This is a genomic window from Thiomonas delicata, assembly GCF_900088825.1.
GTDB lineage: Bacteria > Pseudomonadota > Gammaproteobacteria > Burkholderiales > Burkholderiaceae_C > Thiomonas_A > Thiomonas_A delicata.
In genome coordinates this window covers 1,110,046-1,167,146 of sequence record NZ_LT592171.1, presented here as the reverse complement: position 1 = coordinate 1,167,146, position 57,101 = coordinate 1,110,046, and the positions used below count along the sequence as shown (strand labels likewise).

52 protein-coding genes and 1 pseudogene are annotated in these 57,101 nt (G+C 66.1%); 32 read left to right on the top strand and 21 right to left on the bottom strand.

The window, feature by feature from the left end; translation table 11 throughout:
• Window positions 1-54 precede the first annotated feature (54 nt).
• From fliE to flgA, 15 genes are all read right to left on the bottom strand, one after another.
• Window positions 55-390 (bottom strand): flagellar hook-basal body complex protein FliE, encoded by a 336-nt coding sequence (gene fliE, locus THIARS_RS15005; RefSeq protein WP_094161595.1) that lies wholly within the window; start codon window positions 388-390, stop codon window positions 55-57.
• Window positions 391-490: 100 nt separating this feature from the next.
• A complete protein-coding gene (locus tag THIARS_RS15000; protein ID WP_094161594.1) occupies window positions 491-1,891 on the bottom strand; it encodes a sigma-54 interaction domain-containing protein in 1,401 nt (466 codons plus the stop codon).
• 268 nt (window positions 1,892-2,159) lie between these two features.
• On the bottom strand, window positions 2,160-3,227 hold the full coding sequence (locus THIARS_RS14995; protein ID WP_094161593.1) for a sigma-54 interaction domain-containing protein: 1,068 nt from the start codon (window positions 3,225-3,227) through the stop codon (window positions 2,160-2,162).
• Window positions 3,228-3,329: 102 nt separating this feature from the next.
• On the bottom strand, window positions 3,330-3,635 hold the full coding sequence (locus THIARS_RS18690) for an SPOR domain-containing protein (RefSeq protein WP_186436701.1): 306 nt from the start codon (window positions 3,633-3,635) through the stop codon (window positions 3,330-3,332).
• Window positions 3,636-4,117: 482 nt separating this feature from the next.
• Window positions 4,118-5,014, bottom strand: a complete 897-nt coding sequence (gene motD / locus THIARS_RS14985; RefSeq protein WP_094161591.1) for a flagellar motor protein MotD — start codon at window positions 5,012-5,014, stop codon at window positions 4,118-4,120.
• Window positions 5,015-5,240: 226 nt separating this feature from the next.
• Window positions 5,241-5,792: a PilZ domain-containing protein gene (locus THIARS_RS14980; RefSeq protein WP_245845942.1), complete on the bottom strand. Its 552-nt coding sequence runs from the start codon at window positions 5,790-5,792 to the stop codon at window positions 5,241-5,243.
• A gap of 100 nt (window positions 5,793-5,892) precedes the next feature.
• The gene (gene fliS, locus THIARS_RS14975) at window positions 5,893-6,273 is read right to left on the bottom strand and encodes a flagellar export chaperone FliS (protein WP_094161589.1); all 381 of its coding nucleotides are present in this window, start codon (window positions 6,271-6,273) and stop codon (window positions 5,893-5,895) included.
• 21 nt (window positions 6,274-6,294) lie between these two features.
• Window positions 6,295-8,241 (bottom strand): flagellar filament capping protein FliD, encoded by a 1,947-nt coding sequence (gene fliD / locus THIARS_RS14970; RefSeq protein ID WP_094161588.1) that lies wholly within the window; start codon window positions 8,239-8,241, stop codon window positions 6,295-6,297.
• Window positions 8,242-8,307: 66 nt separating this feature from the next.
• Window positions 8,308-8,709 carry a hypothetical protein gene (locus tag THIARS_RS18400; protein ID WP_141202435.1) on the bottom strand — a complete coding sequence of 134 codons (402 nt, stop codon included), beginning with the start codon at window positions 8,707-8,709 and terminating at the stop codon, window positions 8,308-8,310.
• Window positions 8,710-8,783: 74 nt separating this feature from the next.
• Entirely contained in the window at window positions 8,784-10,259 is a 1,476-nt protein-coding gene (locus THIARS_RS14960; RefSeq protein ID WP_094162168.1) for a flagellin N-terminal helical domain-containing protein, read from the bottom strand.
• Between the two features lie 94 nt (window positions 10,260-10,353).
• Window positions 10,354-11,592, bottom strand: a complete 1,239-nt coding sequence (locus THIARS_RS14955) for a hypothetical protein (RefSeq protein WP_141202434.1) — start codon at window positions 11,590-11,592, stop codon at window positions 10,354-10,356.
• Window positions 11,589-12,188: a chemotaxis protein CheW gene (locus THIARS_RS14950; protein WP_186436700.1), complete on the bottom strand. Its 600-nt coding sequence runs from the start codon at window positions 12,186-12,188 to the stop codon at window positions 11,589-11,591. Before THIARS_RS14950 ends, THIARS_RS14955 begins: the two co-directional genes overlap by 4 nt.
• Complete coding sequence (locus THIARS_RS14945) at window positions 12,185-13,618, bottom strand: hypothetical protein (RefSeq protein ID WP_141202433.1); 1,434 nt, start codon at window positions 13,616-13,618, stop codon at window positions 12,185-12,187. The genes THIARS_RS14950 and THIARS_RS14945 overlap by 4 nt, the downstream gene beginning before the upstream one ends.
• Before the next feature lie 88 nt (window positions 13,619-13,706).
• Window positions 13,707-14,693, bottom strand: coding sequence for a diguanylate cyclase (locus tag THIARS_RS14940; RefSeq protein WP_094161583.1), 987 nt, complete (start codon window positions 14,691-14,693; stop codon window positions 13,707-13,709).
• Between the two features lie 225 nt (window positions 14,694-14,918).
• The gene (gene flgA, locus THIARS_RS14935; protein WP_245845941.1) at window positions 14,919-15,692 is read right to left on the bottom strand and encodes a flagellar basal body P-ring formation chaperone FlgA; all 774 of its coding nucleotides are present in this window, start codon (window positions 15,690-15,692) and stop codon (window positions 14,919-14,921) included.
• A gap of 395 nt (window positions 15,693-16,087) precedes the next feature.
• On the opposite strand from flgA, the gene flgB reads away from it, so the two are divergent.
• The 15 genes from flgB (at window position 16,088) to THIARS_RS14860 (ending at window position 33,612) form a co-directional block, all read left to right on the top strand.
• Complete coding sequence (gene flgB / locus THIARS_RS14930; protein WP_094161581.1) at window positions 16,088-16,495, top strand: flagellar basal body rod protein FlgB; 408 nt, start codon at window positions 16,088-16,090, stop codon at window positions 16,493-16,495.
• Between the two features lie 15 nt (window positions 16,496-16,510).
• On the top strand, window positions 16,511-16,927 hold the full coding sequence (gene flgC / locus THIARS_RS14925) for a flagellar basal body rod protein FlgC (RefSeq protein WP_094161580.1): 417 nt from the start codon (window positions 16,511-16,513) through the stop codon (window positions 16,925-16,927).
• An 18-nt stretch (window positions 16,928-16,945) separates the two neighbouring features.
• Window positions 16,946-17,644 (top strand): flagellar hook assembly protein FlgD, encoded by a 699-nt coding sequence (locus THIARS_RS14920; protein WP_094161579.1) that lies wholly within the window; start codon window positions 16,946-16,948, stop codon window positions 17,642-17,644.
• Between the two features lie 62 nt (window positions 17,645-17,706).
• Window positions 17,707-18,942, top strand: a complete 1,236-nt coding sequence (gene flgE, locus THIARS_RS14915) for a flagellar hook protein FlgE (protein ID WP_094161578.1) — start codon at window positions 17,707-17,709, stop codon at window positions 18,940-18,942.
• Between the two features lie 22 nt (window positions 18,943-18,964).
• Window positions 18,965-19,702, top strand: coding sequence for a flagellar basal-body rod protein FlgF (flgF, locus tag THIARS_RS14910; RefSeq protein ID WP_094161577.1), 738 nt, complete (start codon window positions 18,965-18,967; stop codon window positions 19,700-19,702).
• 37 nt (window positions 19,703-19,739) lie between these two features.
• The gene (gene flgG, locus THIARS_RS14905; RefSeq protein WP_094161576.1) at window positions 19,740-20,525 is read left to right on the top strand and encodes a flagellar basal-body rod protein FlgG; all 786 of its coding nucleotides are present in this window, start codon (window positions 19,740-19,742) and stop codon (window positions 20,523-20,525) included.
• A gap of 16 nt (window positions 20,526-20,541) precedes the next feature.
• Window positions 20,542-21,225, top strand: a complete 684-nt coding sequence (locus THIARS_RS14900) for a flagellar basal body L-ring protein FlgH (protein ID WP_094161575.1) — start codon at window positions 20,542-20,544, stop codon at window positions 21,223-21,225.
• 25 nt (window positions 21,226-21,250) lie between these two features.
• Window positions 21,251-22,393 (top strand): flagellar basal body P-ring protein FlgI, encoded by a 1,143-nt coding sequence (locus THIARS_RS14895; protein WP_094161574.1) that lies wholly within the window; start codon window positions 21,251-21,253, stop codon window positions 22,391-22,393.
• A 12-nt stretch (window positions 22,394-22,405) separates the two neighbouring features.
• A complete protein-coding gene (flgJ, locus tag THIARS_RS14890; RefSeq protein WP_094161573.1) occupies window positions 22,406-23,452 on the top strand; it encodes a flagellar assembly peptidoglycan hydrolase FlgJ in 1,047 nt (348 codons plus the stop codon).
• Between the two features lie 55 nt (window positions 23,453-23,507).
• Window positions 23,508-23,933 carry a hypothetical protein gene (locus THIARS_RS14885; RefSeq protein WP_094162167.1) on the top strand — a complete coding sequence of 142 codons (426 nt, stop codon included), beginning with the start codon at window positions 23,508-23,510 and terminating at the stop codon, window positions 23,931-23,933.
• Between the two features lies 1 nt (window position 23,934).
• Window positions 23,935-25,935, top strand: coding sequence for a flagellar hook-associated protein FlgK (gene flgK, locus THIARS_RS14880; RefSeq protein WP_094161572.1), 2,001 nt, complete (start codon window positions 23,935-23,937; stop codon window positions 25,933-25,935).
• Between the two features lie 20 nt (window positions 25,936-25,955).
• Window positions 25,956-27,221 carry a flagellar hook-associated protein FlgL gene (gene flgL, locus THIARS_RS14875; protein ID WP_094161571.1) on the top strand — a complete coding sequence of 422 codons (1,266 nt, stop codon included), beginning with the start codon at window positions 25,956-25,958 and terminating at the stop codon, window positions 27,219-27,221.
• 3 nt (window positions 27,222-27,224) lie between these two features.
• Window positions 27,225-31,454, top strand: coding sequence for a glycosyltransferase (locus THIARS_RS14870; protein WP_094161570.1), 4,230 nt, complete (start codon window positions 27,225-27,227; stop codon window positions 31,452-31,454).
• Between the two features lie 110 nt (window positions 31,455-31,564).
• Window positions 31,565-32,857: an EAL and HDOD domain-containing protein gene (locus THIARS_RS14865; protein ID WP_094162166.1), complete on the top strand. Its 1,293-nt coding sequence runs from the start codon at window positions 31,565-31,567 to the stop codon at window positions 32,855-32,857.
• 14 nt (window positions 32,858-32,871) lie between these two features.
• Window positions 32,872-33,612 carry a flagellar brake protein gene (locus THIARS_RS14860; RefSeq protein ID WP_094162165.1) on the top strand — a complete coding sequence of 247 codons (741 nt, stop codon included), beginning with the start codon at window positions 32,872-32,874 and terminating at the stop codon, window positions 33,610-33,612.
• Here THIARS_RS14860 and fliW read toward each other — a convergent pair.
• The 6 genes from fliW to motA all read right to left on the bottom strand — a co-directional run bounded on the left by fliW (window position 33,592) and on the right by motA (window position 37,219).
• Window positions 33,592-34,119 carry a flagellar assembly protein FliW gene (gene fliW, locus THIARS_RS14855; RefSeq protein WP_186436699.1) on the bottom strand — a complete coding sequence of 176 codons (528 nt, stop codon included), beginning with the start codon at window positions 34,117-34,119 and terminating at the stop codon, window positions 33,592-33,594. The genes THIARS_RS14860 and fliW overlap by 21 nt on opposite strands.
• Before the next feature lie 34 nt (window positions 34,120-34,153).
• Window positions 34,154-34,390: a carbon storage regulator CsrA gene (csrA, locus tag THIARS_RS14850; protein WP_094161568.1), complete on the bottom strand. Its 237-nt coding sequence runs from the start codon at window positions 34,388-34,390 to the stop codon at window positions 34,154-34,156.
• A gap of 15 nt (window positions 34,391-34,405) precedes the next feature.
• Complete coding sequence (locus THIARS_RS14845; RefSeq protein WP_186436698.1) at window positions 34,406-34,855, bottom strand: flagella synthesis protein FlgN; 450 nt, start codon at window positions 34,853-34,855, stop codon at window positions 34,406-34,408.
• Between the two features lie 66 nt (window positions 34,856-34,921).
• The gene (flgM, locus tag THIARS_RS14840) at window positions 34,922-35,251 is read right to left on the bottom strand and encodes a flagellar biosynthesis anti-sigma factor FlgM (RefSeq protein WP_186436697.1); all 330 of its coding nucleotides are present in this window, start codon (window positions 35,249-35,251) and stop codon (window positions 34,922-34,924) included.
• A gap of 99 nt (window positions 35,252-35,350) precedes the next feature.
• Window positions 35,351-36,355 (bottom strand): flagellar motor protein MotB, encoded by a 1,005-nt coding sequence (gene motB / locus THIARS_RS14835; protein WP_094161565.1) that lies wholly within the window; start codon window positions 36,353-36,355, stop codon window positions 35,351-35,353.
• Between the two features lie 3 nt (window positions 36,356-36,358).
• Complete coding sequence (gene motA / locus THIARS_RS14830; RefSeq protein WP_094161564.1) at window positions 36,359-37,219, bottom strand: flagellar motor stator protein MotA; 861 nt, start codon at window positions 37,217-37,219, stop codon at window positions 36,359-36,361.
• 273 nt (window positions 37,220-37,492) lie between these two features.
• Here motA and THIARS_RS14825 point away from each other — a divergent pair, with 273 nt between their 5' ends.
• The 17 genes and pseudogenes from THIARS_RS14825 to THIARS_RS19130 all read left to right on the top strand — a co-directional run.
• Window positions 37,493-37,921 carry a response regulator gene (locus tag THIARS_RS14825; RefSeq protein ID WP_094161563.1) on the top strand — a complete coding sequence of 143 codons (429 nt, stop codon included), beginning with the start codon at window positions 37,493-37,495 and terminating at the stop codon, window positions 37,919-37,921.
• Window positions 37,918-38,409 (top strand): uS12 family ribosomal protein, encoded by a 492-nt coding sequence (locus tag THIARS_RS14820; protein ID WP_094161562.1) that lies wholly within the window; start codon window positions 37,918-37,920, stop codon window positions 38,407-38,409. Before THIARS_RS14825 ends, THIARS_RS14820 begins: the two co-directional genes overlap by 4 nt.
• A gap of 24 nt (window positions 38,410-38,433) precedes the next feature.
• Complete coding sequence (locus THIARS_RS14815; protein WP_094161561.1) at window positions 38,434-40,443, top strand: chemotaxis protein CheA; 2,010 nt, start codon at window positions 38,434-38,436, stop codon at window positions 40,441-40,443.
• Window positions 40,444-40,467: 24 nt separating this feature from the next.
• Window positions 40,468-41,091, top strand: coding sequence for a chemotaxis protein (locus THIARS_RS14810; protein ID WP_094161560.1), 624 nt, complete (start codon window positions 40,468-40,470; stop codon window positions 41,089-41,091).
• The gene (locus THIARS_RS14805) at window positions 41,088-41,834 is read left to right on the top strand and encodes an oxygen-binding di-iron domain-containing protein (RefSeq protein ID WP_094161559.1); all 747 of its coding nucleotides are present in this window, start codon (window positions 41,088-41,090) and stop codon (window positions 41,832-41,834) included. Before THIARS_RS14810 ends, THIARS_RS14805 begins: the two co-directional genes overlap by 4 nt.
• A gap of 947 nt (window positions 41,835-42,781) precedes the next feature.
• Window positions 42,782-43,792, top strand: a pseudogene (locus THIARS_RS19295) (methyl-accepting chemotaxis protein); the annotation flags it as partial.
• A 32-nt stretch (window positions 43,793-43,824) separates the two neighbouring features.
• The gene (locus THIARS_RS19135; protein ID WP_094162164.1) at window positions 43,825-45,069 is read left to right on the top strand and encodes a methyl-accepting chemotaxis protein; all 1,245 of its coding nucleotides are present in this window, start codon (window positions 43,825-43,827) and stop codon (window positions 45,067-45,069) included.
• 17 nt (window positions 45,070-45,086) lie between these two features.
• Complete coding sequence (locus THIARS_RS14790) at window positions 45,087-46,544, top strand: methyl-accepting chemotaxis protein (RefSeq protein ID WP_094161557.1); 1,458 nt, start codon at window positions 45,087-45,089, stop codon at window positions 46,542-46,544.
• A gap of 32 nt (window positions 46,545-46,576) precedes the next feature.
• Window positions 46,577-47,545, top strand: a complete 969-nt coding sequence (locus tag THIARS_RS14785) for a chemotaxis protein (protein ID WP_094161556.1) — start codon at window positions 46,577-46,579, stop codon at window positions 47,543-47,545.
• 46 nt (window positions 47,546-47,591) lie between these two features.
• Entirely contained in the window at window positions 47,592-48,587 is a 996-nt protein-coding gene (locus THIARS_RS14780) for a methyl-accepting chemotaxis protein (RefSeq protein WP_094161555.1), read from the top strand.
• A 49-nt stretch (window positions 48,588-48,636) separates the two neighbouring features.
• Window positions 48,637-49,005 carry a response regulator gene (locus THIARS_RS14775; protein WP_094161554.1) on the top strand — a complete coding sequence of 123 codons (369 nt, stop codon included), beginning with the start codon at window positions 48,637-48,639 and terminating at the stop codon, window positions 49,003-49,005.
• Between the two features lie 11 nt (window positions 49,006-49,016).
• On the top strand, window positions 49,017-49,358 hold the full coding sequence (locus THIARS_RS14770) for an STAS domain-containing protein (protein WP_094161553.1): 342 nt from the start codon (window positions 49,017-49,019) through the stop codon (window positions 49,356-49,358).
• Entirely contained in the window at window positions 49,355-51,574 is a 2,220-nt protein-coding gene (locus THIARS_RS14765) for a chemotaxis protein CheA (protein WP_094161552.1), read from the top strand. Before THIARS_RS14770 ends, THIARS_RS14765 begins: the two co-directional genes overlap by 4 nt.
• A 27-nt stretch (window positions 51,575-51,601) precedes the next feature.
• Window positions 51,602-53,332, top strand: a complete 1,731-nt coding sequence (locus THIARS_RS14760) for a methyl-accepting chemotaxis protein (RefSeq protein WP_094161551.1) — start codon at window positions 51,602-51,604, stop codon at window positions 53,330-53,332.
• A 181-nt stretch (window positions 53,333-53,513) separates the two neighbouring features.
• Window positions 53,514-55,226 (top strand): methyl-accepting chemotaxis protein, encoded by a 1,713-nt coding sequence (locus tag THIARS_RS14755; RefSeq protein WP_094161550.1) that lies wholly within the window; start codon window positions 53,514-53,516, stop codon window positions 55,224-55,226.
• A gap of 26 nt (window positions 55,227-55,252) precedes the next feature.
• Window positions 55,253-55,852 (top strand): chemotaxis protein CheW, encoded by a 600-nt coding sequence (locus THIARS_RS14750; RefSeq protein WP_094161549.1) that lies wholly within the window; start codon window positions 55,253-55,255, stop codon window positions 55,850-55,852.
• A gap of 52 nt (window positions 55,853-55,904) precedes the next feature.
• Window positions 55,905-57,101: methyl-accepting chemotaxis protein (locus THIARS_RS19130; protein WP_281254214.1), on the top strand; the 1,197-nt coding region annotated here is incomplete at its 3' end.

Below are 57,101 nucleotides of genomic sequence, written 5' to 3'. Positions count from 1 at the left end.
GGGGCGGCTGCGGGTCTTAGCGCCATGATCTTGAACCTGGCTCCTGTGCCAGGTTCAAGCCTGGATATTCATGATGTCCTGGTAAGCGGAAACCAGCTTATTGCGGACTTGGAGCGCGGCCTGAAAGGACAAGCTGGCCTTCTGGGACGCGAGCATCACATCGCTCAAGCTCAGATTGGACTGGCCAGCCGAGAATTGCTGCTGCATGGCATCGGCCTGCTGAATCTGCTGGCTGACCTCGTCGAGCGCGGACTTCAGCGTGGCCGCGAAATCGACTTGTTGCGATGCCGCCGTGCCGGTTGCCGACGTCGCCGCGCCGGGCTTGGCGGCGGCCTCGGCGGCCAGCGCGCGCATTTGCCCAACGAGTTCCTGCATGCGATCGATTGTCATCCTGCCCTCCTCCAGCTCGGTGCGTCAGCCCGTCGAAAATCCGTCGGCTTACCCCTAGAGAAGCAAAACCCATTCCAGGCGCGCATGATCCCATGCCGGCTTAACCATCGTGCGCATAGGGCAACTCCACGCCGGACTCGCGTAAACGCTGCAGTTTGTGTCGCAGCGTACGCGGGCTGATGCCCAGGCGCTCGGCGGCCTGCTTTTTCGATCCGTGGCATTCGCGTAACGCATCGGCGATCAGCTTGCGTTCATTGTCGGCCAACTCGGCGTCGAGATCGCGAATGGCCGGGGTTTCTCCATCGCCATAGGCGGAAGCCTCGACGGCCGCAGGCGTGGCTTGGATCGCCGGCGCGAACGCCGAAGACTGGAGCAGCAGGTCGCCGGCCGTGATGACGCCCTGCAGGCAAAGGATGGCCGAGCGCTGGATCACGTTTTCAAGCTCCCGCACATTGCCGGGCCAGTCGTAGTGCTGCAGGGCATGTTGCGCCGCCTGGTCGAGACGCGGGGGCTGCCCCAGTCCGTACAGACCCGCGTAGCGCGCAAGCATGGAGTTGGCCAGCGGCAGGATGTCCTCGCGCCTTTCACGCAGCGCCGGAATGCGCAGGGGGAAAACGCTCAAGCGATAGAACAAGTCTTCGCGCAGCACCCCCTGGCGCACGGCCTGCTGAAGTTCGCGATTGCTGGTGGCGACGATGCGCAGATCCAGCGCAATGCGCTTGCGCCCCCCCACGCGCTCGATCTCGCGCTCCTGCAGCACGCGCAACAACTTGGCCTGCAGGCCGGGCGCCATTTCCGTCACCTCGTCCAACAGCAGCGTTCCTCCCTGCGCCTGCTCGAACTTGCCGGGAGCGGATTGGGATGCGCCTGTGAACGCGCCCTTTTCATAGCCGAACAAGGTGGCTTCGAGCAGCGTCTCGGGAATGGCCGCGCAGTTGATGGCGATGAACGGCCCTTGGGCGCGCGGCGAACTGCGGTGGACGAAGCGGGAAACCACCTCCTTGCCCACGCCGCTTTCCCCGAGGAGCATGATGCCCACATCGGTCTGCGCGGCGCGGCGCGCCATCTCCAAAACCTTTTGCATGGCAGGCGACTGCGCCACCAGGCCGGGCGCATCCGAGGTCACGCCCGATGGGCGCGGCGCGCTGGCGGTCCCATCCAGCATGGCGTCGATTTTCCCGAGCAGGTCGAGCGGTTTCAGCGGAAGCGGCAGGCGTTGATAGCCTCGATCCTGGACTGTCGCGAAGTCGGCGTCTCCGGCCAGCAGCAGCACCGGCAGACGGGGATCGTCCAGGCGCATCCGCTCCAGCCGAGCCTGAAAATCGGCTGACGCCCCCCATTCGGCGATGACCAGATCGGCTTGCCAGTCCTCGCCGTCTCCTGGCGCGGCCGGGACGGCGGGATCGTGCCGGATCGAATAGCCGGCTTGGGCCAAGGTCTGCTGGCAAATTTCAGCCACGGCCCTATTTCGGACCAGCAGCAAGATGCGTGGAAGGGTCATGCGAGGCTTGTCGAGGTGAGCGGTCGAGGGTCCGGGAGTGCGGCGGACGACGATATGCGAGCCGCGACGTGCGGCCTGTCTCGAGCGCCTCCTTCGTCCGATAAGCAATTCCAGTGCCGGCTCAATTCTGCTGACGACGGACGCAGATCCGGGCGCCGGTCCTGCCGTGCCGTCCGCGCAGCGTCAATGCCTTGACTGACGCATGGCGCAAAGTCTGAAACTTGACGCTTGCATGCGTTGGGGCGGCCGGACATGGGGCAGAACTCCTTCAGGTTTCCGCGCGCAGGCCGTATTTCCTGATTTTTTCGACCAGGGTCGTGCGCCGCAAGCCCAGCTTTCCGGCAGCATGCGCGATCACATGGCCGCTGGCCGCGAGCGCCTGCTCGATGAGCGAACGTTCGATGCGCTCGAGGTAGGCACGAAGGTCAAGGCCCTGCTGCGGCAGAAGCGGGTCGGAGGGCTCCGCCACCGATCGCATCAGATCCTGCAGTCCGTCATCTGCGTCGGAGGGCGAATCGGCCGCCGGGATGCCCGGATTGGTTTCCGCGCGCATTTTCGCGGGGAGATCGCGCACATGGACCGTGGCTCCCGCGTGCATGATGACCAGGCGCTCCATCAGGTTTTGCAGTTCGCGCACATTGCCCGGCCAGTGGTAGTCAAGCAGCGCGCGCTCGACGCCGTCACCCAGGCGGATGACGCCCAGTCCCGAGGCATCCAGCCGCCGCAGCGTTTGTTCGGCAAGCAGGAGGATGTCGTCGCCGCGCGTGCGCAGCGGCGGGATCTGGATCGGCACGACATGCAGCCTGTAGAACAGGTCTTCGCGAAACCGGCCGAGCTGGATCTGCTGCTCGAGGTCGCGGTGGGTGGCGGCGACGATGCGCGCCGGAGCCTGGATCGTCTCCGAGCCCCCGACCCGTTCGAAACACCGCTCTTGCAAGACACGCAGGATCTTGACCTGCAGGGCAGGACTCATCTCGGCGATCTCGTCGAGAAACAGCGTGCCCCGTCCCGCCAGTTCGAAGCGGCCCTTGCGCGCGCTTTGCGCGCCCGTGAACGCGCCGCGTTCGTGGCCGAACAGTTCGCTTTCCATCAACTCGCCCGGAATCGCGCCGCAGTTGACGGCGACGAACGGGCGGAAAGCCCTGGGCGACCAGGCGTGCAGCAGCCGCGCAACCAGTTCCTTGCCCGTTCCGGATTCGCCCTGAATCAGCACCGTGCTGTCGGTGGCGGCGACGCGCCGGATGAGCGCGCGCAACGCCACCACGGCTGGGCTGTCGCCCAGAAGTTGGGGATCGAGCGTCGTTGTCTCGTCGATTTGCAAAGTGGATCCGCTCATTTGAGGCGCATTTTCGCACTTGCTGCGCCTGACGCGAACAGCATCGCCATATCCGGCGCCAAAAGAATGCCGAAGCGTTCGAAAGCCGAGCCGATGGTCCGGTCAGGGTGCGTGGTTCGACGCGGGCAAATGGCGTAGATAGCCGGCGCTGCCCATCAGCTTCTCGAGGCGCATCCGCGCCTGATCCGCCCGTTCGCGCGTGGGGTAGGCACCGACCAGCAGCAGGCGCAGGTTCTGAGGCGTCTGGGGCGCCTTGCACGTTTCGAAGCCCGCGCGCGACAAACGGCTTCTCAGCCGTTCGAATCGCACATCTTCCGCGAAGGCGCCGACCTGCACATACCAGCCGACCTGTTCGCATGTCCGCGCAAGACGCGCCTTGTGGTGGCCCGGGGCCTTGGGTTCGGCCACGCGGGCATGGCCAAGCTCGTTTTGGGGGCGCGCCTTCTTGGCGCTCGGTCCTGGAGACGCAGCGGGCGCGGGGCTGGCGTTGCCCGCCGGCCGCGTCCGGTGATCGGACTTGGCTGGGCTGGACGGCCCGCGTCCCGGCGAACTTGCTCCCGATGCCGACGGCGGGGCCGAGAGGGCCGGCGCCGAGCCAGGGCGCGAAGCCCGGTTAGCGGGCAAGCTGTCGGATCGAGCCGGTAGGGGCCTGGACGCACCGCTCTCGGGCGCACGGGAGTGCGAAGGAGCTGGCGCGGACGCGAGCGGCGCGGATGCCCGATGGGCTGCCACCTGGGGCAAGTTCACCTTCTCGACCTTGGTCTGGGTCCTGGGGCCTTGCAGGGTTCGGATCGCGAGCGCAGAAAGCCCGCCAAGCACCAGAATGGCCGCCAGCAAAATGCCTCGATTGATCCAGCGCAAGCGGTTTTGGATGGCATCGAGTGGGTCGGTCACGAAGGGCTCTTGGCGGTGATGGGGGACGGAATCGTCCAGGTGCCGGATGGCGGCTGGCCGGTCACGACGAGCGGGACGAGCGCGTCGTCGCTGGGCTTCTCGGGCGACACGATCACGATGCTGACGCGCCGATTCGCAGCGCGTCCCTCGGGCGTGGCATTCGAGGCGATCGGATGATATTGCCCATAACCCGCCGCAACAAGCTGTCCGGGCGGGACGTTTTGCTGGATCAGCATATCCACGACGGAAACCGCGCGCATCGCCGACAGCGCCCAGTTGGACTGGAATTGGCCCGTGTGAATCGGCTTGTCGTCCGTGTAGCCGTTGACCTGGATCTGGTAAGGCAGTCCGCTGAGCACGTCGGTGACGCGCAGCAGGAGGGCTTGGGCGCCGGGCGAGAGATTGGCCTGGCCCGAGGCGAACAATAGGTTGTCGTGGATATCGATGGCCACGCCCAGAGGGGTGATGCGGACCTGGACCTCGCCTTCTCGAATCTGGCTGGCCAGGCGCGCCGCCATGACCTGCGCGATGCGTTCGAGACGCAGCCGGACCGGATCGCGCGGGATCGATTCATGGCCGGACTGCTGGCCCGGCGCCGGATGCGCGGCGGTCGGCACCGCAGCGATATTGGTCGGCCTGGGCAGCGGCGGCAGATCGACCACGCTCGGCGTATTCGAGTATGGCTGGCCGGTCTGGATCGGGTCAGGCGCGGTGGGCTGGCCCGTGAACGCAGCGACCAGGGTTTGCGACAACACCTTGTATTTGCCCTCGTTGAGCGAGGAGATGGAATACATCACCACGAAAAAAGCGAACAGCAGGGTGATGAAATCGGCATACGACACGAGCCAGCGTTCATGGTTCTCGTGTTCCTCATGGGCTTTCTTGCGGGCCATGGCAGTGCGGATACGGATTCAGGATGCCAATCGGAACGCGAAGGTCAGGCGGCGTGAGCCGCGCGGTTCGCAAGCACGCGCCTGGCCGCTCCCCGGGGTTCCCGCGCCTCGCAAAAGGCGGGGCGGCCCGCTGCACCCGGGACGCTCTCAAGGAAACGCCGGGCCGTCCCAAGTTTCCTTGACCCCCACGGGGAGCGGGCTGGGCGCAACCCGGCCCTGGGGGCGCTCAGAGCGTGGAGCGCTGCCTGGCGATCTGTCGCCTGTGATGGCGGAAGATGAATCGCTCCAGATCGTTTTGCAGAGATTCTTCCAGCGGCTCGATGTCCATGGAATGCCAGAGCAGATCTCCCGAAACCGCCTCCTCGACGATCTGCCCCGGAAGCATCAGGGGCAAGGCGATGCGGTGACGCAGGTAGATGCGCGCCCACACCCTCTGCCCCACACCGATGGCCTGTTCGCTGCCCCAGTGCAGGCGATGGGCGGAAAGGACGCAGGGCCGTTCCATCGGCATGGCGTTCATGCCGCGCAGTGCCGTGCTCGCCATCAGCAGGAGCAAGTCGATACGGTGTTCCAGGTGATGGATGGGATCGTTGCGACCGGATTCGGCCTCGGATTCCGCATGCGGTTCGTCCAGCATCAGCAAGGCGCGCAGCAAGGTCGCGTTGTCGGCCATGACATCGGCCAGCGCCGAGGCCGGAGTGAGCGTATCCACCCAATCCATCGGCATCATGCCTTCCAGACGCACGGCATCTCCATGCGAGTGGCCGGGGAGTGACATGTGGAGTGTCGAGGAACTCATGAAAAGGCGTCGCGGGAAATCCAGCGCACGATTTGCGCTGCGCACAGCATAACCCGCGCGGACGGCTTGCCACCATGCATCAAGCCTGGCGCAGGCCCTCGACCCATGAGTCACGCAGGGCGGTGACCACGGCGCCGCAGTCGTCCAGCGCCTGCACGTCGTCGAAGATGTTGGCCTGACCGAGGCGTTCGAGAAGATATCTGTAGATGCCCCCAAGCCGCGTGCCGAGGGCCGACTGCTGCGCGTCGTCGGACGGCAAGGCAGCCAGCAGATGCTCGACGATCTGGTAGGACTTGCTCAAGGCCACAACCTTGCGATCGGCCGCGCCCTCGGCAATGGCCATTCGGGCGCGCCGCAGATATTCGAGGATGCCGTCCAGCCCAAGCACGAGAAGCTTGTCTTCGGGTACGCCTTGCTGCCCGACTTGTCGATAGGCCTGCACTGCCAAACCTGCGCTCATAGATGTCTCCTAAACGAGTGTTCAACCACTGGTTGACGAGGAACTGCTCGAACTGCCGTTATTGGCCGAGAAAAATGCGTTCAGATAATTGCCCACCGACTGCAGCTGCGCCAACTGGGCTTGCATAGCGTTGAACTGCTGCTGCAGCAGTGCGGTCTGCGCCGCAGCGCTGCTTTGCAACTGCGTGATCTGCTGACCGATGCTGGTGATGGTGTTGTTGATGCCGCTGGTTGCCGCCGCGACGAAGCCGCTCTGGGCGTTGAGCGCCTGGGTCAGAATGGCATTCATTTGCTGATAGATGCCCTGGCTGACGGTGACCGAGCCGAGGCTTCCGGTGGACTGGCCGGTCACCGTCAGCTGCAGCCCGAGCGCAGGGCCGGGTCCGGTCACGCTGAGCGACTGTCCCGTCCCGCTGGCTGCCTGCCCGTTGACCGAAGCCAGCACATCGACCCCGGTACCGGTCAATGTGGTGGTGCCGATGCCGGTGCTGCCGCTGCCGGCGGCAACGTTCGACACGACCCTGAAGGTTTGCGCGCTCCCGTAGCCGGATGATTGGAGCTGCAGGGTGCCGTTGTTGTTGATCGCCGCGATACCGCTGACCCCCTGCTGGTTCAGCGTGCTATTGATTGTGTTGACGATGGCGGCGATGGTGCTGCCCGAGGCGAGATTCACCGCCACGCTGGTCGCGCCCGAGGTGATGGTGAGAGTCTCGGCGCTGCTCAGCCCGCCGCTGGCCACGGGATTGGCCGCCGTGACGGTGGCTTGCGAAGCCGGCGTCGTCACATTGACCGCATAGGTTCCGGCCTGGGTGTTGCTGCCCGCCGCCACGTACGCCACATTGGCATTCGTCGTCGTGCCCACCTGTCCGAACAGGCCGGCCACGGCGTTGTAATTCGAGGATAGAGCCTGGCTCAGGGTGCCCGTATCGAGCACCAGGGTGCCGTCCTTGTTCAGGTTCACCCCCACCCCGCCCAACGACGCGTAGGCGCTGCCGGGAACTGTCCCCACCCCCTGCCCGCTGATGAGGTTGAGCAACTGGGTGCGCAGGGTCTGGATGCCGGCATTGCCGATCAGCGGACCGCTGGGGCCTGACGTTCCGCCGAAGGCCGTGAGCTGGTTGAGCGTGTTCATCGTCGAATTGAACGCACCGACGAAAGACTGCACCGATTTGACGAACGCGCTGGTGTCGTTGGCCACCGTGAGGGTGGTCGAACCGCTGGCCTGCAGCAGATTCAGGCTGACGCCGGGGATGGCGCCGCTGACCGTGTTGGTGGCGCTGGTGATGGCCAAGCCGTTGATGCTGACCGAGGCATTCTGAGCTGCCTGGCTCTCGGTCATGCCGCCCGACGTACCTGAGCTGTAGCTCAAGGCCGACAGCGACCCCGTCGCGCCGCTGACGCTCACGCTGAAGGCGTTGGCTGCTCCCGTGTTGTTGCCTGTCAGGGTGAGGCGATAGCCGGTGCCGTCGTAGATGACCGCCGCATTCACCCCCGCGCCCGCCGTATTGATGGCCGCGGCAATGCCGTTGAGCGAGTTGTTGCTGCTGTCGATGGTGACGTTGCTCACCGCGCCGCTGCCCACCTGGATCTGCAAGGTTCCGGTGCCCACGGCCGTGTTGGCGGCCGACGTGAAGTCCTGCGAATACACGCTTTGGGTCTGGGCCAGCACGATATTGCTCAGGCTGTAGCTGCCCAAGGGCGCATCGCTGGACACCGTGGCCGACACGGCGCTGGTGTTGCTCAGGCTGACCGCACGGTTGTTCAGGCTGGTGACGTTCTGCAGGCTGCTCACGGCCGATTGCAGACCGGAGAGGCTGTTTTGCACGCTGCCCCATGCGCTGAGGGTGGTCTGGTACGACTGCTGCTGGTTTTGCAGCAGGGTGATGGGCTGTTGGTAGGCCGCGCTGAGCGTCGCGATCAGCGACTGCACGTTGACGCCGCTGACCAGACCCGAAATCGATACCGACATGCCGCTCTCCCGTTCAATAAAACCCGAACATCACAAAATCGTGGCCGCCGGACATCAGCCGCCCGTTCATGCCTTCGCACTCAACAACGCGCCCGTCTTGGCATTGTTTCCGAGATCGGCGTGCTCCGAGGCTTGAATGACCTGCGTGGCCGGCACGTAATACTTGAAATACACCTGCTGGGTCAGCTTGTCCGACAGCTCGACGAGAACCTGGCCAGGATGGCTGCCTCCGGTGTCGAGTCCGGCGGTGAGCTTGACCGCGCCATTCTGGGCGAGTTGCCTGTTCAGTTTCTCCACCGCCTGGCTCAGCGTGTCGGCTGGCACGGCTGGCGTCGTGGAATGGGTCGGAGTCGTGGCGGGCGCGCTGAAAGACGCTGCGGCCACCGGGCTCGGCCCTGCCGCATGGGGGCCGGATGCGGGAGACGGTCCGGAAGCTTGCGCTGCGGGGAGCATGGTCGAGATGTCCATAAGGCCTGTCCTCCACAAAACCCCGGGAAGCCAGGCCTGGCTTCCCGGGGGTCATGCCGTGTCCGCCGTGAAACTTACGGCAGGAGCTTCAGATAACTCTGCTGCAGGGCATTGGCTTGCGCCAGGGTCGAGATGCCGGCCTGCTGCAGGATCTGGTACTTGGACAGCTGCGTCGTCGCCTGGGCGATGTTCGCGTCCTGCACCACGGACTGGGCTGCCTGCAGATTGGTCGCGGTGGTCTGCGAGTTCTGCACCGAAGCCTGGATCCGGTTCTGAATGGCACCGAGCGCGCCGCCTTGCTGGTTCAGGGCGTTGATGGCGTTGTCGATGATGGCGATGGCTTCATTCGCGCCCTGCACCGTGGACACGTTCACGGTCGAGGAGGCCTGCAGCGAGCTGATGTTCGACAACCCGATGTTGGTGCCGCCGCTCAGCGAATAGCCTTGCGTGGATTGCAGTTGGACGAAGCCCTGCACCAGTGCGGTTCCTGCGCCGCTGGTGATGGCTGCCGCACTGCCCGCCTGCAGGGTTCCGCTGCCGCCGAAGCCGGAAATCAGGATGTTCTGGCCCTGGTTCTGGGTCAGCACGACCTGGTTGCTGGAATTGACGCTGGCCGAGACGCCGGTTTGCGCCGTGCTGTTGTTGATCGACGCGACCAGTCCGCTCAAACCGGTCGGGTCGGTGCTGGTGACGTTGGCCGAGATGTTGACGGTGTTGGTCGGGCTGCCGGAGGTGCCGTTGCTCAGGGTGAAGGAGAACGAACCGGTGGTCACGGTGAAGGCCACGCTGGTGTTGGCCGAGGCGCTGACGCCGGTTTGCTGGGTGATCGCGTTGAACGAGGCGGCGATGTTCGCGGCCGATTCATCGGCGGTGACCGCGACACCGCTGGCGCCGGCCGAACCGGAGATCAGCACGTTGCCGGCGGTGAAATTGCCGGCGCCGGCGCTGATGGTGTAGGCCGAACCGTAGCCATTGGACGTCACCGAGCCGCTGGCGCCCGCATACACCGTGCCGCTGGTGCCGATGGTGTTGACACCGATCGCGTTGGCCTGCGAATTGGAGATCGAGACGTTGATCACCTGGTTGGCGTTGGCGCCGACCTGGAATTGCTGGCCGGAGAAGCTGCCGTCGAGGATGTTCTGACCGTTGAACTGGGTTTGCGTGGCGATGGTCTGCACCTGCGCCAGCAATTGCGACACCACGCCCTGCAGGGAAGCCCGGTCCGACGAGGTGTTGGAACCGTTGGCCGACTGGACGGCGATGGTGCGGATCTGCTGCAGCAGGTTGGTTTCGTTCTGCAGCGCGCCGGTGGCGGTTTGCACGAGCGAAACGGCCTGGTTGCCGTTCGACACCGCCTGGTTCAGGCCGTTGATCTGGGTCTGGAAGCGCTGGGCGATGGCGTAGCCGGCGGGGTTGTCGGCGGGGCCGTTGATCTGCTTGCCGGTGGAGAGTTGCTGGATGTAGGTGCTGAGGCTGCTCGACGTGCCGCCGAGGGCGTTCAGCGTGTTCAACGCATTGATGTTGGTGTTGATGATGCCGGAAATGGCCATGATGAAGCTCCTATGGATGGACATGATCCGGCTTCCCTGCCGGAGGCGGGCAAACCTGCCCGCTACCCGGTTGACGACACGGCGCGGCCAGACTTTAGCCCTGCCCTCCGGTGCGGCCCTGCCCGCCCTGGCGCGATCCATCCAACGCCAGCCCATCCAACGCCTGTTTCAGGGCGAGATCCAGGCCTTCCAGCAGCGCCCTGGCTTGCGGTTCGCCGGCGCCCTGCGTTCGGTCCGGCTCCCCTTGCGCCAGCTCGAGTCCCTGCCGCCCCTGGCGCAGGGCCTCCGCCAGGGCCTGCATTTCGTCGCGGGCGGCCTGCCTGACTTCGGCCAGGATGCGGCGTGTTTCGTCGCCGGAGAGGGGCCATGAAGACGGCGCGGTGCTCGCCTTCGGCGCATCGGTGCGGTTTGCGATCGCGTCTTGCGCGCTGCGCGCGGCCTCCTGCAGAGCCATGGCGTCGGCGCACATGGGGTCGAGGTCCTGGATGACCGTGTCCAGCTCAGGATGATCTTCGCCAAGCTCCGGGCCGAGGCGCTCCAGGGCGAGGCGAAAGTTCAGGCACAAGAGCTGCAAGGACTCCGCCAAGCGTCCCGCTTCGTCCACCAGGCGCAAGGCGTTTGCCTCGGGCCGTGACTCCGGCCCGGATTGCGCCGCCGCTGCGGCCTGGGCCGCGGGCTTCGCGGCCGCGGCATCCAGCAGATCCGACAAGGGCTGCAGTGTCGAATCCAGGTTTTCGAGCCCCTGGGCGAGCCGGGCCAGAGCGGGCTGGAGCAAGATCCTGAGCCGTTCGTGGCGAGTCTCCTGAACTGCATCCGGCACCACGGGCATGGCGGCGAGCCCACGCCGGACATCGGCCTGCGCTTGGCGCAAGCGCAGGGCCGCGCTCTCGGCGCTTGCCTGGGCCGCTGCCGCGCGCGCCTGCTCGGCCAGCAGGCGCTGCTCGCAGTCGTCCAGTTCCTGGCGCGAGATGGCGAGTTCTTGTTGCTGGCGGCGCGCGGCGTTGCGCACGTCGTCCAGCAACCCCAGCCACTCCGGCGCCATGTCGGGCAGCGCGGCGCTGGCGCCGCGCGCCAAGTCCCGGGTGGCGAGGCGAAGGCGGCCCAGGTCGATCTTGATGGCCAGGGCAAGATAGAGCGCGAGGAACAGCGTCAGCACCATCCCGCCCCATAGCGCGATCCCGGCCAGGGACCAGGTGGCGGCGACCTTGGCCGGAAGGCTTGGCCCTGCGGACAAATTCGTGGCCGCGTGATGCCCCAGCCACCACACCAGCAGCATCCAGGCGCTGCAAAGCAGCCACATCAGGAACAGGGACCGCATGGGAGAGATTTTCATGGGACGTCCTTCGGATGATGCGGCAGGCTCGGGCCTGCCGCTGCGGGATGGTTCGAGATGAGGCTCAGGCAGCCTTCCCACAAAGTTTGCACATGCAGCATGGCGCAGACCTCGCCGCTCACGCCGCCCGGTGTCGGCAGCAGGGCGAACATGGCGTTCCAGGGAGGCGGCAGGCCGGGACGCACGGCGATCCAGCCTGGCTCCGGAGAGGCGATGCGCTGGAACCCGCGCACGGCATCCACCAGCAAACCCCAGGCCTGCTCCCGCTCATGCCCATGACACACCAGGAGGCGGGACGCGGCCTGCCCCAGGCTCGGTCGCAGGCCCAGGCAGGCCCCCAGATCCAGCACGACCAGGGCGGTGTCGTGCCAGGCGAGCAGGCCTGGACAGCGCGCGTCGCGCCCCGGCAGCGGGGCCATGCCCGGCGGGCGCAAAACCGATCGGACCTGCCGGCTGTCGACGGCGCAGGCTTGGCCATCCACCTCGAATGCGAGCCAGTTCGCCGTCCTGGAAAACGACGCGCCGAAGCCGTCGCCCGTCGGCCAGTCGCGCGCGTCTGCCGGCACGGGGATGCCGGCCAGCTTAGGCATGCTCATGGCCCACGGCATTCCTCGGCCGCTCCCAACATGCCGGCCAAGGACGGCAGGGCCAGCAGCAAGGCCATGTCATGGCCAGACTGCCTCGGCAAAACGGCGGCCGCCTCGATGCCGTGGCGGCCGCCGATCTGGGGCGGGATCGACCAGAAGTGCAAGGTCCGCGCCGGCAGGCACGCGTCGACGCGCAAGGCGAAAAACCGTCCGCCGTGCTGCAGCAGCAGGCTGCAGCCCTCGGCCTCCGCCGGCCCACCCCAGTCCCCATCCAGTGTCAGCACCGGCACCGCGCCCTCCTCCGTCAGCAGGAGTCTGTCGCCGCGCGGCAGTTGCCAGTCCTGGCCATCGCGCGGAACCAGGCCGAGCACCTTCGTCGCCGGAAGCGCGAGTAACCAGTGTCCCAGGCGGGCCAGGCGCACCTCGATGCGCGCGTTCCAGGGCTGCGCGTGCCCGGCCGCGGCAGGCCCGCTTTCGCCCGGCGCCGCCGGCATGTCGTCATCGCGCGATGGCGCTGCGGGTGCGATGCCGGGCGCCGTCCCGGACGCATCGCCTTGCGGGACGGCCGTGTCGCCGGCCGGTGCGCCCGCAGTGTCCGGCCGCGGCGGCTCCGGCGCGCCGTTCGCCGGGGCGCGCGCAAGGCGGTCGGCTTCCAAGGCTTCTCGCAGCGATCGCCAGCTCTCGATCTGTTCGCGTAACAAATCCGGAATCTCGGACAGGCGCTGCAGCAGGGGTTCGCCCAGGGCGAGCATCGCAGGCCCAGCCGGGGGCGGTGGGGGCCCGGCCGTGACATTCGCCTCCACGGCCAGCCGGGGTTGCGGCGCCAGGTCCGGTGCCGAAGCAAGGGGCGGTTCGGAAGGCGCAACGGGCTCGGCCGGGTCGGGGAGCGTGGCGTCGGGCTTGCCGAAACTCGCCGGCTGCGGCACGGCGTTCTCCACCCCTTCGGCAGGCCGGAGGGCATCGGCGTCCGGCGCCAGCAAGGCTGCGCCGGGCGCTTGCGGCCGTTCGCCGGACGCGCTTGCGGGCGGTTCCACAATCTTGTGCTCCTGGGCGTCAGCAGCCTGCATGGGGGGCTTTGCGCGCGCGGGAAGCGCGGGCGCGGAGGCGGCGCGCAACTGGCGGCGCAAACCGGCGACGACCTGCTCCAGCAAGGGCCACTGCACCGGCCGCCCGCCACCGACTTGCGGCAACTGCCGCAGCAGCTCTTGTTCGCCCTGGCGGCAAAGCGCGGACATCGCGTCCAGGCCGAGAAACTCGGCGCCGATCCGGATGCCGCGCAAAGCCTCGCCTGCGTGCCCAAGCGCCTGCAGCGTCTCCGCGGCGCTGCTTGCCTCGCGCAAGGACCGCTCGAATACGGCGAGAAAGGCCGTGGCGTCCTGCGTGAAGGCTGCCATCAACTCGGCGGGCGTGGCCTGGGCGAGATTCACCATGCGCTCCATCGCCTATCCCAGCCCAGGCGGGGAGGCCCGGGCGCCATCGGCCAGATCTGCATGGCTCAAGCCTCGAGGCCAGCCTGCTGGCGCGCACTCATGCGTCGCACGGACCGTCGTCGCACGCCGGGCCGGGTGCTGCACTTACGCACGCCTTGGCTTCATAGAGTCTGGCGTCGGCCTCCTCCAGGGATTGCGCGATGGTCTTCCCGACCTCCAAGGCGGCGACGCCCGCGCTGAACCGCGCATGCAGGAACCGCCCCTGGATGCACAGCAGGGCCTGCTCGGCCAAGCGCTCGCGCAAGCGGCCGATTACTGCGGTGGCCTGCTCGACGCCGGCTTGCGGCAGACACAGGATGAATTCGTCGCCTCCGTAGCGGAACGCGGTGTCGTAGGGGCGCAAAGCGCCGCGCAAGACATCGGCGAACGCCGCCAGATACGCATCCCCGACCATGTGGCCATAACGGTCGTTCACAGGCTTGAGCCGGTCCAGGTCGATCAGCACCAGCGTGCAGGGTTGGGCGTGGCGCCGCAAACGCGCATGTTCCGAAAGCAGGCGTTGTTGCAACGCGCGACGGCCCGGCAAACCGGTCAGCAAGTCCAGCCCGGCCTTGTGCACGCTCAGGGCGACTTCAAGGTCGGCCAACTGCTGCAGGGCCGCCAGTCCTCGTTCCACCAGTTCGTCATAAAGACACAGGGTCTCGGGCTGCGATTTGCATGCCGCAGCGAATTGCGTGACCAGCTTGTCGATCTGTGCGAATTGCGCCATCAGCTCGGCTTGCATGTTCCCCACATCGGGGGCGCCGTCGGGCAGATCCGTGGCCTGCCGCAAGCGCTGCGCGATGGCCTCCACCGGCAGGGCGGCGACGGCGCGAGGATGGTCGCGGTAGGCGCCCTGACGCAGGCAGCGCTGCAGCCAGGAGGTCAGCAGGCTCCGGGCGTCCCGCATCGCGTCCGACTGTTGCGTGACTTGCTCGGTGGCGCGCTTTGCGTCGCCAAGGACGGATCTTGCAGGCCCTTCGGCGGACAAACCTTGGAAGGAATGCGAATTTCGGATGACGTATTCGGCAGCCAGGGCGGACATGGTGCGCAGCTCCTCGGGGATGGACGCCGAGGATAAGCAAGCCGGGTGCCAGCAGCAGGGCCGTGTTTCGTGCCTAAATGGCTCGGTATTCCATGATTTTTATTCTGCGATTCATCCGAAAAATAGGATATCGATGAGAGATGATCGGCTTTCCGGCGGGTGCGTCATGCTTTTGACGTCAGCCGAGGCGAAGGAAAGCTCCGCAAAAACAACGAATCTCCACCGTCACGGCTGCATCGCCACCAGGATTTGTCCCGAAGCGTCGACCACGCCGCTGACCACCCGACCGGATTGAACATTACGTGCCAGGATGGTCTGGCCTTGGCGGCCGTTTTCCATGGCCTTGCCCAGCGCCACCAGACGTACGCCCTGCCCCTGCGCCACGAGCGAGACGGACTGGCCGTCATGAACAAGTTGTGGTCCGGCGAGCATGCTTTGCGTGATGCTCTGCCCGGCCGCGACGCTGTACTGCAGTACCTGGCCGACGGCGGCAGCCGGCGCGGTCAGCGCGCCAGCCGGCAGGCTGGCGAGGTCGCGTTGCACCACGGCCAGGTCTGCCTCGGCCAGCACATGCCCGGCGGAAAGCGCCCGTGCCGCCACCACCGCGCCTTGCGGCATGGCCACTTGCACGGGCAGATACAGCGACCACGCCTGCGGCGCCGCGCAACTGACCTCCACGGTTTGCGCGCCGAAGGGATTGGCGGCCCCGAAGTTCTGCGCCTGCAGGCGGGCGCAGCGCGGGAAATGCAAACCGGCCGCCGGCCCCTGGACGGTGACGCGCGCATCGCGCGAGGCCTCGGGCAGACGGCCGCGCACGAACTGTTCGACCACCTGGCGAATGCTGTCACCCGACTCCCAGGCGGTGACTTGTTTCGCGGCGGCCAGGCTGAGGCCGAACGGTGCGGCCAGCAGCACGAGGGCGGCCCACCGGGCCAGATGCCGCGCCAGGGCGTGCCGGTGTCCATGGCGTGTTGCGAAACCGTACCGAGCCGATGCCACGAAAAATCTCTCCAACGTTGTCCGCTTGCGGCGGCTGGCGGTGCCCGCACCGCGCGAGACGGCCTCGCGACGGGTGTACCGCCCGCCTTTCAGCAGCAAGGTCCGTACCACGCGACGGACAGCGGCGCGCACGTCCAGCAGTGGGCGCCAATCGCCTTGCATCGAACCTGCCCGGCCGGTTGATGGCTGGCAGACCGCGGCGCCCGGGGGGACAAGGCCTTGCCGCCCCAGCGGCAAGGCCTTGCCGCTGGGGGAGACCTGCCACGCCCTGCGGCGGGGGCCAAGTCGGTTTGCCTAGAGAGCCGGCGCCTGTGGCCGTGGCATGGCGTGTCTTTCGGGGATGACACTGGCACGCTTCGTGCAGAAGACTGGGCAACCGCAACTGAATCGCAGCCATGCCATCCGCTCTCGACCAAGCCTTCGCCCCGCTGCAGACCGCGCTCAATCTGCGCGGCTACCGCCAGCAGTTGCTGGCCGCGAACATGGCCAATGCCAACACGCCGCATTACAAGGCGGTCGATCTGGATTTCTCCGCGGCGCTGCGCAGCGCACTCCAGGGTCAGGCTGCCGGCTTGCCGCTGAAGGTGGAGCAAAGCCGCCAGATGGCGGCTGGCGGCGCGAGCAATCCGGCCGCGAGCTTCGTCGCTTACCAGGCCGGCAACACCGTGCGCCTGGATGGCAACTCGGTGGACATGAGCCGCGAGCAGGCCAGCTTTCAGAAGAACAGTATCCAGTATGAAGCCGATCTCACCTTCCTGACCGGCAAGATCAAGATGCTGACCTCCGCCATCACCGGCAACTGATTCCGAGCAAACGCCATGTCCCTGTTCAACGCCCTCGATGTCGCCAACTCCGGCCTGAACGCCGAGAGCTACCGTCTCAACGTGGTCGCCAGCAATCTGGCGAACGCGAATTCGGCCACCAGTTCCAACGGCCAGCCCTACCGTGCCCGCGAAGTGGTGTTCGCCGCGCAGCCGCTATCCGGCCCGGGCGTTCCGGCGGGCGTCAACGGCGTACAGGTGGCGGGGGTGGTGGAAAAGCCGGGCCCGATGAAAATGGTCTATGACCCCGGCAATCCGCTGGCCGACAAGCAAGGCTATGTGGCTTTTCCCAACGTCAACCCGGTCGACGAGATGGTCAACATGCTGTCCGCCTCGCGCGCCTACCAGGCCGACGTGAACGTGATGAACACCACCAAGAACCTGTTGTTGAAGACCCTCACCCTGGGCCAGTAAGCCCCAAGGACGCGCACCATGAGCACATCTCCCATCGGCAGCAACGCCTTCCTCGCGTCGCTGCAATCGAGCAGCACCAGCGGCACCTCGGGCAGCGCCACGAGCGGCTTGGGCGGGCTGGCCGACGTCAACACCTTCTACAAGCTGCTGGTCACCCAGTTGACCAACCAGGATCCGATGAATCCCCTGACCAATCAGGATCTGTCAGCCCAGTTGGCGCAGTTCAGCACGGCCAGCGGGGTGCAGTCGATCCAGGCCTCGATGGCGGCCTTGACGGCCCAGCTGTCGCAATCGCAAGGTTTGCAGGCGGCGAATCTGGTGGGCCAGACGGTGGTGTTCGACAACAACTCCATCAACCTGGGCGCCAGCGGCGGCACGGCGGGCGGCTTCACCCTCGCCAGTCCGGCGCAGAACGTGCAGGTGCAGGTGATCAACAACGCCGGCCAGACCGTGCGCACGCTGCAGGTGGGAGCCTTGCCCACGGGCGTGCAGACCTTTACCTGGGACGGCAAGGACGCCAGCGGCAACACCGCCCCGGCCGGCAGCTATACGTTCAATGTCCAGGCCACGGATGCGAATGGCCAGGCCGTCGCCGCCGTGCCGTTCGGTACCGGCACGGTGCAGTCGGTCTACCTGAACGGCAGCAGCGGCCCGGCCTTGCAGATCAAGGGACAAAGCGGCACGGTGCCGCTGTCCAGCATCCAGGGCGTGATGTAAGCGCGCCTGCAGCCGACCCGGCCAACACACACCTCCACCCATCCAGTCATTCGGGGTCATCGATGAGCACCTTCCAAACCGCACTCTCCGGCCTGCAAGCCGCCTCGACCGACCTGCAGGTCATGGGCAACAACATCGCCAACGCGAACACGGTGGGTTTCAAGCAGTCCAACGCCCAGTTCGCCGATGCCTACGCCTCGGCCATCGCCGGCACCTCGCCGCAATACGGGCAGATCGGCATCGGCACCTCGGTGCAGACCGTGGCGCAACAGTTCTCCCAGGGCAACATCCAGACCAGCGCCAACCCGCTCGACATCGCCATCAACGGCCAGGGCTTTTTCCAGTTCAACTACGACGGCGCCACCGTCTACGGGCGCAACGGCCAGTTCCAGATCGACAAGAACGGCTACGTCGTCGACGCAGCCGGCGGTCAGCTCATCGGCACCCCGGCGGTCAGCGGCGCGCTCACGGGCGGCACCGGACCCCTGCAGATCACCGCCACCACGCTGGCGCCGCAGGCCACCTCGGGCATCGGCATCAGCCTCAACCTGGATGCCGGCGCCACGCCGATCGCCAGCGGCACGGCCTTCAACATCAACGATCCCACCACCTACAACTATTCCACCAGCACCACGGTGTACGACAGCCTCGGCGCGTCGCACCTCATGTCGACCTACTACCAGCTCACGTCGGGCGCGACCCCGACCTGGAATGTGTACTACGCGGTCAACGGCACCACGACCTCGGGCGGCGTCACCTCCGGCTCCTTCGGCACCCTGCCCTTCACGTCGACCGGCGCCGTCAGCGGAACCGTCAGCGGCACCATCGCGGGCATCACCTGGGCCGACGGCGCCTCGACCAGCAGCATCGCGCTGAACTATGCCGGCTCGACCAACTACAGCGCGCCGTCAGCGGTGACCAACATCACCGACAACGGCTACGGCGTGGGCCAGCTCAGCAATCTGTCGGTCGACCCCACGGGCGTGGTGTTCGGGCGCTACACCAACGGCCAGTCGGCCATCCTGGGGCAGATCACCCTGACCAACTTCAAGGCGCCGCAGGGCCTGCAGCGCATGGGCAACAACTATTACGTGGCGACCTATCAGTCGGGACAGCCGCTGACCGGATCGCCCGGCAGCGCCGGCCTGGGCTCGCTGCAGGCCAGCGCGGTGGAACAGTCCAACGTCGACCTCTCCACCCAGCTGGTGAACCTGATCGTCGCGCAACAGGCCTACCAGGCCAATGCACAGACCATCAAGACCCAGAATCAAGTCGTGCAGACCTTGCTCACGCTGTAAAGACGCGCCGCGCCACTGAACCATGGACACCTTGTGGATCGCCGCCACCGGCGCACGCACCATCCTGCAACAGCAGGCCGTGGTCACCAACAATCTGGCCAACGTCAACACCACGGGTTTTCGTGCCGGACAAGCCCAGTTCCGCGCCCTGCCCGTCTATGGCGAGCCGCAGCCGAGCAACGCCTATGTGGTGGCCCAGGGCCAGAGCGCCGATCTGCGCGAAGGCCCGATCAACCACACCGGGCGCAACCTGGACGTTGCGATTCAGGGGGCCGGCTGGATTGCCGTGCAGACCGCCAATGGCGAAACGGGCTACACCCGCAACGGGGACCTGCAGGTCTCCAGCAGCGGCATACTCACCACCAGCGACGGCCATCCGGTCCTTGGCCAAGGGGGGGCGCCGATTTCGCTGCCGCCGCTGGAATCGGTGCAGATCGGGGCCGACGGCACCATCTCCGGCATTCCGGCTGGAGGCCAACCCAATGCCATGGTCGTGGTCAACCGCATCCGGCTCGTCAACCCGCCTGCCGCACAGATGCAGCGCGGCGCCGACGGCTTGTTCCGCGACACCCAGGGGCCCGCGCCGCACGACGGCAGGGTGCAACTGGCCGTCGGTGCGCTGGAGGGCAGCAACGTCAACCCGGTGCAGGCCATGATCCAGATCCTGGACAACACCCGCGCCTTCGAGATTCAAACCAAACTGATGCAGACCGTGGACCAGAACCACCAGGCCGCCTCGCAACTGCTCGTCGTGAGCTGACGCGCAACCCACGCCTCCAAACGAAAGAGACCTCACCATGATCCGCTCGCTGTACGTGGCCAAGACCGGCCTGGAAGCCGAACAGACCCGCATGGACGTCATCGCCAACAACCTGGCCAACGTCAACACCACCGGCTTCAAGGGCGCGCGCGCCGTGTTCCAAGACCTGCTCTACCAGAACCTCACCCAGCCCGGCGCGCAATCGTCGCAAAGCACCCAATACCCCTCCGGCCTGCAGCTGGGCACGGGCGTGCGCCCGGTGGCCACCGAGCGGCTGATGACCCAGGGCAACCTGACGCAGACAGGCAACTCGCTGGACGTGGCCATCAACGGCCAGGGTTTCTTTCAGGTGCTCAAGCCCGACGGCACCATCGCCTACACGCGCGACGGCACCTTCCAGCTCAACAACCAGGGCCAGCTCGTCACGTCCAGCGGCTACCTGCTGCAACCCACCGTCACCGTGCCCGCCAGCGCCCAGACCATCACGATCGGCAACGACGGCACGGTCTCGGTCACCCTGCCCGGCCAGTCCTCGCCGCAGCAGGTGGGCTCGCTGCAACTGGCCAGTTTCGTCAACCCGACCGGGCTGCAAAGCATCGGCGACAACCTCTACCTGCAGACCGGTTCGTCGGGCGCGCCCAATACCGGCCAACCCACGCTCAACGGCCTGGGCTCGGTGCAGCAGGGTTATCTGGAATCGTCCAACGTGAATGTCGTGGCCGAATTGGTCGACATGATCTCCACGCAGCGCGCCTACGAGGTCAACAGCAAGGCCGTGCAGGCGTCCGACCAGATGCTGCAGTACGTCAACAACAACCTGTGATGCAAGGCCGGCCGTGATGCAATTTCTCCGCGTTCTGCTCGTCGCCGTGCCGGGTCTGATGCTCGGAGCCTGCGCCACGTCGCCCCAGCACGCGGCAGACGGCCAGCTCAAGCCCCTGCCCATCCCGGCCGTTCCGGAGCCGATGAACGCGCATGCCGCCAACGGTTCCATTTGGCAGCCGGGCACCAACGTGGCCCTGTTCGAGGACACGCGCGCGCACAGAGTGGGCGACCTGATCACCGTGCTGATCCAGGAAAACGCCAACGCCACCAAGACCACCAACACCACCATCAACAAATCGGACAGCATCAGCGCCGGCCTCACCAGCTTCTTCGGCGTGGTGCCCACGCTGGGGGCCTACAGCCCGAGCATCGGCGCCAACTCGGCGCAGAAATTCGGCGGCAATGGCGCCACCGCGCAAAGCAACACCTTCACCACGACCCTGCAGGCCACGGTTGTCCAGGTGATGAGCAACGGCAATCTGGAAATCTCGGGGCAGAAGGAAGTGATGCTCAACGGCGGACACGAATACATCCGCGTGGTCGGCGTGGTGCGCTCGGCCGACGTTTCACCGCAAAACACCGTCTCCAGCATCCAGATCGCCAACGCCCGCGTGGAGTACAGCGGCAACGGCAGCGTGTACGAAGCCGCCAAGGTGCCGTGGCTGGCGAGTTTCTTCCTTTCCCTGTGGCCGTTCTGAACGGCGCCGCCGACTGCGCACCATCATGCAAACCGCACGCACCCCGCACACCCTGTACGCCAAAGCCCTGGCATCGGCGCTTTGCGCCCTGGCCCTGCTCGCCCCCGGTGCGCCAGCACGGGCCATGGTCATCCGCGACCTCACCAGCGTGCAGGGCGTGCGGGTCAACCAGCTCGTGGGCTATGGCCTGGTGGTCGGCCTGTCCGGCACCGGCGACCAGGCCACCCAGGTCCCCTTCACCACGCAGTCGCTGCTCAACATGTTCCAGCGCCTGGGCATCAACCTGCCTCCGGGCGTGGCGTCCAACCTGCAGCCCAAGGACGTGGCCGCGGTGATGGTCACTGCCCAGCTTCCGCCTTTCTCGCTGCCGGGGCAGACCATCAACGTCACGGTGTCCGCCGTGGGCAATGCGTCCAGCCTGGCCGGCGGCACGCTGCTGATGACGCCGCTCAAGGGTGCAGACAGCCAGACCTACGCCATGGCGCAGGGCAATATCGTGGTCAGCGGCTACGGCGCCTCGTCGGGCGGCAGCACCACCCAAACCAATTTCCTCACCGCCGGCACGGTGGCCAATGGCGCCACCGTCGAGCGCACGGTGGCCAGCAGCTTCGACCAGGCCGGCCCGCTGACCCTGGCGCTCAACACGCCGAGCTTCGGCACGGCGAGCCGCATCGCCGATCGCATCAACCAGCATTTCGGCCCCAACACCGCCATGGCCCTGAATGCCGGCACGGTGCAGGTCCAGGCACCCGCCAACCCGGGGGCGCGCACCGGCTTTCTCGGCAGCCTGGAAGCGCTGGATGTGACGCCCGAAGCGCCGCCGGCCAAGGTCGTGATCGACGCGCGCAGCGGAACCGTGGTGCTGGGCCAGAACGTCACGCTGGGCGCTTGCGCGGTGGCCCATGGCAATCTGTCAGTCACCATCAACACCCAATACGAGGTGAGCCAGCCCAACCCGCTGGGCGCCGGACAGACGGCCGTCGTGCCGCAAACCCAGGTCAAGGCCAAGGCCGACAAGGCGAATCTGCTGATGTTCAACCCTGGCGTGACCCTGGAAGCCGTGGTGCGCGCGCTCAATGCCGTGGGCGCCACGCCGAGCGACCTGATCGCCATCCTGCAGGCGATGAAGGCGGCCGGCGCGCTGCACGCCCAGCTCGACGTCATCTGAACAAACCGGGCGATGAACACACCATCCCTTCCGGCCGCGCCGCTGCCGCCCACGGTTCCCGCCGCGGCGAACAGCCTGTCCTTCCAGGGCCTGAACCAGCTCCAGGCCGCAGCCAAGGCCGATCCGCGCAATCCGCAGGCCATCAAGGCGGTGGCGCAGCAGTTCGAGGCGCTGCTGATGCAGCAGATGCTCACGGCGATGAACGCCACCAGCCTCGGGCCGGACCTGCTGGGCGACACCTCGGGGCCGATGTTCAAGTCGCTGTTCACCCAGCAGATCGCCACCACCATCAGCCAGGGCCAGGGCATCGGCCTGGCGAGCTACCTGGCCAAGGAACTGGCCACCCGCTACGGCTCTGCCGCGCAGGAAAAAATCTCCGCATCGCCCGTGAGCCAAGCGCCTGCGGCCTCGGGCGCCGCCGCCCCGCACCCGGTGACATGGCCGGTGCCGGCGCGCGACGCCGCGCTCTCCGCTGCGGCGCTCGCGCCGCAGGGCCGGCCGAGCGCATCGGCCGCGACGGAGCCGGGGACGGCAAGCGTCCAGGCTTCCACCGCGCAGACGCCTTTTGCCGACAAGGCCCGGGCCTTCATCCAGTCCATCCTGCCCAGCGTGCAGTCGGCGGCCGCGGCGCTCGGCGTCAGTCCGGTGGCCATCCTCGCCCAGGCCGCACTGGAAACCGGCTGGGGCAGCCATGCGCCCGGCAACAATCTGTTCGGCATCAAGGCCGGCGGGAATTGGCAGGGGGCGTCGTTGTCGGGGCTCACGCAGGAATTCGCCGGCGGCGTGGCGCAGATGGGGGAAGCCGCGTTCCGCGCCTATCAGAGCGCTGCCGACAGCGTGCAGAACTATGCGCAAATGATGCTCGGTTCGCCGCGCTACCAGAGTGTGCGCGGCCACGGCGGCGACATCGCCGGGTTTGCTTCCGCGCTGCAGCACAGCGGCTATGCCACCGATCCTGATTACGCGCGCAAGCTGCTTGCCGTCGCGCAGAGCCCGACCATGCGCCAGGCCCTGGCCGCCGTGGACCTCGCGACAGGCTCAAGTTTGGCCACACCGTGACGTTATCGCCATGGAAGAGCACTTTCCCCCCAACCGCGATGCAGGCCTGAACGCGATGACCCTTCCCACCGCCGCCACGGACGAAGTCCGGCTCGTCGCCGCGCTCACCGACGTGCTGCGGCAGCAACGGCAAACCCTGCTGGACCGCGACCCTGCCGGCCATCTGCCAACGGCGCAGGTCGGCAGCGGCACGGCTGCCGGTCTGCTCGCGCCGATCTGGCAGCCTTTGCTCGACGAACTCCAGGTTTGCGCCGAACACTGGCAGAAACAGCCGGCCGCAGCTTCGCGAGCTTCGGCCGAGCTGACCGCGCGGGTCAACGCCCTGCGCCAGGAATACGAGGGATTGCAGCACACCCTCACCGTCTGGAGCGCGGCGATCGAGCAGGCCATCGCGCAGTCGGCGCAGCGTCCTCCCGAACCGGTGTACGGCGTCGCCTACGGCCATGCCTCGCCGCAGCGGCAGACCCTGGGGCGAGGCTGACATGTCGGGCATCAGCGGTCTCGTCGGCAATGCCCTCACCGGCCTGCAAGCCGCCCAGCAGGCCTTGCAGGTCACGGGCAACAACATCGCCAACGTCAACACGCCGGGCTACAGCCAGGAAACGGCGGTGCAAACCACGCAGCCGCCCTCGCTGCTCGGCGGCCTGTATCTCGGCAACGGCACGCAGATCGAGGCGGTCACGCGCAGCTACAACAGCTATCTGCAGTCCCAAGTCTGGAGCACCACGGCCACCGCCAGCGGGGCGAACACCCTGAGCACCCAGCTGCAACCCATCGTCAATCTGCTGGCGGGAACCAGCGCGGGCATGAGCACCGCGATCAACCAGTTCTTCGCCAGCGGCGTGGCCCAGGTCGCCGCCAATCCGGCCGACATGCCGTCGCGGCAGAGCATGCTGAGCCAGGCCCAGAGCCTGGCGCAAACCTTTCAGAGTTCGGCGCAACAACTGCAGGACGCGGCCAATGGCGTGAATCAGCAGATCGGGCAGAGCATCACCTCGATCAACAGCCTGACGCAGCAGATCGCCCAGCTCAACGTCAAGATCAACACCCTGTCCGACGGCTCGGGCGCCACCCCCAATGCCCTGCTGGATCAGCGCGACCAGCTCATCACCCAGTTGTCGTCGCAAGTCGGCGTGACCGTGCTGCAGCAGGGCAACAACCAAGTCAGTGTGTTCACCGGCAACGGCCAGGTGCTGGTGGCCGGCAACCAGTCCTACGACCTGAAGGCCGTGTCGAACCCCTACGATCCTTCGCAGACCGAGGTGGCCTACGCCAGCACCGGCGCCATCATTTCCCAAGGACTGCAAGGCGGCACGATCGGCGGGCTGCTGCAGTTCCGCAGCCAGGTGCTGCAGCCGGCGCAGAACGCGCTGGGGCGCATCGCCGACGGTCTGGCGCAACAGATCAACCAGCAGCAGGCGCAGGGCCTGGACCTCAACGGCCAGTTCGGCGCCCCCCTGTTCCAGGCCGGCCCGGTGCAGGTGCTGGCGAACGCCGCCAATGCGGGCAGCGCCGTGATCAGCGGCAGCGTGATCGACGCCAACCAGCTCACCGCGGCCGACTACAAGCTGGCCTACGACGGCACCAACTGGACCGCCACCAATCTGTCCACCGGCCAGGCCGCCACGCTCACGGCGACCACCTCGGGCAGCGTCACGACCCTTGCCTTCGATGGCGTGCAGGTCAAGGTCAGCGGCGCCCAGGCCGGCAACAACTTCGAGGTGCTGCCCACGCGCTATGGCGCGCTCAACTTCCAGTCGGTGCTGAACAACCCATCCGGCATCGCCGCCGCGTCGCCCTATGCCAGCAGCGCCGGGCAACTGCAATCGGGCAGCATCGTCAACACCAATCTGGGCAATCTGACCCTGTCCGCCGGGCAGTACAGCGCCACCAGCGGCGCAGGCTCGGTGCTGGTCGGCGGCGTCGCGGTCCCCACCGCGCTGCAGGTCACGCTGACCAGCGGGGGCACCAGCGGATCGGTCGGCTTCCAGGTGACGCAGCCCGGCTCGACCACCGTCTTGGCCAGCGGCAGCCTGACGCTCGGCAGCAGTGGCACGACCCTCGCCATACCTTATGCCAGCACACCTCCCGGGGGCTACTGGACGGTGAACCTCAGCGGCAGCACGGCTGTTTCGGGCGATGCCTTCACGCTTTCCGCTGCCGGCCCCGGCAACGGTGGCAACGCCCAGGCCATGTTCGCGCTGCAAACGGCCAAGACCCTCGAAGGCGGCACGGCATCGTTCGAGGGGGCCTACTCCCAACTCGTCAGCCAGGTGGCCACGCAAGGCAACCAGGCGCAAAGCGCGCTGAGCGCCGCCAGCGCGGTGGCCCAGCAGGCCACGGCCTCGCAGCAGGCGGTTTCCGGCGTCAATCTGGACCAGGAAGCCACCAACCTCATCAAGTATCAGCAGGCGTACCAGGCGGCGGCCAAGGCCATCCAGGTCGGCAACAGCCTGTTCCAGTCGCTGATTCAGGCGCTGTAGATCGAGCCAGGGAGCACGTCATGCGCATCAGCACACCGCAGTTCTACGCCGCCAGCCTGAGCGGCATCCTCAACCAGCAGAACACGCTCAACACCCTGAGCCAGCAGCTGTCGACCGGAAACGCCCTGGTCAACCCGTCGGACCAACCCGTGGCCGCGGCGCAGAACGTCACGCTCACCGGGCAGATCAACCGGCTGACCAGCTACCAGCAGAACGGCCAGAACGCGCAGAACGCGCTGCAGCTCGAAAGCTCGACCCTGCAAAGCGTGGGCACCCTGGTCAACCAGGTGCGGCAACTCGCCGTGCAGATGAACAACGGCACCGTCAACACGCAGGACCTGCAAAATGCCGCGGCCACCATGCAGGGCTATCTGCAGCAGTTGGTGCAGTACGGCAATACGCAGGATGGCCAGGGCAACTACCTTTTCGCCGGCAGCAAGAGCCAGACCCAGCCCTTCTCCCTGCAGCCCAACGGTCAGGTGCAGTATCTGGGCGACGGCAGCCAGAACCAGCTGGCCCTCGGCCCCAGCCTCCAGACCCCCATCGGCGATCCGGGCAGCGCGCTGTTCATGAACGTGCCGGGCGGCAATGGAACCTTCTCCGTCGGCGCTTCCGGCAGCAACACGGGCAATGCCACCGCCGGGCCGGGCAGCGTCGGCAACCCCGCCCTCGCCCAGCAGGTGCTGCTGGTGGACGGCACGCAATACCAGATCAGCTTCAGCGGCACGGCCGCAAGCGGCGGCACGCTCAGCTATACGGTCACCAGCGGCACCGGCTCGAGCTTGGCCGCGTCGGGGGTGGTCAGCAGCGGCACGTATACCGCCGGCATGAGCATCAGCCTGCCGCCCGGCAGCGGCGCGGCCATCAGCGTCCCCTTCCAGGGCACGCCAGCGGCAGGCGACACGTTCACCATCGCGGCCGCCGGTCCGCAAAGCCTGTTCGCCACTTTCCAGGCGCTGCAGCAGGCCTTCAGCGCCACGGCGCAAACCTCGGGCGCGAACGCCCAGCGCGCCCAAGCCATCAGCAACGTCCTGGCCAGTCTGGACCAGAACCAGACCCATCTGCTCAGCGCCCAGGCCGCCATCGGCAGCAGGCTGCAGCAGGTGCAGGCCGTGCAGACCCAGAACGCCAGCCTGACGCTGCAACTGCAAACCCAGCAGTCGCAACTGGCCGACATCAACTACCCTCAGGTCATCTCCCAGTACCAGCAAAGCCTCACCGCACTGCAGGCGGCGCAAAAGGCATTCACGCAGGTGCAAGGGCTCAGCCTGTTCCAATACATCTGACACATGACATCGAGCCAGACCCATCTTTGGGAGTCCATCGACAGCGCCGAAGATACCGGGATCGGGGCTTATCACAGCAACCCACGCGCTGATCTGCTGAGTCTATTGCGGCAACCTCCACGCCGGGTCCTCGACGTGGGCTGCGCCTCCGGCGCGATGGGGGCTTGGCTCAAACGGCAATTCCCCAATGTGGAACTCTGGGGCATCGAGGCCAATCCCCATGTCGCGCGGCAGGCCCAGACGCACTATCACCGCGTCATGGCGGGCTTGCTGGAAGACGTCGATCTGGCCGCTCAGGGACTGCAAGCCGCAAGCCTCGACACCCTGGTCCTGGCCGATGTCCTCGAGCACATGCGCAACCCATGGCGCGCGCTGCACGCCTTGCGGCCCTGGCTGTCGGAGGACGCACAGGTTCTGATCAGCCTTCCCAACGCCCGCAACCTCTGGCTGCTCAACGAGCTGGCCGAGGGCCGCCTGACCTACGAGGCGTCCGGCATTCTCGACATCACCCATCTGCGCTTCTTCACCCGCGACGAAGGGCAGCGCATGCTGGAGCAGACGGGCTACACGGTCGAGGCCGTCAGCTACGGACCGGATAGCCGTTTTTTCCAGACTCCGCGCCCGGCCGCCTTTCCCGCCAACCTCGAAACCGAGCATCTGGTGCTCAAGAACGTCGATGCCGACGAGTACCAGCAGCTCATCAGCCTGCAGATTTTTTATCGCGCCCGCCCGCAACCCGACCAGTCCCGCGTATTCATTCCGACCCGCGCCGCCGCGCCGGCGTCCACCGCTCCCGCCGAATCCCGCGTGTTGCGCGCCGGCCAGCAGCAAGGCACGGGAACGGCCGTCCTGCTGCACCTCTACTACCCCGAACTCTGGCCCGAATTCGCCCGGATGCTGGCCGCCCTACCCGAGCCCAAGGATCTGTATATCTCGCTCAGCGCGGGGCGCGAGGATGTCCTGGACGACATCGCGCGCGACGCCCCGCAGGCTTTTGTTCTCAGCCACCCCAACCGGGGCCGTGACATCGCACCGCGCCTGGCCTTGTTGCGCCATGCGCGCACGCAGCGCTATGCGCAGTTGCTGTTCGTTCACGGCAAGAAATCGCCCCACCTCCGCGAGGTCCAGAACATCCAGATCCCCTTCCTCCAGCATCGGGACGGTGATCGCTGGCGCCAGGAGCTGATGGCCGCGCTGCTGGGAACGGCGCAACAGGCCCAGTCCGCTTTCGCGCGCAATCCCAGGCTAGGATTGATCGGGCCTGCGGGCTTCTGGCTCGGCCTGCGCGGCGACCCCAATCTGCCACGCCTGGCCGGGCTGACACAACGCATGGGCATCGCCCCCGATGTCTCGCGCCATGGCTATTTCGCCGGGTCCATGTTCTGGTGCCGCCCCCAGGCGTTGGATCCCCTGCTGGCCCTGAACCTGGGCGAAGCCGATTTCGACGCGGAGGAAGGCCAGACCGACGGAACCTTGGCGCATGCCGTGGAGCGATTGTTCGCACTGAGCGCCGAGAAAGCCGGTTTTCAGATTGCCGATACCGCTGGCAACGTCCTGGCCGAACCTCCACGCCCCATCCAACCCTGGCTGCCCGAAGGCCGCTGGCTGCCGCGGGAAAAAGACTGGGCGCTGCAGGCCATCGGCAACTGGGCCAGCGCCCAGCCGTCTCCGCCGCGATTCGCCCTTGCCTTGCTCCCGCATGCCACGCTGCCGGCCCAGGCCTCGGCTGCCAGCTTCGACACCCAATGGCTCGGCGGACAGGCTCTGAACCTTCCGCAAGCGGAATCGGCCGTTGCACTGCTGCATGCGGCCAACCAAGCGCTGATAGACAGCGGTGCGGATTGGCTGGGCCTGGTCGACGCCGGCGACCAGCTCGCGCCCGACGCGCTGTTCCGCATCGCCCATGCCGTGCGCGAGCATCCCGAGTGGCAGCTGGTCTATACCGACGAGGACAACCTCACGCCGGACGGCCAGCATGTGAACCCGCATTGCAAGCCGGATTTCAACCTCGACTATCTGCGCAGCCTGCCCTATATCGGCGGGCTGATGCTGGTGCGGCGCGACCTGTTCGAGGCCTTGGGCGGCTTCGACGCCGCGCACGAAGGCGCCGAGGACTACGACCTCGTCCTGCGCGCCTGGGAGCATCTGCGCGCCAACGGGGCCGGGGACGTCGCCATCGGCCATGTGCCCGAGGTGCTCTACCACCGCCTGCAGGGATCGGGACATACGCAGAAGTCCGTGCCGGAGATCCTGGCAGCCGGTCAGTCGGCCCTGGAGCGGCATTTCCAGCGCCTGGGCATCGCCGCGACGGTCCAGCCCGGACCATTCCCGCCGGCGTTCCGCGTCCACTGGCCCTTGCCGCAAGACAGGCCACTGGTGTCCATCGTGGTGCCGACGCGCGACCAGTTGCCCATGCTGCAGCGCTGCATCGAGTCGCTGATCGAGAAGACGCGCTGGCCGCGCTACGAAATCCTCATCGTCGACAACGACAGCCAAGCCGACGATGCCTGCAAATACCTGGCCGCGATCGAGGCCAAGGAAGCCGAGCTCGGCGACCGTCTGCGCGTGATCCGCCAGCCCGGCCCGTTCAATTTCTCGGCGATGAACAACGCCGCGGCGCGCGCGGCGCGCGGCGACTATCTGCTGCTGCTGAACAACGACACGGCGGTGCTGCACGAGGACTGGCTCGACGAGATGATGGGCCATGCCCTGCGCCCGGACGTGGGCATCGTCGGCGCCAAGCTGCTGTACCCGGACGGCAAGATCCAGCACGCCGGCGTGGTTCTCGGCATGCGCGGCCCGGCCGAGCACCCCTTCATCGCCCGCGCGCCGGAAAACCGCGGTTATTTCGGCCGCGCCCAGCTGACGCAAAACTACTCCGCCGTCACGGGCGCATGCCTGCTCGTGCGCAAGAGCGTTTACGAACAGGTCGGAGGCTTGGACGAAAGCGCCTTCAAGGTCTCGTACAACGACATCGACCTCTGCCTGAAAGTCCGTGAGTCCGGCCTGCGCATCGTCTGGACGCCTTATGCCCTGTTGATGCACGAAGGCTCGGCAAGCCAGAAAGGCAAGGTTGAATCCAAGCCCGACGAAGCCAAGCTCAAGCGCTTCGCCGCCGAGAAGGACGCCATGTACGCCAAATGGCTGCCGAAGCTGGCTTTCGACCCGGCCTACAACCGCCATCTCAGCCTGGCCAGTACGGACTTTCTGCTCGAAGATCAGCCGCCGCTGAGCTGGGACCCGGCCTGGCGCCCGCGCCCGCGCCTGCTGGTGCACTCGGCGGACCGCGAGGGCTGCGGTGAATACCGCATCATCGCGCCGATGCGCGCGCTCAACCGCGCCGGCCTGACCCAGGGCTGGGAAACCATGCGTCTGTACGAGCCGGCCGAAATGCAGCGCATGCAGCCCGACAGCCTGGTGGTGCAGCGCCAGATGGAATGGCCGCAGATCGAGGCGCTGGAACGGCATGCCCGCACCAGCCGCGCCTTCCGCGTGTTCGAGATCGACGACCTGATCACCAACTTGCCCTTGAAGAGCGTGCACAAGAGCACCATCCACAAGGACATCGCCAAGCGTTTCCGCAAGGCCGCCAGCCTGTGCAACCGGCTGGTGGTGGCGACCGAACCGCTGGCCAAGGCCTACGCGGGTTTCAGCGACGAAGTCTTGGTGCAACCCAACTACCTGGAAGCCGCGCGCTGGGGGCAGCTTCAGCCGGCTCGCGCCGAGCGCGCCAAACCCCGCGTGGGCTGGGCCGGCGGCATCGGCCACACCGGCGATTTGGAAATCATTGTCGACGTCGTACGCGATACCGCATCGGAAGTGGACTGGATCTTTTTCGGCATGTGTCCTGAAGCACTCAAGCCGCTGGTCAAGGAATTCCACCCCGGCATCCCGCTGGACCAGTACGCGGCCAAGCTGGCCAGCCTGGATCTGGATCTGGCCGTGGCTCCGCTGGAGGACAACGCCTTCAACGAGGCCAAGAGCCATCTGCGCCTGCTCGAATACGGCATCCTCGGCTACCCGGTCATCTGCTCCGACCTCTTCCCCTACCAAGGCGATTTTCCCGTCACGCGCGTGGCGAACCGCTACCGCGACTGGCTGCGCGCGATTCGCGACGCCGTGGCCGACCGTTCGGCCCTGCGCGCCCAGGGCGACGCGCTGCGCGCCAAGGTTCGCGCGAACTGGATGATGGAAGACCACCTGGACACCTGGCTTCGCGCATGGACCGCCTGAAGCCCCGGCGCAACAACATCCATACGGGCCGCGCCCACGGGGCTTCGGGCTGATAGCATCGAAGCCGAAATCAATACGTGTGACGGCGCCCAGCCGTGCCCGACTCCAGCATGCAATCACCTCCCGAACCCGCCACACAAACGCCGGACAGCGTGCCGCCCGACAGCGCCGCCGAGGACGGCTACACCTATATCGCGCGCCAGCCCATCGTCGACCGGCAGCAGCAGATCGTGGGCTACGAACTGCTGTCGCGCGCGTCGGCCACCAGCACCCAGGCGCCCAGCACCCACACCCGCGTCTCGGACGCCACCTTCCTGTTCAACGCGCTGTCGAACATCACCTCGGAAAATCTGTTCGGCGACAAACTCGCCTTCATCAACGTTCGCCTCGAAGACCTCAGCGGCGAGCACTTCGACATCGTCTACCCCGAGCGCATCGTGCTTGAAGTTCCGCGCGCCGCAGGTGACGACCCGCAAAGCATCGCCGAGGCCGTTCCCCGCATGCAGGAACTGCGCGAACGCGGCTTTCGTCTCGCCGCCGGAACCTTCGCCGCCGCAAGCGCGTATGCGGCGTGGATGCCAGCGCTGAATTACCTGAAGATCGACGTCAAGGCCCTGCCTCCCGGCATCGTGCCGGCGCTGCGGCGCAAGACCGAACAGTTCCATCAACTCAAGTTCATTGCCGAGAAAGTCGAGTCCGTCGAGGCCTTCCGCGAGTACCACGAGTCCGGTTTCCATTACTTCCAGGGCTACTACTTCGCCCGGCCGCAAACGGTCAGCGCCAAGGTGTTCAACCCGGCCTACACCACGGTCCTGCAGCTCATGGACCTGGTCAACAAACAGGCCGAGGTTCCGCGCATCGAGGAGGTGCTCAAGCGCGACCCGGCCCTGTCGTTCAAGCTGCTGCGCTATATCAACTCCTCGGGTTTCGGCCTGATGTCCGAGATCAATTCGTTCCGCCACGCGGTGATGATCCTCGGCTACAAGAAGCTGTTCCGCTGGCTGGTGCTGCTGATGGCCACGACACCCGGCAACAGCACGGCGCCGGCCATCGCGCGCACGGCCATCACGCGCGGTCGCATGATGGAGCACATGATGCAGGGTTCGCTGTCGGCCGACGATGCCGACAACGCATTCATCGTCGGCGTGTTTTCGATGCTCGACGTCATGCTGGGCGTTCCGTTGGACAAGGCCCTCGAGGAAATTTCCCTGTCGGACCCCATCGTCATGGCCCTGAAGCATCGCCATGGAGCCTATGGGCCCTATCTGCAGATCGCGGAAGCCTGCGAACGGCAGAACTGGGACGATGTCGATCTGCAGATCCGCCTGCTGGGCCTGAGCCGCAAGCGTGTCTCCGCCGCCCATCTCGAAGCCCTCGCCTGGGCGGAAAACCTGGGAATCTGATGCAGGGCCGGGACATGCGCGAAGTCGCCAGCAAGCTGTTCAAGAACGAGTTTCGCCTGACCACCCGCCAGAAGGTCGAGCATGTCCTGGGCAAGATCGCCCGCAGCCGTGAAGCCCTGTCGGTGATCCCCAGCGAGCACGCCGAGGAGTTCACCTCCCTGCTGCTGCATCTTGATCGCGAGAGCCAAACCCTGGTGATCGATGAACTCAATCCGGCCCACGGCAACAAGCGCCTGCTTGGAGATCGCCCGTTTTTCTGCCTGGGGCGCTCGGAAGGCGTGTATGTCGGATTCCAGAGCCACCTGATCGAGGCGATCGACTGGGAGGGTTACGGCGCCTTGCGCATCGCCTATCCCGACGTCACCTATTACCTGCAGCGGCGCAGCTATTACAGGGTCCTGGTGAACGCGGGCGATGTCGGCACGGTCGAACTGCAACGCCGCGGCGCACGCGCCATCCAGGGGCAGTGCCACGACATCAGCGGCAGCGGCATGCGCATCATGCTGACCTCGCCCACCGATTTCGCGCTGACCGAGGGCGAATACATTCCCCTGGTGCGCTTCAGCCTGAACGGCGTCGAATTGGCCAGCGAGGCGCAGGTCCGCTTCATCGGCCCCATACGCAGCGCCAAGGTCAGGCAGCCTGTGCGCCCGGTCGGCATTCACTTCCTGAACATGACGCCCGCCTTTGAGCAGCGTGTGGTGAGCTACGTCCAGCGCCGCGACCGTGAGCTACTACGGGACGGCAAGCTCTGAACCGCGCCCCGCGCTTCGCACGCCGGCACTGGCCGCGTGCTGCAGCGGCGGCGGTTGAAATTCGACCAGCCGTGCATGCCACGCGGCATCGGCTTCGGTGCTGCGCCGGCCTGTCCAGACACCCTCGCCCGTCACCTGATCCGTCTCGAACACGCGCTGCAGGAACCGGGCTTGGGCCACGTTGAACAACAGGGGCGCGAGGCGATGCACGCGCAAGGCCTCCCCCGGCGCTTGCGGCAGGATGACGAGCACGCAAGGCGGCGCATCGAACTCGCCCGGGTCGGCGTCGCGGGCCGGAAAGCGCAAACCGAAACAGGCCGCGTCGGCCATCAGAAAAGCCAGATCCGGCACCTCGAGCGACTGCAGCCAGATGAACGGCGCCTGTCCGGCCAGCCGCACGAGCGCGAATTCGCGCAGTTCCTCGAAGCCCGGCATGGGCTCGGCACAGATCCAGCGCTTGTCCTGCGGCACCTCGATGGCGCCGAAACGGGTTGCGTACGTCGTCATCGCCTGCCCCTGGTTCCTGCGCAAGCCGGGTGTGTCATGTCGCTTCCTTGGCACCCTGCAGCCAGGCATCCAAGGTCACCTGCTCGGGAGCGGCCTGGGCCTGCTGGTTGAGATCGATCACCATGTCGTAGAGCTCTTCGCGCAGGATGCGAAGATGCTTGGGACCCTCGATGCCAAGCCGGACCTTGCCGCCGCCGACGTGGACGACCAGCAGGCGGATATCCTGGCCGATTCGAATCGCCTCGCCGGCATGACGCGAAAGGATCAACATGCGGGAAAGGTCCGATCAGGCGCTGGCCAGCGGCTTGCTGGACGGGTGCCCGGCCAGCGCCTGGCCGTAAGGTCCGTAGACGGTTGCGCCGCCCGGATTCGGGATGCCGCGCAGGATGTCGAGCGCGCCCTGGGTATTGCGCAGAAGGGCCGAAACGACCAGACCATTGCGTTGATTGGCCTGGGCAACGGCTCGCGCCAGTTCGCGAATTTTGCGCGCCCTCTCGGTGTCGTCGCCCGGCACGGCTTGCCGAACTTGGCCGGGCGCGCCGAGCAGGCCGATCCGGGCCTGTTCGAGGCGCTCGAGTTCGGCGCAGAGACTGGCCTTGCGCTCGGCCAGGTCGGGTAGCTGGTCGATGCCGCCACCCACTAGAGCGTCCAATTCGGATTGCAGAATCTGGCCGACCTGCTCGAGCAGCAACTGCTGCTCGAGCAGTAGTTGATCGAGCCGGTCAGGCTGCGCCATGGCTTTGACTCGTTGCGGCATATCGCGCCATGGCTGGGGGAAAATGTCTGGGGCCGGAGCGGAGGCTTATCGGCCCGTGGCCTTCTGCAGGGCCTGGCTGTCGCGCAGCAATCCTTGCGCAATTTTTTGCGGGTCGACCGTGTAGTGTCCGGAGGCTATGGCCGACTTCAGCTCACTGAGCTTCAGGTCCGTGGCTCCCGAGGTCGTCGTGGTCGCCGCGGTGTTGAGCAGACGGGCCGAATTCGAAATCGAAACCATATCGCCTCCGGCCTGCGTCCCGACCGCACCCGCAGCCACCGACCCTGCCGTGCCGGCAGGGTTGCGCTTGGTGCTGGTCTCGACCTTTTGGATGCTCCCGCTGGCCGGGTTCGTGACTGAATTCTGGATGGGATTCATTGCTGACATACTCCTGATAACCCAGCTGACGACACAAATTCCACAGACTTGAGGATAAGTGACTTGACACCACGGTGCAGCATCGACTAACCCCTTGCCTCAATGGCCCGTGGGCGCCAGCCCCGCAAGGGGTTTCGAGGCGAGTTGTGCAGGCGCAACAATCGGACTCGCTGGAGCACTGGCCACGGCGCCCTCCACCCTGGAGATGGCCTCGCCAGCGCTATTCACGCTCTGCTCGGCCGCCTGATCGGCCAGGATGCGGGCCTCGGCCTGCCTGGACAAGACCACGATGCTCACACGCCGGTTGAGCGGCGAGTTGGGATTCTGAGGATCATAGGGCGAGGCCGAGCCCATGCCGACCACGCGCAAGACCTTGGGTTCCGCCAGGCCGGATTGCACCAGCACCTGCCGCACGGCGTTGGCGCGGTCCGCGGACAGGTTGTAGTTGCTGTAGCCGCGCCCCTGGTTCTGATAACTGAGGGCGTCGGTGTGCCCCGTGATGCTGATGGCGTTGGGCAACTGGTTCAAGGTGGGCGCGATGTCCTGGAAAATCGTTCGGGCGTAGCTTTCCAAATGCGCCCCGCCCAGCCCGAACATGGGCCGCTTGTCGCTGTCGACGACCTGGATGCGCAAACCTTCGCGCGTGATGTCGATCAGCAGCTGCGAACGGAAGGCATTGAGTTGCGGATCCGATTGGATTTGAGCTTCCAGGGCCTTTTTCAAGGCCTCGAGGTTCTGCTTGTCGGCCTCTTCGGCCTTGCGCGCGGTGGCGTCAGGCTTGACGATCCTGCCTGGCGTTGCGCCGTTGCGCACCTGGCCCGTGGTGCGTGTGAGATCGGTCCCCCCGCCCTGGATCACCGAGTTGGACGAGCCCGCGCCTGCCCCCCCCTCCATGGAAACCTTCTGGGGATTCTTGAAATATTCGGCGATGCCTTGCAGCTGTGCCTTGGTCGTCGATCCCAGCAACCACATGAGCAGGAAAAACGCCATCATCGCCGTCACGAAATCGGCGTAGGCGATCTTCCACGCCGCGCCGTGGCCGCCACCGGAGACTTTCTTGATCCGCTTGATGACGATGGGTTGCGGCTTTTGCGTATCGGCCATGGCTCATTTCCCCTTGGCTTCGCGCAGATGCGTTTCCAGCTCGGTGAAACTGGGCCGCTCGTTCGAGTACAGGACCTTGCGGCTGAATTCGACCGCCACCTGCGGAGGATAGGCATTCATCGTCGCCAGCAGCGCGACCTTGATGCATTCGAGCATCTTGGTGCTTTCCTGCGCGCGGTCTTCCATGCGCGCGGCGATGGGCGCGAGGATCGCATAGCCGATCAAAATACCGAGAAACGTCCCCACCAGGGCGGCCCCCACCAGTTCGCCGAGCACGGCCGGGGGCTGATCCACCGAGGCCATGGTGTGAACCACCCCCATCACCGCGGCGACGATGCCGAACGCCGGCATGCTGTCGGCCGTGCGGGTCATGGCATGGATCGGGCCTTCCATCTCGCGATGATGCGTCTCCAGATTCACGTCCATCAGATTTTCCATTTCCATCACGCCCAGATTGCCGCCGATCATCAGGCGCATGTAATCGGTGATGAACTCCAGGATATGGTGGTCGGCAAGAATGCGCGGGTATTTCTTGAAGATCTCGCTGGCGCGCGGATCCTCCACATCCCCTTCGAGCGACATCAGGCCGTTCTGCCGCATGCGGGTGAACAAGTCATTGAGCAGGGTGAGCAACTCGAGATAAGTGGCCTTGGAATACGTCGAACCCTTGAGCGCGGTTGGAAAGGCCTTGAGCGTGGCCTTGAATCCCTTCGGGAAGGTCGATGCAAAAAAAGCGCCGAATGCGCCCCCACCGATCATCAGCAACTCGAAGGGCTGCATGAGCGCCCCGGCATGCCCACCCTCCAGTACATACCCGCCAAAAATGGCACCCAGGGACAAGATATAGCCAATCAATAAAGCCATGTTGGGAAGATTCTTGAGTTGCGTGGAAAGATGCCCATAAGCGTCACGATTTTGCGCCCGACTTCACACCAGGCCTGCCAACCCGGGCATGAATCGGACAGGAGCCGGCGGCGCGAACGCTCCAGGTCGGCGCCATGCAAGGCTGCCACTGCGGATGCCCCACGTCTAACGGCACAGGCTGCCGAGGCTTGAACGCCGGACCTCATCCCGCAGCGGGGGAGCGTCCGGCGCTATCAAGTCCGGCGGAACTGTGCCGTCATCACCTCCAAGCCCATGTTCTTGCGACTTGCCTTGGAGCGCCCCTTGAAATTCCTTGTTGTTGACGATTTCCCCACGATGCGGCGCATTGTCCGTGGGCTGTTGATGCAAACCGGCCACGTGACCGGGACCATCGACGAGGCCGAAGACGGTGTGCAAGCCCTCAAACGCATCCAGGCCGGCGGCATCGAGTTCGTCGTGACCGATTGGAACATGCCCAATATGCAGGGCATCGACCTGCTGCGCCACATCCGCGCCTCGGAAGACCCGGCCATTCGCGCGCTTCCGGTGCTCATGGTCACGGCCGAAGCCAAGAAGGAGAACATCCTGGCGGCAGCCCAAGCCGGCGTCAACGGCTATATCGTCAAACCCTTTCCGGCCGACACCCTGAAGGCCAAAATCGACGGCATCCTGCAGCGTCTGCAAGGCGGGACGTCGTCATGAACACCGACACCCACGCCCTGCCGCCTTCGGCCGTGCACAACCTGCGCGAGGCCGATGTCCTGCTGACCGAAGGGGTGCAGCGCATCATGCATGCCTCCAGCGACCTGCCGGGCGTCAGCCATCCGCTGCAGGAAGCCCTCGCGCTGAGCGAGCAGCAAGCCATGGCGACGCTCGAGGCCGTCGAGAGCGCGCAAAAGGAAGTGGCCGCCATTCGCGCCACCAACGGAGGCTTCATCGACAGCCGGCTGGATCGCCTCGACGAGCATCTGCAGACCATCCTCACCAGCCAGCAAAGCCAGGATCTGGCGGGCCAGCGCCTGAAAAGGACCATCACGCTGCTCCAGGCCGTCGAGCAGCGCATCCAGGAAGCGCTCGAGCAGCTCGGCCACGCCCGCGGCACGACGCAAGCCCCCGAGGAAGACACCTTCAGCGGCGAACGCATGGATCAGGGCAATGTCGACGACTTGCTTGCCCAGCTCGGCATCTGACTCCCATCCCCATCCGACACTGCCATGGACAACGACATCCTGCAGGAATTTCTGGCCGAATCGCGCGAATTGCTGGCCGATGCCCAAGGCCAGTTGCTGCGCCTGGAGGCGTCGCCCGATGACGCCGGCATTCTCGGCGCCATCTTCCGCGCCTTCCACACCCTCAAGGGCGGAGCGGGTTTTCTGGAAGCGCAGAACATGGTGGACTGGTGCCACCACCTCGAGGATCTGCTCGACAAGCTGCGCGACCACAAGCTGCAGGCCGACGGCGGCATGATCGATGCCATCCTGCGCTCCACCGATGTGATCGAGCGCATGCTGGGCGAGATGGGCCAGGGCGAGAACCCCGCGCCCGGGCCAGCCGATCTGAGCGCCCTGGTGCAGGCCTACGCCCGCGGCGAGCAACCCGAGACAAGCACGCCCGAGCCTCGCGCCGCGGCCGCACCGGCGTCCGCGCCGGAGCGGACATGGGCCGAGACGCGCCCCCACGCGTCGGGGCAATCCGGGGTCTATGTGGAAAAAAAGACCCTCGCGCAAAACCCGGCGGAAGACGATCTCGAAGCCGCGTTCAACCGCACGCTGGATGAGCTCTACGGCCAAGGCGGCGCGCCAGGCCTCGAACCCACCGGCGCCGCCGCGCGGGCAACTCCCGCGCCGCGCCCCGCCGCCGTGCCGCCCGTGCCCAACGCCAGCACGCCGCAAACCGCGGAAGACGACCTCGAGGCCGCGTTCAACCGCACGCTGGACGAACTCTACGGCCAAGGCGGCGCGCCCGGGGTCGCGCGGGCCTCGGCTCCGGTGCCCGCGACCGTGCCGAAACCGGCCAACAAACCCTCCCCGCCACCCGCCGCGGAGCCCCAGGGTCGCGAGGACACCACGATACGCGTCGATTCGGCCAGGCTCGATCAGGCGATGAACCAGGTCGGCGAACTCGTGCTCTTGCGCAACCGCCTGTCGGCCGCCGTGGCGCGCCTGGGCCAGAGCGACGAAACGCTCGTGCGGCTGGCACGCGAAACCGACCTCACGGTCAACGACCTGCAGGGCATCGTCATGCGCCTGCGCATGCAGCCATGCAAGCGCCTGTTCCAGAGCCTGACGCGCGTGGTACGGGATGCCAGCCGCAATCTGGGCAAGAAGGTCCGCCTGGAAATCGAAGGCGAGGATGTGGAAATCGACAAGACCGTGATCGACGCCCTGTCCGGCCCATTGATCCACCTGGTGCGCAATGCGCTCGACCACGGCCTGGAAACCCCGCAGGACAGGCAAGCCGCGGGCAAGTCGGAAGAGGGTCTGCTCAGGGTCGCCGCCATCCACCTCGGCGACAAGGTGCAGATCCGGGTGATCGACGACGGACGCGGCATGAACCCGCAGAAGATCCTGCAGTCGGCCTTGTCCAAGGGCATCATCGCCGAGACGGAGGCGGCACGGCTGTCCGAGCGCGAGATGCTCGAACTCATCTTCCTGCCAGGCTTTTCCACCAAGGACCAGGTCAGCGAGCTCTCCGGCCGCGGCGTCGGCATGGACGTGGTGCGCTCGGCCGTGCAGCAGTTGCGCGGCCGCGTCGACATCGCGACCCGGCCCAACCAGGGCACCACGCTGACGCTCGAGTTGCCGCTGACCCTGGCCGTCCTGCCCGTCCTGTATTTCCGGCTGCGTCGCCAGACCTACGCGCTTCCGGTGTCCACGGTCGACAACCTGATGGAGATCGATCCGAGCCATGTCCACAGCATCTCCGGACGGCTCATGATCCAGATCGGGGCCGAGCGCATCGTGCCCTATATCGACCTCGGCCTCCAGTTGCAGGGCGTGCCGCTGCACCTCGGCAAGGATCCGTGCGAGGGCATTCTCACCGAACACGGCCTGCTGGTCGTCTCCGAGGCCGTCGGCACGGAAGACTCCGTCGTCAAACCCCTGGATATTTCCGCGCAGACATCGTGGTACCAGGGCGCCACCATTTCCGGCGGCGGCGACGTGGTTCTCATCCTCGACCTTCAGGCCCTGACGCAGGCCATGCGCACCGGCCAGGCCGCATAAACCGCGACCGCACGAGGAACAGCCATGACATACGACACACGGGTCTCACCCACCGAACTCTGCGGCGGCTTCGTCGGCGTTGCCGACGTGACCTTCTCCTTTCAAGGCCAGTTGCGGCGATACCTGCGCGAAATCGACCGCAAGGCCCTCAACGCCCAGGTCCTGGTGAAGCGCCACGGCAAGGATCTGGCCGGCTACGGCGTGGTCGCGCAGTCGTTCCGTGAGGGCGCGCAGCAACTGCAGACCGCCGCCGACGAGATGCAGCAGGCCATCCATCCGCTGATGCTCGGCTTCATGCAGACCCTGCTCGACAGCTACCGGATCGACAAGCTCGAGCACCTGCCCGAGACCGCCCGCCAGTTTGCTCCGGGGCTGCAGCGCGCCATCGAAGAACGCCAGATGCAGTTGGAAACCCGCACCGAACAGGGCCGGCGCGCCAGCACCCGCTTGCGCCAGGCGCTCGCCCGCTTCGAGAGCGTGGTGGCCGAACTGGAGTACGTGGTGGTCAACGGCCGCATCGAAGCAGCCCTCAAGGGCGATGCGCGCGCCGCCCTCGCCCAGGTCTCCTCCGATATGGACAAGGCCGTGGTGCAGGTTCGCAACCTGCTGCGCACCTACACAGATCAGATCGAAAAGGTCCTTTCATGAAAACCGACAAGTTCTATACCGAGGGGCAGCACCACTGGTTCGTCGTCTACGACCAGAGCGAGCCTCGCGTCGTCGACTCCAACGTCTACGCCCTGCAGGTCGACGGGCATACGCTGCTCTGCGATCCGGGTGGTTTCGAGGTCTTTCCCCAGGTGTTCGCCGCGCTGATGGATGCGCTGCCTCCCTCGTCGATCGAGAGCGCCTTTGTCAGCCACCAGGACCCCGACGTCGGCTCCAGCCTGCCGCTGTGGAACGCCTGCAACCCGGCCATCACCTGGCACACCGCCAAGCTCTGGGTCGGCTTCATACGCCACTACGGGGCGCTGGACGCCAACATCCAGGGCATTCCCGACGAAGGCGGCGAACTGCTCGTGGGGTCGCTCCGGCTGCAGATCATTCCGGCGCATTACCTGCACTCCTCGGCCAATTTCCATCTCTACGACCCGAAGGCCAAGGTGCTGTTCTCCGGGGATGTCGGCTCCGCGCTGCTGCCCGCCGGGCATTCCGCCTACGTCGAGCGGCGCGACCTCGACAGCGCCGCCGCGTTCGACGCCCACATCAAGCACGCGGAGTATTTCCACAAGCGCTGGATGCCATCGAACGAGGCCAAGCGCAAGTGGTGCGAACGCGTGTCCAAGCTCGATATCGACTTCCTCTGCCCGCAGCACGGCGCCATCTACACCGGCGCCAATGTGCAGCGCTTCATCAACTGGTTCGATGCGCTGGAGGTGGGGACGGTCTGAGCCCGCCGCATGCGTGGCTCCAAACCCCAGTCGCGCCCCAGCCCCGACACCTTGATCCGACCGTGATGGAAACGCCCATGATGAACCCCGCCATGTTCCACGCCATCCAGCAGGTTCTCGACCCGCTCGACACGCTGGAGATGCTGGCCGAGGCCGATGAGGCCATGGACAACAAGATTTTCTACATGAACCGTACCGCCCTGGACACCATGGCGCGGTTCCACCAGGGATTGAACGCGGCGCTGCGCGGCGCCGACGTGCGCAATGCGTTCAACCATTCCATCCATCAATTCCACAAGGATCCCGAGCGCATCCGCGGCATCCTGCGCGACCTGGCGCAGGGCAAGGCCGAGATGCATCAGACCGACATGGACGTCGGCAGCGTCTCCTTTTCGTTGCGCTTCGCGCCGGTGCGTGACGAACAGGGACATATGCTGGCCTTCCATGCCTCCTGGCGCAACATCACCGACCAGAAGCAAGCCCTGGATCTGACCCAAGCGCTGTTGCGCCGGCCGCTGGACGCCAGGCAGGAACGCATCGAGAAACTCGAATCGCCGTACCGCGACATCCTGACCTTCATCCGCGACAAGGCCCGGGCCTGGGAGCGCGGATCCTCGAAAGTTGGACTGGCCGCCGCCCGCGGCTATTTCTCGCCCAGCGGGTCCGTGCAGTCCATCAAGTCCAGACAGGCCGAGCAGGACAAGCTGATCGAGAACGTCGGCACCAGCCTGCAACAGGTCGTGGGCACCACGCTGGCGATGGAAGATCAGATCCAGCGCGCGGCGTCGCGCGCGCAGGGCATTGCCGCGGTTGTCGAGTCACGCTATGCGGGCGTGCAGGCGGCCCGCGCGAACTTCGAGCACATCGTCTCCGAAAACACCCGCAACCGGGAGCACCTCGACAGGATCCAGGACAACGCCAAGGACATCACACGCATTCTCCACGTGATCAAGGACATCGCAGCGCAGACGAATCTGCTCGCTCTGAACGCGGCCATCGAGGCCGCCCGGGCCGGTGAGGCCGGGCGGGGGTTCGCCGTCGTTGCCGACGAGGTCCGCCGTCTGGCCAGCAAGGCGGCGGAAACCGTGGTCACCGCCGGCGCTTCGATCGACACCATCCAGGAGTCGGTCGCGGTTGCACACAAGGCTTCCGGCGTGTTCTCGTCGGCGGTGACGAAAAACGCCGAACAGATGGCCGATGTGCTGACAGGCTTTGCCGAGATCAAGGATGGCATCCAGCACAACCAGGCCGTCTTCGCCGAGATCACCGAACTCGGCCGGTCGTCGCAGCAAACCATCAGCGAGCTCAAGTCCAGTTTCGAACAGATGGCGGCCGGCATCCGTCAAGCCACCGCGGACGGGATACGCGGGTCGGAAGAAGTGTCCGCCAATCTTCTGGAAACGCTCAACGAAAACAAGACGCTGCTCGAGATGAACCTGGATTTCGACACCGGCTCGGAACTCAGCCTGGCCTCCCGCGCCGCGATCGAGGGCGCCCGCGAGATCGAGCGGCAGCTTCAACAAGCCCTGCAACAAGGCCGGATCGACCTCCACGCCTTGTTCGACGAGAACTACGTCCCCGTCGCCGGCACGCAGCCGCAGAAATACCGCACGCAATTCACGGATCTGTTCAAGGAACTGGTGCAGCCCATCCTCGACGGCATCCTGGCCCGCAGCGCCAAGTTCAGGTTCTCGTTTGCCGTGGACCGCAACGGCTACACCGCCACGCACAACACCATCTACGACAAACCCCTCACCGGCGACCCGAAGAAGGATCTGGTCGGCAACCGCGCCATGCGCATCTTCAACGATGTGTTCGGACTCGAAGCGGCGCACAACACCAAGCCGATCCACCTGATGATCTACGCCCGGGACACGGGCGAGGTGTTGCGCGAGCTGGACGTGCCAATTCGGCTGAACGACCGCCATTGGGGCAATCTGCGCCTCGGTTTCGAATGAGCGCGCGGGACAAGATTGGAAACGACCCGGCCATGAACCCGACCCTGCTCCACTACGCCGAGCAATACCTCGCCCCCCTCGACACGCTGGAAATGCTGGCCGAGGCGGACGAGGCCATGGACAACAAGATTTTCTACATGAACCGCACGGCGCTGGACACGATGGCGCGGTTCCACCAGGGATTGAACGCGGCGCTGCGCGGCGCCGACGTGCGCAACGCCCTCAACTTCTCGATCCACCAGTTCCACAAGGATCCGGCCCCGATTCGCGCCATCCTGCGCGCGCTGGCCAGTGGGCAGGCCAAGACGCACCACACCGTCATGACGGTGGGCACGGTGACGTTTTCCTTGCGCTTTGCTCCCGTGCGCGATGAGCAGGGCCGATTGCTCGCCTTTCATGCATCGTGGCACGACATCTCCGCGCAGCAGCGCTCGACCCATCTGATCTGCGACGTCAGCCAGACCATCGACGGCATCGAGAAGGCCGCCGACGCGGTGAAGCGGGCCATGGCGAACGCCAGCACCGCGATCGACCATGTCGGCCAGACGGTCCAGGGCAATGGCGCGGTCATGATCGAGCTGCTCCAGCAGGTCAAGTCCATCGGTTCGCTGGTGCAGAACATCCGCGAGATTTCCTACCAAACGAATCTGCTCGCCCTCAACGCGGCGATCGAAGCCGCGCGCGCCGGCGAAGCAGGCAGGGGCTTTGGCGTCGTCGCCGACGAAGTGCGCAATCTGGCGCGCCACGTCCGGGACACCACCGGGGGCATCGAGGCCAATACGCTGGCCATCGCCGACCAGGCCAGGCGCATCGAATCCACGAGCCAGAGCGCCGAACAGGAAGTCGGGCGGGTCAAGTCCGTGATGCAGTCGCTGCAGGGCGATGTGGCCCGCATGTCGTCCATCTCGGCCCAGGCCCAGTTGAAGATGGCCGAGGCGGCTCACATGATCTTCGTTGACCGGATCATGGCCGACGCCGGAAACGACAGGCCGGCGTCGGCTCCCGGCGAGATGACGGACCATCATCAATGCACCTTCGGCAAGTGGTACGACAGCGCCGGCAAGGAGCGATTCGGGGGTTTGGCCGCGTTCGCCTCGGTCGAGCCGGCGCACGCACAGCTGCACGCCGCCGCACGGCAACTGCTCCAGGCTGCGCAAGGTGGCCAGTCAGACCGCATCCCCCAGCTCGCGACGGCGCTGCGCACGCACGAAAGCGAACTCCTGAAACAGCTCGAACGCCTGGGCGAGGCGCTCCACGCCTGCGGCACCGCCAGTTGAGACCCGAGGACGCAAGCATGGACAGCATCAAGGAATTTCTGGTGGACGAAGCCACCCCCGCGCTGGACGGCGATCCCGCGGCAAACGCCCCCGCCTTGTTGGCGGCCGTACCAGAACCCGCAGCGGCGCCGGTCAACCCCGAAGGCCTTCTGGCGCGCCTGAAGGCCGACCGCGAAGCCACGCTGCAGGCCGTGCTCGACCTCTTCGCCGGCAAGGGCGACGACGCCCTGCTGGACATGGGCCTGATCGACGGCCCCCAATGGGTCCGGCAATTCTCCACCACCAAGGCGGCGCTGCTCGCGGGGGCCGACACGGTACGCCGGACCACCCGCAGCCTGGCCTTCGCCGAAGCCCGGGTCACCGGTTTCCAGGCCGAACTCGCCAGTCTGTCCGAACATGTCCTCGACTCCGCGCAGCACACGATGCATGCAGCGAGGCGCACGCAAACCGCCGAAGCCGATTTGCACAACCTGGTCGGCAAGGCCCAGGACACATCGCAAAACCTGGCGCGCAGCCAGAAGGAGCTGGACGCCGTGCAAAGCGAAGTCCACGACGTCGGCAGCTTCGTCACCTCCACCCGCGGCAAGCTTTCCAACTTCGTCGATTCGGTTCGGACGGTCGAACAGCTCACCGCCGGGATCCAGGAGGTCGCCAACCAGACCAATCTGCTGGCGCTGAACGCCGCCATCGAGGCCGCTCGCGCGGGCGAAGCCGGCCGCGGCTTTTCCGTGGTGGCCGACGAAGTGCGCAACCTGGCCCGCAAGACCGCCGCCCTCACGCGCAGGATCGACGACATCACCTTGTCCATTCGCGACGGTTCGACCGACCTGGACCGCGACATGGGCACCGCCATGCAACGCATCGAAGGGGTCGGCCGCCTGGTCAGCAAGGTGCAGTCGGCCAATGGCGAGGTGCGCCGCACCATGGATACCGTGCTGCAGGTGGCGAGCCAGCAGCGCGAGCACATGACCGGTCTCGTGGCCGACGCCGAGGCCCAGCAAACGCGCGGAAGCGAGGCCAGCCGCACGCTGCAGGACCTGGCCAGGCAGTTTCACCTCATTCTGGAGTCCACCGGCGAGGCCAGAGGCCATCTCAAGCGGGGCGCCAGCCAGATCGGGGCCGATACCAGCCCCGGCGTGGCGCTGCGCATTTCATTGGCCATGCACGACGCCTGGATCGGCGACCTGCTCGCGGCGGCTCAAACGCATCAAGCGGTGGACCTGGATCTGTCGGACGACCGCGCCTGCTATTTCGGCAAGTGGTACTACGGTCCGGCCCAAGGGTATTTCGGCTCGAACGCCGGTTTTTCCAGCACCGAGGGCGTGCACAAAAAAGTCCATCAAACCGGCCAGGCGCTGGTGGAAGCGCTGCGCCGCGGCGACCTGCCTCGCACAGGGCAACTGGCAAGCGAGCTTGAGGCCCTGAGCGGCGCCATCACTGAACGCATCGAGGCGCTGATGGCGCTGGTGCCCTGAATCCACACACATCGACGAACACGGAGTCTCCCATGTCCAACATTCTGCAGGATGTCAACGAACGCTCGCACCTGGCGGGAACCAACAAATTCGAGTTGCTGCTGTTCCGCCTCGGCGAGGACGCGGGCGGGCGGCGTGAGATTTTCGGCATCAATGTATTCAAGGTGCGCGAAGCCCTCGTCATGCCCCAGGTCACGTCCATGCCGGGCGCGCCGACGCATGTGCTGGGCGTGGCGAACATCCGCGGCCAGATCGTGCCGGTCATCGACCTGCCCGCCATGGTGGGCTGCAAACCGAAGGGGCTCAACATCCTCATCGTCACCGAGTACGAGCGCTCGGTGCAGGGCTTTGCCGTCGAGGAGGTCGAGGAAATCACCCGCCTGGAATGGAGCCGCGTGCTCTCGGCGGAGGCCAATTCCGTGGGCGGCATGATCACCAGCATCGCCCGGCTCGACGCCGACAGCGACAAGACCCGCCTGGCCCTGGTGCTGGATGTGGAAAAGGTGTTGCGCGACGTGCTGCCGTCGCGCGTGCAGGAGGTCAACACCGCGCAGATCGGCGACGCGCTGGAACTGCCGCCCGGTAGCGTGATCCTGGCCGCCGACGACTCCTTCGTCGCGCGCAACCAGATCGAAAAGGTCCTGCAGGCCCTGCATGCGCCGTACGTGATGGCCAAGACCGGCAAGGAAGCCTGGGACAAGCTGCAAAGCCTGGCGCACGATGCAAAGACCGAAGGCAAGCGGGTGAATGACAAGGTGGCCGCCGTGCTGACCGACCTGGAGATGCCCGAGATGGACGGCTTCACGCTCACGCGCAAGATCAAGGATGACGACCGCTTCAAGCGCATTCCGGTCGTCATCCATTCCTCGCTCACCGGCCAGGCCAACGAGGATCACGCGCGCAATGTCGGGGCCGACGGCTATGTGGCGAAATTCGTCGCCAACGACCTCGGCATCGCCCTGCGCCGTGTCATCGATGCCGCAGCGTTGCAGCCTGCCTGAACCAGAACCAGCCTGAACATTCATCCAGACATCCTTGGGAGCAGTCATGTCGACATCCAATCCAACCAACGGCGGCGGCGCGGCGACGGACCGATCGGCGCAGATCGCTTCGCTGTGCACCGAAGCCCTGCCCGTGCTTGGACAGCAAATCGACGCCGGCCGTGTGCAGATGGAAACGGCCATCCTGCAACTCAGCCAGCGTTTCTCCGGTCTTTACAGCAGCCTGGAAAATGCGGTGAAGGCCTCCCTGAGCGCCTCGGGCGGGCTCGGCGGCGACGAGGGCGTTGTCGCCGTGTTCGGCCAGAGCGAGAGCGAACTGGGCCTCGTGCTCGAGGGTCTCAAGGAAGCTTTCGCCAAACGCGACACCGCCATGCGCGACGTGCTGATGGTCACCAGCTATGCCGACGCGCTGGAAAAAATGGCCGACCAGGTTTCGGCGCTGGCGTCGAAGACCAATCTGCTGGCCCTGAACGCCGCCATCGAAGCCGCGCGCGCGGGCGAGAACGGGCGGGGTTTCGCCGTGGTCGCCGACGAGGTTCGCAAGTTGTCGGTGCAGTCACGCGACACCGGCCGGGAGATGTCCGAAAAGGTCAAGATCATCAACGGCGCGATGAAGGCCATGGCGCAGACCGCCGCGAAGTCCAGCGCCGAGGAAAAACAATCCATGGCCGAGTCGCAACGCTCCATCCAGAACGTGCTCGAGAGGCTGCGCCACGTCACCAGCGGCCTGACGTCCTCGACCGACATCCTCCACCAGGAAAGCGCCAAGATCCGCGAAGAAATCGCCCAGGTCCTGGTCGCGCTGCAGTTCCAGGACCGCGTCAGCCAGATCCTTGCCCACACCCGCGAGAGCCTGGACGCGCTGACCGAGCAGATCGCCGGATTCATCGCCCACCCGGAAGACAGCATCCCGGCCCATCTGGATGTCGCCGCCTACATGCAGAACATCGCCAGCGGCTACACGACCCAGGAACAACGCTTGAACCACAACGGCGAGACCACCACCGAAGTCGTGGACGGCGGCGACATCACCTTCTTCTGAGCCACAGTTCTTCACCTCCCTATCGACTATCGATTCTCCCAAAACGGCCATGTCCAAAACCATTCTCATCGTCGACGACTCTGCTTCGCTGCGCCAGGTCGTCAATATCGCCCTCGCCAGCGCCGGCTATGAGGTCGTCGAGGCCTGCGACGGCGTCGATGCCCTGACCAAGCTCGACGGCCGCAAGTTCCACCTCATCATCAGCGACGTGAACATGCCCAATATGGACGGCATCACCCTGGTCAAGGAGATCAAGCAAAAAGCCGAATACAAGTTCACACCCATCATCATGCTGACCACCGAGAGCCAGGAAGACATGAAGGCGCAGGGCCAAGCCGCTGGCGCGCGGGCATGGGTGGTCAAGCCTTTCCAGCCGGCGCAGATGCTGGCCGCCGTGTCCAAACTCATCGCGCCCTGAAGGGAACAACCATGGATGTCGTCGAACAACAAAGCGGCGCGACCTGTTGCGTCACGCTCAGCGGATCTCTGGATATCTACTGCGCGGCCGAAATGCGCGAACGCCTCGCAGCGTTGCTGCGACAGCACCCTGTGCTGGAGCTGAACCTGGCCGAAGTGGAGGAAATCGACACGTCAGGCGTGCAACTGCTGCTGGCCGCCAAGCAAATGGCCAGCAATCTCGGGCACACGCTCAAGCTCACGGCGCACAGCGCGCCGGTGTTGGCGACCCTGGAACTTTGCAAGCTTCTGCCCTATTTCGGCGACCCGGTCGTTGAATTCGGAACCCCCAGAACCACAAAGGACGCGGCATGAACTTCGAACAACAGATGCAGCAAGCCCTGCAGTCCTTCATCGTGGAGGCGCAGGAACTCCTCGCCAGCATGGAGCAAGGCCTGCTCGGCCTCGAAGCCGGGGCGGACCCCGAGGCCGTCAACGCCCTGTTCCGCGCCGCCCACACCATCAAGGGTTCGGCCGGGCTGTTCGGGCTGGACGGCATCGTCCGTTTCACCCACCACCTGGAGAGCCTGCTCGACCAGATGCGGGCCGGCAAGGTCGAAACCCGCGAGGATGTCGTGAACACCCTGCTCGACGGTCGAGACCTGCTCGCCGGCCTGGTCGACCAAGTCGCGCAAAGCGGGACGTGCGAGGCAGACACCCCGGCCGCGCAGGCCATCGTGGCGCGGCTGCAGTCGCTCCAGCAACCCGGGGCGAAATCTGGCGCGATGGTCACGCGCGAAACGATGCCGCGGCAAAACACCAGTCATGACGAACCGCAGACCGTGACGGTGCTGCCGCAGGGCGCCGCCGCCACCGCCACCTGGCACATCTCGCTGCGCTTCGGCCAGGACTGCCTGCGCAACGGCATGGACCCGCTGGCCTTCATGCGCTATCTGGGCGGCCTGGGCGAGATCGTCGGCCTGGCCACGCTGACCGATGCCCTGCCCGCGCTCGACGTCATGGACGCGGAAACCAGCTATCTCGGCTTCGAGGTCAATTTCCGCAGCGACGTCAGCAAGGAAGAGATCGAATCGGTGTTCGAGTTCGTGCGCGACGACAGCGCCATCAGCATCCTGCCCGCGCACAGCCGCATCGGCGACTACATTGAACTCATCCGCTCGCTGCCGGAGGACGACGCGCGCGTCGGTGAAATTCTGGTGCAGGTCGGCACCCTCACGCGCAAGGAACTGGCCGAAGCGCTCAGCACGCAGCAGCAGGAACAAGGCGCGGAAGGCAGCCATGCCCCGCTGGGCGAGATTCTGGTGCGCGAGGGCGCGACCCACGAGCCCATCGTGCAGGCCGCGCTGGACAAGCAGAAACAGATCAAGGGCAAGCTGCTGCGCGACAGCCAGATGCTGCGCGTGGCGGCCGACAAGCTCGACATTCTCATCAACCTGGTCGGCGAGCTCGTCATCGCCAGCGCCGGCAACGCCCTGCACGCGCAGCGCTCGGACGACCCGGCGCAGCACGAGGCGGCGGCCCAGGTCACGCGGCTGGTGGAAGAAATCCGCGAACGCGCGCTGAAGCTGCGCATGGTCGAGATCGGGGAGACCTTCGCCCGCTTCCAGCGCGTGGTGCGCGACACCTCGCGCGAGCTGGGCAAGGACATCGCGCTGGTCATTCAGGGGGCGGACACCGAGATGGACAAGACCCTGGTCGAGCGCATCGCCGATCCGCTGATGCACCTGGTGCGCAATTCCATGGATCACGGCATCGAGGCGCCCGACGTGCGCGCGGCGCGCGGCAAACCGGCGCAAGGCACGCTGCGCCTGTCGGCCTGCCACGATTCGGGCAGCATCCTCATCGAGGTGGCCGACGACGGCGGCGGCCTCAACCGCGAGCGCATCCTGGCCAAGGCGGTGGAGCGCGGACTGCTGTCGGCCGAAGCCGCGGCCGCCATGCCCGACGCCGACGTCTGGAATCTGATCTTCGAGCCCGGCTTCTCCACCGCCGAGAAACTCACCGACCTTTCCGGCCGCGGCGTCGGCATGGATGTCGTGCGGCGCAATATCGAAGCCATCCGCGGCACCATCGACATCCAAAGCACCGCGGGCCGAGGCACCACCATGCGCCTGCGCCTGCCGCTGACCCTGGCCATCATCGACGGCTTCATGGTGGACAGCGCCGGGCGCACCTATGTGCTGCCGCTCGACGCCGTGGTCGAGTGCATGGAATACCACCCCGGCCCCCGCCAACTCGGCTACATCAACCTGCGCGGCGAGGCCCTGCCGCTGCTGCACCTGCGCGACGTGCTCGGCGGCGGCGATGCGGCGCAGGCGTCCCCGCTGCGGCGCAACGTCGTCGTGGTGCAGGCGGCTGGCCAGCGCGCGGGCCTGGTGGTCGACGCCCTGCTCGGCGAATACCAGACCGTGATCAAACCCCTGGGCGCCCTGTTCGCCCATCTGCAAGGCATCAGCGGCTCGACCATTCTCGGCAACGGCGATGTCGCGCTGATCCTCGACGTCACCGCGCTCCTATCCCGCGTGACGCGACAAGCCAGCGCGGCGCCATCCGCTGCCATCGCGGCTTGAATCCCGACCACAATCGAAGGAAACCGCATGTTCAAACACCTCAAAATCAGTGTTCGACTAGGCCTGGGTTTCGGCCTCCTGGTCGTGCTGCTCCTGCTCACCGTCGGTTTCGGTGTGGCGCAGATGAAAAACATCAACGACCGCTCGCATGAATTGGTTGATAACCAGCTTCGCGCGGAACGGCTCCTGAACACCGTGTACGGCAATTTTCAAAGTACGGCCCGCATCACCTTGCGCACCCTGCTGCAGCAAAATCTCACGGCGGAGGACGCGGCGGCCGTCAAGGCCAACCAGGGCAGCACCAACGCGGCCTTGAAGGAACTCAAGGGCCTGCCCATTTCAAATGCGGTTCAAGCCAAAGTCGACCAGATGATGGGGCTCACCGCGCAAAACCGGCCCATCCTGGCCAAGGTCTTCGAACAGATCCAGCAGGGCAATTACGGCTACGCCACCAGCGAATATCTGCAGAAATCGATGCCCTTGCTTCGTGCGATGCGCATCACCATGCAGGACTTGGCGAAGGTCCAGCAAGGCGAGACCAATGCCTTGTACGCGGCCAGCCAGGCGGATTTCACGCGCGGATTGTGGCTGAGCCTGATTTCAGGCGCTGCCGCCATCCTGCTCGCCATTCTCGGCGGCATCTGGATCACGCGTTCGATCACGGGCCCGCTGAGCCAGGCCGTGGGGGTGGCGCAGCGCGTGGCCGACGGCGACTTGTCGGTGCAGGTTTCCGCCTCGTCGCGCGACGAGACCGGCCAGCTCCTTCATGCCCTGGGCACGATGGTGGCCAAGCTCACCGCCACCATCACCGCGGTGCGCGCCGCCGCCGACAACCTGTCCTCGGCCTCGACCCAGGTCTCCAGCACCTCGCAAAGCCTGTCGCAGTCGGCCTCGGAGCAGGCCGCCTCGGTGGAGGAAACCTCCGCCACGCTGGAGCAGGCCACCACCTCGATCAAGCAAAACGCCGACAACGCCCGCCTCACCGACGCCATGGCGCAGCAGGCTTCGTCCCAGGCGCGTGAGGGGGGCGCGGCGGTGCAGCAGACGGTGGCGGCCATGCAGTCGATCGCNGCCGACAACGCCCGCCTCACCGACACCATGGCGCAGCAGGCTTCGTCCCAGGCGCGCGAGGGGGGCGCGGCGGTGCAGCAGACGGTGGCGGCCATGCAGTCGATCGCCGAGCGCATCTCGATCATCGACGACATCGCGTATCAAACGAACATGCTGGCGCTCAACGCGGCCATCGAGGCCGCCCGCGCCGGCGAGCATGGCAAGGGCTTTGCCGTGGTGGCCGCCGAGGTGAGGAAGCTGGCCGAGCGCAGCCAGGTCGCGGCCAAGGAGATCGGGGATCTGGCCTCCTCCACCGTCAAGCAGACGGAGACTGCCGGCCAGTTGCTCGCGCAGATGGTGCCGGCCATCGCCAAGACTTCGGATCTGGTGCAGGAGATCAACGCCGCCAGCGAGGAGCAGGCCACCGGCATGCAGCAGATCAACCAGGCCGTGGCCCAGCTCAATGCCGTCACCCAGCAGAATGCCTCGGCCTCGGAAGAACTCGCCGCCACCGCCGAGGAAATGAACGCCCAGGCTTCCCAGTTGCAGGACACCATGCGCCAGTTCAGGCTGGCCGACGGGGGCGCGGCGCGCCAGGCGCCGGCTGCGCCCGCGCCCAAGCAGGCCAAGCGCACGACCCGAAAAACCGCCACAACCCCGGCCATGGTCATGGCCACGCCCGGTGATGCGGAGTTCGTCCGGTTCTGAGCGCCCCAGGGGCGGCACGCCGCCCCCGTGGGGGCCAAGAAAACCTGGGAGCGGCCCGGCGTTTCCTTGAGAGCCGATTTCCCCGTATCGCAATCCAAAACACGAACGGCTGGAGCGCACACCCGGTGCGTATCCAGCTGTCGACGCAAAAAACAAAAATTCCCCGTTCACGAGACACATCATGCGCACACAAACCCGTTTCTCTCTCGATATCCGCCGCAGCCTGCTCCTGCTCTCGGCGTTGTTCATCGCCGGCATGGCGGCCATGACCCTGCTGAACGTCAACCGGCTGCGCGCGTCCATCCTCGACGAGCGCGTCTTCATGCTGCGCAACGCCACACAGACGGCGTCCGGAGTGATCGACTACTACTACAGCCAGGCCCAGGCCGGCAAACTCACGCCGGAACAGGCGCAAGCCGAGGCGATGGCCGCGGTGAAGAACATGCGCTACGGCGCCAAGCACGACGGCTATTTCTGGATCACCAACGACACCAACCCGGTTCCCACCATGCTCATGCACCCCATGGTGCCGGCGCTGGATGGCAAGGTCCTGGATCTGCCCAAATTCGACAACGCCACCGGCTACCGCCCGGGGCTGCACGCGCCGCTGGTCGGCACCGATGGCAAGATGAATCTGTACACCGCGCAAAATCTGGCGGCGCAGAATCCCGATGGCGGTGTTTTCGAATACACCTTCCCCAAGCCCAAGGCCGGCGGCGGCCTCACGGCCGAGGCCTTTCCCAAGGACGGCTACGCCCTGCGCTTCGCGCCCTGGCATTGGGTGATCGGCACCGGGGTCTACGTCGATGACGTGAACAACGCCGCCTGGGCCTACAGCCTGCGCGGCCTGCTCGTATCGGGCGTCGGCACCGCCCTGCTGCTGGCGCTGTCGATCTTCGTCATCCGGCGCACCAACACGTCCATGCGTACGGCGTTCCAGGTGTTCTCGCGCCTGGAGCAAGGCGACTTGACCGTGGACATGAACCAGCGCGCCAACGATGAAATCGGCCGGGTCATGGCTTCGGCCCGTGCCATGGTCGATCGCTTCACCCACACCATCACCTCGGTGCGGGATTCGAGCGCCCACTTGCTCGCCGCCTCGACCCAGGTCTCCAGCACCTCGCAAAGCCTGTCGCAGGCGGCCTCGGAGCAGGCCGCCTCGGTGGAGGAGACTTCGGCCACGCTGGAGCAGGCCACCGCCTCGATCAAGCAAAACGCCGACAACGCCCGTCTCACCGACACCATGGCGCAGCAGGCTTCGTCCCAGGCGCGTGAAGGGGGCGCGGCGGTGCAGCAGACGGTGGCGGCCATGCAGTCGATCGCCGAGCGCATCTCGATCATCGACGACATCGCGTATCAAACGAACATGCTGGCGCTCAACGCGGCCATCGAGGCCGCCCGCGCCGGCGAGCATGGCAAGGGCTTTGCCGTGGTGGCCGCCGAGGTGAGGAAGCTGGCCGAGCGCAGCCAGGTCGCGGCCAAGGAGATCGGTGATCTGGCCTCCTCCACCGTCAAGCAGACGGAGACCGCCGGCCAGTTGCTCGCGCAGATGGTGCCGGCCATCGCCAAGACTTCGGATCTGGTGCAGGAGATCAACGCCGCCAGCGAGGAGCAGGCCACCGGCATGCAGCAGATCAACCAGGCCGTGGCCCAGCTCAATGCCGTCACCCAGCAGAATGCCTCGGCCTCGGAAGAACTCGCCGCCACCGCCGAGGAAATGAACACCCAGGCTTCCCAGCTGCAGCAGCTTGTCAGCACATTCAAAACCGGCCAGGACGGCGACATGCCGAATCGGGTTAACCCGAGCCCGGCTTCAGCCAAGAAGAAAAGTGCCGTTACACCTCACGATGCCCTACCCGCGCTGCGCGGTGCCGGCGAATTCGTCAAGTTCTGAACCCGCTCACCGAAACGGAGCCCTCCATGCAAAACACCGCCCTTGTTGCTACGGCAGGCGTCACGCCAGGCACTGCGAATCTTCCCGCTTCCGTGCAGGCGCACGGCCTTGCCGAATCGGCCGCCAGCGGCCAGTACCTCACCTTCAGCCTGCAAAGCGAGGTTTACGGCCTGGACATCCTGCGGGTGCGCGAGATTCTGGAGTACACGCGCCCCACCACCATCCCGATGATGCCGGCCTTCGTGCATGGCGTCATCAACCTACGCGGCAATGTGGTGCCGGTCATCGACCTGGCGCAACGCTTCGGCCGCCCGGCCACCGAGTTGCGCCAGCGCACCTGCATCGTGATCATGGAGGTCGACGGCGACGACGGGCCCCAAGCCATCGGGGTGCTGGTGGACGCGGTCAACGCCGTGCTCGACATGGATGCCACGCAGATCGAACCCCCGCCGAGTTTCGGCACCGGCCTGCGCCAGGACTTCATCCGCGGCATGGCCCGCACCGATTCCGGCTTCATCATCCTGCTCGACGTCTCCCACGTCCTCTCGATGGATGAAATGGCCGCGCTGGCGCGCGTCGCCGACGGCGCCGCGCATTCGGACGCCAAGCCCGCGTTATCCCGCTAGCCAGCTTCTAGCCAGCCTCAACACGCAGTTCACTTTCATCACGAGATCCTCCATGCACGCATTCGGCGATTTGAAACTCCGCACCAAGATGTCCCTTTCCTCGGGGCTGGTGTTCCTGCTTTTTATCGCCGCGCTCGCCGTGAGTTTGTTCGAACTGTCGTCGATCCGGCGCGAGTTCCAGACCTATATCCACACGGACGTGGCCCTGGGCGAAGCGCTGCAGGACATGTACGCGCAAGGTCTGCAGTCCGGCCAGGCGCTGCGCAACATCGTGCTCGACCCCGAGAACAAGGCTGCGTTCAAGAACCTGGATGCGGCACAAGAGCATTTCGCCCAGGCCTTGCAAACCGCCCAAACCCTGGCGGCGAAGGACTCCGGCTACATCAAGGCCCTGCAGGACATCGGCGAGCTTCGGAAGAAACAGGTGGCCGAGTTTGCGCAGATCACGGCGCTGGCCCAAGGTCAACAGCCCGCCGCGATTGCGGCGTTGAACCAGCAGGAAACGCCGCAGTGGCGCCAGGTGCGCCGACGCATCCTGGATCTCATGGCGCAACAAAAAGTGCAAAACGCGCAAGCCGAAGCCAGCACGACGCGCCAAGCGCAGTCCGCCCTGCTGCTGGGCATCGGCACCGGTGGCATCGCCTTCATCCTGGGCTTGCTGTTCACCGTGTTCCAGATTCGTTCGATCACGGGCCCGCTGAGCCAGGCCGTGGGGGTGGCGCAGCGCGTGGCCGACGGCGACTTGTCGGTGCGGGTTTCCGCCTCGTCGCGCGACGAGACCGGCCAGCTCCTTCATGCCCTGGGCACGATGGTGGCCAAGCTCACCGCCACCATCACCGCGGTGCGCGCCGCCGCCGACAACCTGTCCTCGGCCTCGACCCAGGTCTCCAGCACCTCGCAAAGCCTGTCGCAGTCGGCCTCGGAGCAGGCCGCCTCGGTGGAGGAGACTTCGGCCACGCTGGAGCAGGCCACCGCCTCGATCAAGCAAAACGCCGACAACGCCCGCCTCACCGACACCATGGCGCAGCAGGCTTCGTCCCAGGCGCGTGAGGGGGGCGCGGCGGTGCAGCAGACGGTGGCGGCCATGCAGTCGATCGCCGAGCGCATCTCGATCATCGATGACATCGCGTATCAAACGAACATGCTGGCGCTCAACGCGGCCATCGAGGCCGCCCGCGCCGGCGAGCATGGCAAGGGCTTTGCCGTGGTGGCCGCCGAGGTGAGGAAGCTGGCCGAGCGCAGCCAGGTC

What these genes read in the sequence shown, in the direction of transcription:
- fliE (WP_094161595.1), bottom strand. Translation starts at nt 390, where the DNA reads ATGACAATCGATCGCATGCAGGAACTCGTTGGGCAAATGCGCGCGCTG.
- THIARS_RS15000 (WP_094161594.1), bottom strand. Translation starts at nt 1,891, where the DNA reads ATGACCCTTCCACGCATCTTGCTGCTGGTCCGAAATAGGGCCGTGGCT.
- THIARS_RS14995 (WP_094161593.1), bottom strand. Translation starts at nt 3,227, where the DNA reads ATGAGCGGATCCACTTTGCAAATCGACGAGACAACGACGCTCGATCCC.
- motD (WP_094161591.1), bottom strand. Translation starts at nt 5,014, where the DNA reads ATGGCCCGCAAGAAAGCCCATGAGGAACACGAGAACCATGAACGCTGG.
- THIARS_RS14980 (WP_245845942.1), bottom strand. Translation starts at nt 5,792, where the DNA reads ATGTCACTCCCCGGCCACTCGCATGGAGATGCCGTGCGTCTGGAAGGC.
- fliS (WP_094161589.1), bottom strand. Translation starts at nt 6,273, where the DNA reads ATGAGCGCAGGTTTGGCAGTGCAGGCCTATCGACAAGTCGGGCAGCAA.
- fliD (WP_094161588.1), bottom strand. Translation starts at nt 8,241, where the DNA reads ATGTCGGTATCGATTTCGGGTCTGGTCAGCGGCGTCAACGTGCAGTCG.
- THIARS_RS18400 (WP_141202435.1), bottom strand. Translation starts at nt 8,709, where the DNA reads ATGGACATCTCGACCATGCTCCCCGCAGCGCAAGCTTCCGGACCGTCT.
- THIARS_RS14960 (WP_094162168.1), bottom strand. Translation starts at nt 10,259, where the DNA reads ATGGCCATTTCCGGCATCATCAACACCAACATCAATGCGTTGAACACG.
- THIARS_RS14955 (WP_141202434.1), bottom strand. Translation starts at nt 11,592, where the DNA reads ATGAAAATCTCTCCCATGCGGTCCCTGTTCCTGATGTGGCTGCTTTGC.
- THIARS_RS14950 (WP_186436700.1), bottom strand. Translation starts at nt 12,188, where the DNA reads ATGAGCATGCCTAAGCTGGCCGGCATCCCCGTGCCGGCAGACGCGCGC.
- THIARS_RS14945 (WP_141202433.1), bottom strand. Translation starts at nt 13,618, where the DNA reads ATGGAGCGCATGGTGAATCTCGCCCAGGCCACGCCCGCCGAGTTGATG.
- THIARS_RS14940 (WP_094161583.1), bottom strand. Translation starts at nt 14,693, where the DNA reads ATGTCCGCCCTGGCTGCCGAATACGTCATCCGAAATTCGCATTCCTTC.
- flgB (WP_094161581.1), top strand. Translation starts at nt 16,088, where the DNA reads ATGCCATCCGCTCTCGACCAAGCCTTCGCCCCGCTGCAGACCGCGCTC.
- flgC (WP_094161580.1), top strand. Translation starts at nt 16,511, where the DNA reads ATGTCCCTGTTCAACGCCCTCGATGTCGCCAACTCCGGCCTGAACGCC.
- THIARS_RS14920 (WP_094161579.1), top strand. Translation starts at nt 16,946, where the DNA reads ATGAGCACATCTCCCATCGGCAGCAACGCCTTCCTCGCGTCGCTGCAA.
- flgE (WP_094161578.1), top strand. Translation starts at nt 17,707, where the DNA reads ATGAGCACCTTCCAAACCGCACTCTCCGGCCTGCAAGCCGCCTCGACC.
- flgF (WP_094161577.1), top strand. Translation starts at nt 18,965, where the DNA reads ATGGACACCTTGTGGATCGCCGCCACCGGCGCACGCACCATCCTGCAA.
- flgG (WP_094161576.1), top strand. Translation starts at nt 19,740, where the DNA reads ATGATCCGCTCGCTGTACGTGGCCAAGACCGGCCTGGAAGCCGAACAG.
- THIARS_RS14900 (WP_094161575.1), top strand. Translation starts at nt 20,542, where the DNA reads ATGCAATTTCTCCGCGTTCTGCTCGTCGCCGTGCCGGGTCTGATGCTC.
- THIARS_RS14895 (WP_094161574.1), top strand. Translation starts at nt 21,251, where the DNA reads ATGCAAACCGCACGCACCCCGCACACCCTGTACGCCAAAGCCCTGGCA.
- flgJ (WP_094161573.1), top strand. Translation starts at nt 22,406, where the DNA reads ATGAACACACCATCCCTTCCGGCCGCGCCGCTGCCGCCCACGGTTCCC.
- THIARS_RS14885 (WP_094162167.1), top strand. Translation starts at nt 23,508, where the DNA reads ATGACCCTTCCCACCGCCGCCACGGACGAAGTCCGGCTCGTCGCCGCG.
- flgK (WP_094161572.1), top strand. Translation starts at nt 23,935, where the DNA reads ATGTCGGGCATCAGCGGTCTCGTCGGCAATGCCCTCACCGGCCTGCAA.
- flgL (WP_094161571.1), top strand. Translation starts at nt 25,956, where the DNA reads ATGCGCATCAGCACACCGCAGTTCTACGCCGCCAGCCTGAGCGGCATC.
- THIARS_RS14870 (WP_094161570.1), top strand. Translation starts at nt 27,225, where the DNA reads ATGACATCGAGCCAGACCCATCTTTGGGAGTCCATCGACAGCGCCGAA.
- THIARS_RS14865 (WP_094162166.1), top strand. Translation starts at nt 31,565, where the DNA reads ATGCAATCACCTCCCGAACCCGCCACACAAACGCCGGACAGCGTGCCG.
- THIARS_RS14860 (WP_094162165.1), top strand. Translation starts at nt 32,872, where the DNA reads ATGCGCGAAGTCGCCAGCAAGCTGTTCAAGAACGAGTTTCGCCTGACC.
- fliW (WP_186436699.1), bottom strand. Translation starts at nt 34,119, where the DNA reads ATGACGACGTACGCAACCCGTTTCGGCGCCATCGAGGTGCCGCAGGAC.
- csrA (WP_094161568.1), bottom strand. Translation starts at nt 34,390, where the DNA reads ATGTTGATCCTTTCGCGTCATGCCGGCGAGGCGATTCGAATCGGCCAG.
- THIARS_RS14845 (WP_186436698.1), bottom strand. Translation starts at nt 34,855, where the DNA reads ATGGCGCAGCCTGACCGGCTCGATCAACTACTGCTCGAGCAGCAGTTG.
- flgM (WP_186436697.1), bottom strand. Translation starts at nt 35,251, where the DNA reads ATGAATCCCATCCAGAATTCAGTCACGAACCCGGCCAGCGGGAGCATC.
- motB (WP_094161565.1), bottom strand. Translation starts at nt 36,355, where the DNA reads ATGGCCGATACGCAAAAGCCGCAACCCATCGTCATCAAGCGGATCAAG.
- motA (WP_094161564.1), bottom strand. Translation starts at nt 37,219, where the DNA reads ATGGCTTTATTGATTGGCTATATCTTGTCCCTGGGTGCCATTTTTGGC.
- THIARS_RS14825 (WP_094161563.1), top strand. Translation starts at nt 37,493, where the DNA reads ATGTTCTTGCGACTTGCCTTGGAGCGCCCCTTGAAATTCCTTGTTGTT.
- THIARS_RS14820 (WP_094161562.1), top strand. Translation starts at nt 37,918, where the DNA reads ATGAACACCGACACCCACGCCCTGCCGCCTTCGGCCGTGCACAACCTG.
- THIARS_RS14815 (WP_094161561.1), top strand. Translation starts at nt 38,434, where the DNA reads ATGGACAACGACATCCTGCAGGAATTTCTGGCCGAATCGCGCGAATTG.
- THIARS_RS14810 (WP_094161560.1), top strand. Translation starts at nt 40,468, where the DNA reads ATGACATACGACACACGGGTCTCACCCACCGAACTCTGCGGCGGCTTC.
- THIARS_RS14805 (WP_094161559.1), top strand. Translation starts at nt 41,088, where the DNA reads ATGAAAACCGACAAGTTCTATACCGAGGGGCAGCACCACTGGTTCGTC.
- THIARS_RS19135 (WP_094162164.1), top strand. Translation starts at nt 43,825, where the DNA reads ATGAACCCGACCCTGCTCCACTACGCCGAGCAATACCTCGCCCCCCTC.
- THIARS_RS14790 (WP_094161557.1), top strand. Translation starts at nt 45,087, where the DNA reads ATGGACAGCATCAAGGAATTTCTGGTGGACGAAGCCACCCCCGCGCTG.
- THIARS_RS14785 (WP_094161556.1), top strand. Translation starts at nt 46,577, where the DNA reads ATGTCCAACATTCTGCAGGATGTCAACGAACGCTCGCACCTGGCGGGA.
- THIARS_RS14780 (WP_094161555.1), top strand. Translation starts at nt 47,592, where the DNA reads ATGTCGACATCCAATCCAACCAACGGCGGCGGCGCGGCGACGGACCGA.
- THIARS_RS14775 (WP_094161554.1), top strand. Translation starts at nt 48,637, where the DNA reads ATGTCCAAAACCATTCTCATCGTCGACGACTCTGCTTCGCTGCGCCAG.
- THIARS_RS14770 (WP_094161553.1), top strand. Translation starts at nt 49,017, where the DNA reads ATGGATGTCGTCGAACAACAAAGCGGCGCGACCTGTTGCGTCACGCTC.
- THIARS_RS14765 (WP_094161552.1), top strand. Translation starts at nt 49,355, where the DNA reads ATGAACTTCGAACAACAGATGCAGCAAGCCCTGCAGTCCTTCATCGTG.
- THIARS_RS14755 (WP_094161550.1), top strand. Translation starts at nt 53,514, where the DNA reads ATGCGCACACAAACCCGTTTCTCTCTCGATATCCGCCGCAGCCTGCTC.
- THIARS_RS14750 (WP_094161549.1), top strand. Translation starts at nt 55,253, where the DNA reads ATGCAAAACACCGCCCTTGTTGCTACGGCAGGCGTCACGCCAGGCACT.